Here is a 55387-nt window from a genome sequence, read left to right on the forward strand (position 1 = left end):
AACGCGGTGGCGGTGCTGACCGGCGCCGACCTCACGCACACCACGGGCCTGCACATCCCGGTCGACGCCGGCGTCGCCGCCGCCTTCCTCCGTTAGGCTCGGCGCATGAGTGCTGCGGTGGCCGCCGTCGACCTCGGGGCTACCAGCGGGCGGGTGATGCTCGGGTACGTGGGGCATGACGAGCTGCGGCTCGTACCGGTGGCGCGGTTCCCGAACAACCCGGTGCGAATCGTCGACGGTCTGCACTGGAACATCCTCGAGCTGTACCGCAACGTGACCACCGGGCTCGCCTCGGCGGTGCGCGAAGAACCCGACATCCGCAGCATCGCGGTCGACTCCTGGGCCGTCGACTACGCGCTGCTCCGGGGCCACCGGATGCTCGGCAACCCGTTCCATTACCGCGACGACCGCAACACGGCCGGTGTCGAGGCCACCCACGCCCTCGTCTCCCCCGCCGAGCTGTACGCGGCGAACGGCCTGCAGTTCCTGCCGTTCAACACCGTCTACCAGCTGGCCGCCGAGCGGCTGGCCGGCTCGCTGGACGGGGCCGACTCACTGCTGCTGATCCCCGACCTGGTGAACTTCTGGCTCACCGGCGCCCGGCGTGCCGAGCAGACGAACGCCTCCACGACGGGACTGCTGAACGTGCACGGCGGCGGCTGGGACGAGTCGCTGATCGAGCGCCTCGGACTGCCGCTCGGCATCCTGCCCGAGATCGTCTCGCCCGGCTCGACGGTCGGCACGCTGCTGCCGCAGGTGGCCGCCGAGATCGGCGCACCGGCGTCGCTCGCGGTCAGCGCCGTCGGCTCGCACGACACCGCGAGCGCGGTGGTGGCCGTGCCGGCTGCCGACCAGGACTTCGCCTACATCTCCAGCGGAACCTGGTCGCTCGTGGGCGTCGAGCTCGAGCATCCGGTGGTCTCGGAGGCCGGCCGGGCGGCGGGCTTCACGAACGAGGGCGGCGTCGACGGCCGCATCCGCTTTCTGCAGAACGTCTCGGGGCTGTGGCTGCTGAGCGAATCGGTGCGCACCTGGGAGCGCGGCGGGGAGAGCATCGACCTGCCGACCCTGATCGCGCAGGCCGCGGCGGTGACCACACCGGTGCCGGTGTTCGATGCGGGCGACCCGGCCTTCGTGGCCCCGGGTGACATGCCGGCGCGGATCGCCCAGTGGTGCACCGAGCGCGGGCTCACCCCGCCGGCCAGCCGGGCCGAGTTCGCCCGCAGCATCCTGGAGAGCCTGGCCGAGGCCTATGCCCGCTCGCTCGAGGCCGCCGCCGAGCTCGCGGGCACGCGCATCCGGGTCATCCACGTGGTGGGCGGCGGGTCGCAGAACGCCCTGCTGTGCCAGCTGACCGCCGACCGCACCGGGCTTCCCGTGCTCGCCGGGCCGATGGAGGCCACCGCGATCGGCAACGTGCTCGTGCAGGCGCGCGCCCAGGGACTGGTGGCGGGCGACTCCTCGCTCGAGTCGCTGCGGGCGATCGTGGCGAAGACCTTCACGCCCGTGCGGTACGAACCGGCCACGCGCTGACCGCACGGGCGCGGCATCCGGTGCCCAGCGCTCGTGGAGGGTGCACCCAGGTTCCGAGTGGCGCAATCGTGTCAGAATGGCCACGCTGGGCCCCTACACAGCGGATGCCACGGAAGGTGCGAGTCACACGGTCATGGGACGCGAACTGAACATCGTCAGCTACAACCTGCGCGAGCACCACGCCAGCGGCGAACTGCGCGACTTGGCGCGGCTGTACGACATCGACGTGATGTGCCTGCAGGAGTGCGACACGAACGACATGCCGGAGCGGATCGAGCACCTCGTGCTGGCCGACTCCACCAAGACCAACCGGCTGGGCCTGGCGATCTACTACCGCGAGTCCCGCTTCCGGCTCGAGGCCACCCGCGTGTTCGCGCTGCGCAAGTCGATGCACGACCGCGTGATGGCACCGGCGCACGAGCGCCTGCTCGCGGCGAAGCTGTTCGACCACGAGATCGGCAGGGAGATCCTGGTGGGCGACTTCCACGCCGCGCCCCTCACGGCCACCAACTCGCTGCGCCGCAAGCAGATCGCGGCCGCCCACAGCGCCCTGCGCATCATGGGGCCGGGCCTGCCGACCGTCATGCTCGGCGACTACAACTACCCCTGGTTCCGGGCGAACCTCAGCGAGCGGATGGAGCAGTCGGGCTACCTGCTGTCGTTCAGCGACAAGCCCACCTACGCGCGTTTCAAGTACTTCAAGGGCCACTTCGACTTCGTCACGAGCGCGCACACCCGCATCGACTCGATCGACACCCTCCCCCAGGGCGAGAGCGACCACCTGCCGATCCTGGTGCGCGCCGGCGTCGAGGACTGACCTCCCCCCCCCGGCGTCTCGCGTCAGTCGCGGTTGTAGCCGGTGCGGCCGCCGGGGCCGTAGACGATGATCGCCACGATCGGCACGGCCAGCCAGACCACCCACGACCACGAGAACCCTCCCGGCACGAAGAAGCCGAGCCCGAGGAAGATCACCAGCGCCAGGATGGGCGTGATGGCCACGAGGGTGACGCCCGCGGCGCCCCCGAGTGGACGGGCGCGGGTGTAGGTCTCGCGCGGGACGGCGGCGCCTCCGTACGGAGCGGATGCCGGAGGGGTCGCGAAGCCGGCCGGCGCGGCCGACGGGTCGTGGTGCACGGTGGCGGGCAGGTCGCTGAACAGCGGGGCGAGATCGCCGCGGGTGACGGCCGTGCGGGCCGAGGCCGTGCGCTCGGAGAGCTCGTCGGTGGTGATGCGGCCGTCGGCGTGGGCGCGCGACAGCGAGGCGACCGCGGCGTCACGGTCGGCGTTGCTGAGGCGCAGGCTGGACTGGCTGGGGTCGGTGTAATCCGTCATGCCCCCAACTCTGCCGCATCGCGGGCGCACGGGGAAGAACGGATGCCGCGGCCGGCTCTGGTCGCGACCGGCGTCGCTCTGCTACTGTGGTCTGACCACATGGTCTGACCACATGCGACTCGACGAGGAGGGTCCGATGAGTGCGCTGTCCGCGGCATCCGTTCCCCTCGACACGGCCCGCGCCTGGGAGACCGTGCTGCGCCACGTCGAGGCGCAGCTGATGGCGGGCATGCTGAAGCCCGGCGACCACCTGCCGGCCGAACGCACCCTCGCCGCCGAGCTCGGCGTCGGCCGCTCCTCGGTGCGGGAGGCCATCCGCGTGCTCGAGGTGCTCGGTCTCATCCGCACGCAGTCCGGGTCGGGGCCGCAGTCGGGCGCCATCATCATCGCCCGGCCCTCGGGTGCGATGTCGGCGCTCGTGCGCCTGCAGGTCGCGGCCCAGGGCTTCGCCGTGCGCGACGTGGTGAAGACGCGGCTCGTGCTGGAGAGTGCGGTCGTGGCCGAGCTCGCCGCCGATCCGCGGGCCGACCTCGCCCCCGCACTCGAACTGCTCGACGCGATGGAGCATCCGGCCGACGGAGCCCTCTCCCGCGACGAGTTCCTCTCACTCGACCAGGCCTTCCACCTCGCCCTCGCAGTGGCCTCCGGCAACGAGGTGATGGCCTCGATGATGGGGGGCCTGCGCGACTCGATCGAGCAGTACGTGCGCGTCGGGGCGTCGCACCTGCCCTCGTGGGAGTCCACCTCCGAGCGCCTGAAGGCGGAGCACCGCGGCATCGTGGGCGCGATCCAGGCGGGCGACGCCGAGGTGGCGCGCACACGCATCCGCGACCACATCCAGAGCTACCACGCCGAGACCGAGGTCACGGCCGCCCCTTCCACCGAAGCCACCGAAGCCACCGAAGCCGCCGGCCGCGTGCCGGCCGACCGATAGGAACCGTCATGGTCCAGCGCCGCATCCCGAAGATCAAAGACCTCGCGCCCTTGATGCAGTTCAAGTCGCCCGAGCTGAACGCGAAGAAGCGCCGGCTCGCCGCCGCGCTCACCATCGACGACCTGCGCACCATCGCCAAGCGCCGCACCCCGAAGGCCGCGTTCGACTACACCGAGGGCGCGGCCGAGGCCGAGCTCTCGCTGGCCCGCGCGCGCCAGGCCTTCCAGGACATCCAGTTCAACCCGGCCATCCTGCGCGACGTCTCGACGGTGAACACCGGATGGGACGTGCTCGGCGCCCCCGTCTCACTGCCCTTCGGCATCGCGCCCACGGGCTTCACCCGGATGATGCAGACCGAGGGCGAGATCGCCGGAGCGGGCGCGGCCGGCGCCGCGGGCATCCCGTTCTCGCTCTCGACCATGGGCACCACGGCCATCGAGGACGTGAAGGCGGTGAACCCCACGGGCCGCAACTGGTTCCAGCTCTACATGTGGAAGGACCGCCCGCGCTCGATGGCGCTCGTCGAGCGGGCCGCGGCGGCCGGCTTCGACACCCTGCTCGTGACGGTCGACGTGCCCGTGGCCGGCGCACGCCTGCGTGACAAGCGCAACGGCTTCTCGATCCCCCCGCAGCTCACGCCCGGCACCGTCATCAACGCGCTGCCCCGGCCGGAGTGGTGGATCAACTTCCTCACCACCGAGCCGCTCGCCTTCGCGTCGCTCGACCGCTGGTCGGGCACCGTGGGCGAACTGCTCGACTCGATGTTCGACCCCACCGTCACCTTCGAAGACCTCGAGTGGATCAAGGCGCAGTGGCCCGGCAAGCTCGTGGTGAAGGGCGTGCAGAGCCTCGACGACGCCCGCCGACTGGCAGAGCTCGGCGTCGACGGCATCACCCTCTCCAACCACGGCGGACGCCAGCTCGACCGCGCCCCCATCCCCTTCCACCTGCTGCCGGATGTGGCACGCGAGTACGGCAAGGACATGGAGATCCACCTCGACACCGGCATCATGTCGGGTGCCGACATCGTGGCATCCGTCGCCCTCGGCGCCCGGTTCACCCTGGTGGGCCGCGCCTACCTCTACGGGCTGATGGCCGGCGGCCGCGAGGGTGTCGACCGGATGATCGGCATCCTGGGCGAGCAGATCACCCGCACCATGCGCCTGCTCGGCGTGAACTCCCTCGAGGAGCTGAATCCCTCGCACGTGACGCAGCTCGAGCGCCTCGTCCCTCGCGCCGTGGCCCCCGCCGCCGTGCACGCCGCAGCAGCCGCGCCCGCGCGCAAGGCACCGGCGCGCAAGCCCGCCGTCACGGCGTGAGCTCTCGCCGACCCGTCACCGAGCAGTCCGCGGCCGAGCTCGAGCGGGTCGCCGCGGGCTAGGCGACGGGCTTCTCGCCCCCGAACGGGTGCCATTTTCTCCGAACCCGGGTTATCCTCCACGCAGAGCTTCTGCACTTGGGAGTCGTGCACACAGTCACCGCGGCGCTCGGCCGCGGCCGGAACGGGGAGAATCCATGAAGAACGAACACACCGACGATGTCACCAGCACGGATTCCTCCGGGGTCCCGCGCCGCACCGTCATCGCGGCCGCCGCGTGGGCCGCACCGGTGATCGCGGTCGCCGCGGCCACGCCGCTGGCGGCCGCCTCGGGCCAGTTCCCGGATGCGCAGAGCACCGCGGTGCTCGGCAACACCTCGCCGAACGCGGGTACGAGCGCCACCTACAACTTCTTCTCGCAGGTCGAAGACGCCGACGGCAACTACGAGAACGGCGGATCGTACAAGGCGGGCTGGTACATCCTGATCGCCGGCAACGGCTCGGGCTACGCCAGCATCGGCAACCTGGTGGGCCTCGTCGCCACCAGCACGCCCGGCCGCTACCTCGTCACCGACGAGGCGGACTTCGTGCGCTTCCGCATCAACGGCTTCACCTACACCGCGGCGCCCGGCATCGTCACGGCCACCATCTACACGCCGGGCGGAGTCAGCCGCGGCGGCATCGTGATCGACGTGCAGCAGGTCTAGCGCGCCGTTCCGGGCCTGCCCGCCCCGCGCTCAGGCGTCGGCGGCGAGCAGGCCCTTGCGGTGCAGCACCAGGGCGAGCACGCCGGCCACCACGGCCGGCACCGCCCCCGAGACGACCATGCCGAGGTGCGGCCCCGCCTGCTCCACGAACGCACCCATGATCGGGCCGCCGATCGCCTGGCCGCCGAGCAGCACCAGCAGGTAGAGGGCCATCACGCGGCCGCGCACGGCCATGTTGGTCGACATCTGCACGAGCGCATTGGCGGCGGTGATGAACAGCAGCCAGCCGAGGCCCAGCACCACGAGGCCCACGCCGAACGCCGTCTCGCCCGGCATCAGCCCGGCGAGCGCCTGCGCGAGACCGTACAGTCCCGCGAACAGCACCACCGTGCGCAGCCGCACGGTGCGGCGCCGGGTGGAGAGTATGGCGCCGGTCAGCGCCCCGATCGCCACGAGCGAGTTGAACAGCCCGTAGCCGCCGGCCCCGGTGGCGAACACGTCGTCGGCGTAGGCCGCGAGCAGCACCGGCAGGTTCTGCGCGAACACGGCCAGCACGCCGAGCAGCACGAGCGTGTACAGGATGGCGGGCTTGCCCACGGCGTACCGGATGCCCTCGCGCAGCTGCCCCTTCGCGCGGGCAGCCCGCGGGGCCGGATGCAGCTCGGCCGCGTTCATCCGGGTCAGGGCCACCACCACGAGCGCGCAGGCGATCGCGTTGATGCCGAACGACCAGCCGGCGCCGACGGCCACCAGCAGGGCACCGCTGAGCGCGGGCCCGAGCAGGGCGCCGATCTGGAACGTCGAGGAGTTCAGGCTGATGGCGTTCCGCAGCAGTCCCGGCCCCACCAGCTCGTTCGTGAACACCTGCCGCGCCGGGTTGTCGATCACGGTGATGAAGCCGAGCACCACCGCCACCACGTACACGTGCCAGACCTGGATGGCGCCGGTGAGCGAGAGCACGGCGAGCGTCGCGCTGGTGAGCACCGAGGCGCTCTGCGTGATCATCAGCAGCGTGCGCTTGGGGTAGCGGTCGACGATCACGCCGCCCACCATCCCGAACACGAGCATCGGCGCGAACTGCAGCGCCGTGGTGATGCCCACGGTGACGACGCTGCCGGAGAGCTGCAGCACCAGCCAGTCCTGCGCGATCCGCTGCATCCAGAGGGCGGTGAGGGCGACCAGGCTGGTGGCGGCGAAGATGCGGTAGTTGCGCACCGTGAGCGAGAGGAAGGTGTGCTTCCACGGCGGGGCCGAGCTGAGGACGGTGATGGGTTCGGTGGCGGGCGAGGGGGCGGAGAGCGTGGTCACGTATGGAGTTTCCGGTTGCGTATGGAGTCTTCTTCTCCTTCGACGGTACCGGCGCGAGTGGCATTGACTGTCATAATCATCGCTATAAGTGGTATTGGTTTTTCGAATGATGGAGGAGTGGATGTTCGATCCCGCCCTGCTCGCCACCTTCCTCGCCGTGGCCGAGACGCACAGTTTCACCCGCGCCGCCGAGCAGCTCGGCCTGAGCCAGCCGACGGTCAGCCAGCAGGTGCGCAAGCTCGAGAACGCGGCCGGCCGGGTGCTGATCAGCCGCGACACCCGCGAGGTGGCGCTCACCGACAACGGCGACGCGATGGCCGGCTTCGCGCGCACCATCCTGGCCGCGAACGCCGCCGCCTCGAGCTACTTCACCGGATCGGCGATGCGCGGCCGTCTGCGTTTCGGCGCCGCCGACGACCTCGCGGCCACCCAGCTGCCGCGCATCCTGAGGCATTTCCGCCAGCTGCACCCGCAGATCAACCTCGAGCTCACCGTCAACCAGAGCGTGCCGCTGTACCGGCGGCTGAAGGCCGGGCACCTCGACCTGATCTTCATCAAGCAGATCCCGGATGCCGCCGACAGCGCCATCCCGGAGACCGGCACCATCGTGCGCCGCGACACCCTGGTGTGGATGGCCGAGGAGCGTACGCTGATCGAGCCCGGCGATCCGGTGCCGCTGATCGCCTACCAGGCGCCCTCGATCAGCCGGCAGCTCGCCATCGACGCCCTGGAATCGGCCGGCCGCACCTGGCGGATCACCTGCAACACCCGCGAGGTGAACGGGCTGCTCGCGGCGGTGCGGGCCGGGATCGGCATCGCGCCGCATCCGCACACCCTCATCCCCGACGACCTGGTGAAGGTGAGCAACCGCTTCTCGCTGCCGGATCTCGGTGAGGTCGACTTCACGCTGCTGTCCAACCCGGCGGCGCCGGCGGAGCCGATCGAGGCGTTGAAGTCGGCCATCCTGGGGCGGGCGCTCAGCCGCACCTCGTGAGCGGGCGGCCTCACCTCCCTCGGGGGCGTCCGCTCAGTGGCAGCTCCCTGGGGGCAGCCGCTCAGTAGCAACTCCCTGGAGCGTCCGATCAGTCGACGTCGGACAGGTGCGGCGGGTTCGCGCCGGCGCGCGAGACCGTGATGGCCGCGCAACGCACCGCGAAGGCACCGATGCGCTCGAGGGCATCGGCGTCGATAACGGATGCCGTGCGCACCTCGTGCGGGGTCGCCCCCGCCTCGAGCAGACCGGCGAGCTGTGCGATCAGCGCGCTCATGAAGGAGTCACCGGCGCCGATGGTGTCGATGACGTCGACCCGCACGCCGGCGACGGCCACCCGATCACGTCGGGTGGCGAGCAGGGCCCCTTCGCCGCCGCGGGTGACGGCCACGAGCGCCGGCCCGAGGTCGAGGATGCGGTCGATCACCTCGTCGAGGCCGAGGCCGGGGTACAGCCAGGCCGCGTCTTCGTCGCTGAGCTTCAGCACGGCGGCGAAGGCGGCGATCTCGGCGAACCGGGCGTAGGCATCCGGATGCTCGCCCACGAGTGCGGGCCGGATGTTCGGGTCGAAGGTGATCAGCACCTCCGGGCCGATCGCGCGCAGCAGTTCGACCACCGCGGAGCCGCCCGGCTCCACGAAGGCGCCGAGCGACCCCGTGTGCACGATGCCCGAGGTGGGCGCGGGGAGGCCGTCGGGCAGCGACCAGCGCAGGTCGAAGGAGTAGTCGGCCGATCCGTCGGTCTGGATGTGGGCGGTGGCCGAGGAGGTGGGCTCGTCGCGGAACGACAACGGATCCACGGTGACGCCAGACGCCTCGACGTGCTCCACAATGGCCTGGCCGCGGGCATCCGGACCCACCGCGGTGAGCAGCGTGGCCGGCACGTCGAGCCGGGCGGCGCCGACGGCGATGTTCATCGGCGATCCGCCGGGGTGCTCGACCAGGATCGGTGAGCCGTCGTGGTCGGGTGCGTCGACCACGTCGACGAGCGATTCGCCGATGGCCAGGAGGCGGATGATCATCGTCGATCCTCTCGGGTCGGTGCCGCGCGGGTTCGCCCCAGCCTAGAGGAGTTCCCCCTCGCCGACCCGTCACTTTCTCCCTGTTTGGCGCCCCGATAACGGGACTGAGTGACGGCTCGGCGGGTCGCGGTGGTGGGGTGGGGCGGGACGAGACTCGGGGGGCGGGCGGATCGGGCGCACGCCGGGGGTGCTGCGGGGCGCGGGCGGTGGGGCGTCGTAGCCTGATGCGATGCCCCACGATCCTCTCGCCGAGCGCTTCGGCGCCGACCGCTACGGCAGCGATGTGCTGGCCGACTACAACCGCCGCGCCAAGCCGGTCGAGCTGCCGGCCGTCGAGGCCGTGTTCGACCTCGTGGTCGAAGAGGTGGCGAGCGACTTCTGCGGCAGCGTCACCCGCGTGGAGGGCCGCACGGTGGAGCTGGAGGATCGGCACGGCAAGCGCCGCATCTTCCCGCTCGGTGCCGGTTTTCTGCTCGAGGGGCGGCCGGTGCGCCTGGTGCACCCGAAGGCCGCCGCGCCGACGGGGCCGAAGCGCACGGCCTCCGGGTCGGTCGCCGCTCCGCTGGAGCGGGCTCGCGTCGCCCGGCCGAGCCGCATCTACGTCGAGGGGCGGCACGACGCCGAGCTGGTCGAGAAGGTGTGGGGAGACGACCTGCGCGGCGAGGGCGTGGTGGTGGAGTACCTCGAGGGCGTCGACGACCTGGATGCCGTGGTGCGCGAGTTCGCCCCCACCCGCGAACGTCGCATCGGCGTGCTGGTCGACCATCTCGTGGCGGGGTCGAAGGAGAGCCGGATCGCGGACGCCGTGGCGCGCGGACCCTACGGCGCAAACGTGCTCGTGGTCGGGCATCCATTCATCGACATCTGGCAGGCCGTGACGCCCAAGGCGCTCGGCATCCGCGCCTGGCCTGTGATCCCCCGCGGCACCGAGTGGAAGCACGGCATCTGCGAGGCCTTCGGCTGGCCGCACGAGGAACAAGCCGACATCGCCCGGGCCTGGAAGAGCATCCTCTCCCGGGTGTCGACCTACACCGACCTCGAACCGGTGCTGCTCGGCCGGGTCGAGCAGCTGATCGACTTCGTCACCGAACCCGCCTGACCCCCGGCCCTCCTGACGGGTCGCGAGGAGGTCAGTCGTCGCCGAGCAGGATAGCGGCGGCGGCGATCATCTCGAGCATCCGCTCGCGCATGTGGCCGATGTGCTTCTTGACGGCCGGCTCGATGGCGGCGAAGTCGCCGGCCACCATGGCGTTGTAGAGCTCGTCGTACTCCTCGGCGCAGGAACGGAGCCGGCTCTGCATGCTCGCGGCGCGCAGCCAGAAACGCTGGATGCGCCGGCGCGTCTCGCGCACCGTCTCGGCCACCAGCACATTGCCCGAGAGAGCGTTCGCGTAGCGGTGGAAGAGCTGGTCGGCGAGCGCCCAGGCGGCGCGGTCGTCGTTCGCCGCCGCCTTGTACATGTCGTCGACGTAGCCCTTGAGCTTCTTCGCCTCGTCGTCGGTCAGGGTGGAGGCGGCCTTACAGCAGATGTAGGTGTCGAGAACCTCGAGCAGATCGCAGGCGTCGTTCACCTCGGTGGCGGTGAGCTGGGAGACGGTAAAGCGCGCGTTGTCGGTGCGCTTGACCAGGCCCTCCTTCTCGAGTCGCTGCAGCGCCTCCCGCACCGGGGTGCGGCTGATGCCGAGCTGGCCGGCGAGCCGGTTCTCGCTCAACGGCGACCCGGAGCGGAGCCGGAACCCCGTGATCTCGGCCAACAGCCATTCGTACGCATCGTCGACGCGCGAACCCGCCTCGGTGGAAACGGCCATCATCACCTCCCCTCAGCGCCGGATGTGCTCTTCGGCGCTCCCATTTTCCGATTGTAACGGCATGTATACGACGGCGCATGCACCCGACCGGCGGTCGGTGCCGCAGCCGTCTCGCGGGGCGTCGCCGTGCCGGTTCGCACGCGGTATCCGGCGTTTGCCGCCATCGCTCAGGCGAATCACGCGGGGCGGGGCGAAGCACGCAAGAATCGGGCGTACGATCGCGGGATGGACGCTTTGGACCACCGCATCATCGACCTGCTCAAGATCAACTCCCGGAGCGGATACGGCGACATCGGGCAGGTCATCGGCCTCTCCGCCTCGGCCGTCAAACGCCGCATCGACCGCCTGGTGGCCGACAACGTGATCACCGGGTTCACCATCCAGCTGAACCCCGCCCTCGACGGCACCGTCACCGAGGCCTACGTCGAGCTGTTCTGCCGCGGCACGGTCGCCCCGGCGGAGCTGAAGCGCATCCTCTCCGGCGTTCCCGAGGTCGTCGACGCCGGCACCGTCACGGGCAGCGCCGACGCGATCGTGCACATCCGCTCGCGCGACATCCCGAGCCTCGAGGATGCGCTGGAACGGGTGCGGATCGCCCCGAACGTCGACCACACCCGCAGCGCCATCGTGCTGTCGAACCTGATCCGGCGGTAGCGGGCGTGGTGGAGATCGCCATCGACCTGCAGCCGGACGCCGCCACGCCGCCGTTCGAGCAGATCCGCGCGCGGATCCGCGATGCGATCGCGTCGGGTGAGCTGGCGGCGGGCGCGAAACTGCCCACCGTGCGCGCCCTGGCGGCCGAGCTGGGCGTGGCAGTCAACACCGTGGCCCGCTCGTACCGCGAACTCGAGACGGATGCCCTGATCGAGACCCGCGGCCGCCTCGGCTCGTTCGTGGCCGCCTCCGGCTCACCGGCGCAGCGCGAGCTGCAGGCCGCGGCACGCGCCTATGCCGACCGTGCCGCGAGTCTGGGAGTGACGGCCGACGAGGCCCTCAGGCTGGTGGCAGCAGCCCTCGGGTGAGCGCACTCGGGTTGCCGAAACGATGGTTCGTGATGCTGATCGACTGCTCCACCACGAAGGGCAGCAACTCGATCCGCCCGGCCTGCGTCACCTCGCCGGCGTGCACGGCGACCTCCGCCGACCCGCCGAGCGCCTCGGCCAGAGCGTGGGCGTCGCCACCGATCAGCCGGATGCGCGACACCTGACCGACGAGATCGCCGGCGCGCTTCACGAATGCCGCATCCTTCTCGATCACGACCCGGACGCCGCGCTCCTTCAGCAGTGCCCGCAACGGCCTCGGCAGCTTGAGCGCCGAGCTCACGGTCATCGCCGAACGCGCGAGTGTGCCCGCCGCGAGCACCCGCACCAGTTCATGCAGCGGCCGCCCTTCCGACAGGCGCAGCTGCACGGGCACCGAGACGTAACGCAACACGTTCGACTCGATCCCGAGTGCCGACTCGTCGCGCGCGACGAACGTGGTCTCCCAGGCCGCCTGATCGCTCTTGGCTCCACGCCGCGCGACGTCGAAATCACTCCACTCGAGCCCACCGGTGGAGGCCTCGAGCAGCGCCACGACCCGCGCATCGAGCCCGGCGAGACTGAGGCCCTCGCTCGGCGCGCCCGGCTCGTCGTGCCACGAGCCGAGGTGCACGAGGTAGTTCGGGCCTCCCGCCTTGGCTCCGGCGCCGACCGACGAGCGCTTCCAGCCCCCGAAGGGCTGCCGGCGCACGATCGCTCCGGTGATGCCGCGGTTGACGTAGAGGTTGCCGGCCTGCACGGTCGCCAGCCAGAGCTCGATCTCGGCCGCGTCGAGCGATTGGAGACCCGCCGTGAGCCCGTACGGCACGGCGTTCTGCAGCTCGATCGCCTTCTCCAGGGTGGGAGCGTGCAGGATGCCGAGAACCGGCCCGAAGTACTCGGTGAGGTGGAACGGGGTTCCCGGCAGCACACCGTCGCGCACCCCCGGCGACCAGAGCCGGCCGGAGTCGTCGAGTTGCTTCGGCTCGACCAGCCAGCGCTCTCCGGAGCCCAGGGTCGTGAGCGCCTCGGCCAGCTTGCCCGCCGCCGGTTCGATCAGCGGGCCCACCTGCACGGAGGGGTCGTCGGGATACCCCACCCGCAGTGAGCTCACCGCATCCACCAGCTGACGGGTGAACCGCTTGGACTGGCCGGCCGAGCCGACCAGGATGACCAGGCTCGCCGCCGAGCACTTCTGCCCGGCGTGGCCGAAGGCGCTCGACACGATGTCGGCCACCGCGAGATCGAGGTCGGCACTCGGCGTGACCACGATCGCGTTCTTGCCGCTGGTCTCGGCCAGCAGGGGGAGGTCGGGCCGCCAGGAGCGGAACAGCTCCGCCGTCTCGTAGGCGCCGGTGAGGATGACCCGGTCGACCCGCTCGTCGGCGATCAGCTGCTGCCCCAGCTCCCCTTCGTCGAGGTCGACGAGCACCAGGAGGTCGCGGGGGATGCCCGACTCCCAGAGCGCCTCGGCGAGCACCGCCGCCGAACGCTTGGACTGCGGCGCCGGCTTGAGGATGACCGCGCTGCCGGCCGCGAGCGCGGCGAGCGCCGACCCGGCCGGGATGGCCACGGGGAAGTTCCAGGGCGGCGCCACCACGGTGAGCTTCGAGGGCACGAAGGCCGCGCCGTCGACCGCATCCAGCTCCACGGCGGTGTGGGCGTAGTACCGGGCGAAGTCGATCGCCTCGCTGACCTCCGGATCGGCCTGGTCGATCGTCTTGCCGGTCTCGGCGGCCATCACCTCGATCAGGCGGTCGCGGTCGGCCTCGAGCGCGTAGCCGGCCCGGCGGATGAACCCGGCCCGCTCGGACGCCGGCCGCGCGCCCCACGCGGTGCCGGCCTCGACCGCTCCGGCGATCACGGCCTCCAGCGCATCGGGGTCGGAGACGAGGGCGGCCTCGATGGTCTCGGTGCCGAGAGCCGACCCCGGAACCCGCGCGAGGATGCGCGCCCCCCAGGCCCGGTTCACCGCGAGGGAGGGATCGGTGTCGGCGGTGTTCTCGAAGAGGGCACCCGCGGGCTCGATCTCGCCGGCCAGCCGGTCTTGCCGGCGGTTGGGCTCGGGCACGGTCTCCGGATCGGCCTCGAGCGCGGCCAGCGAGGCCAGGAAGCGGTCGCGCTCCTTCTCGAAGGCGGCGGGCGAGTCGGCGAGGTCGAACACCGAGGAGAGGAAGTTCTCGCTGCCGGCGTTCTCCTCCAGCCGCCGCACCAGGTAGCCGATCGCCACGTCGAACTCGGCCGGGGACACGACGGGCGTGTACAGCAGCAGCTGCCCGACGGTCTTGCGCACGGCCTCCGCCTGCGCGGTCGCCATACCGAGCAGCATCTCGAACTCGACCGCCTCGGTGACACCGCGCCGGCCCGCCAGCAGCCAGGCCCAGGCCACGTCGAAGAGGTTGTGACCGGCGACACCGATCCGCACCGCATCCGTGTGCTCGGGGCGCAGCGCCCAGTCGAGCACCCGCTTGTAATTGGTGTCGGTCTCCTGCTTCGAGCCGTACGGGGCCTGCGGCCAGCCGTGCAGCACGGCGTCGACGTGCTCGAGCGCGAGGTTGGCGCCCTTCACCACGCGCACCTTGATGGGAGCGCCGCCGCGCGCCCGGCGCTCGGCGGCCCAGGCGTGCAGCCGCTGGAGGGCGCCGAGGGCATCGGGCAGGTAGGCCTGCAGCACGATGCCGGCCTCGTAGTCGAGCAGGTCGGGCTCGTCGAGGATGCGCTGGAAGACCGCGATGGTCAGATCGAGATCGCGGTACTCCTCCATGTCGAGGTTGATGAACTTGCGGCGCGAGCCGTGGCCCCCGGTCTCCAGACCGAGGATGCCGCGCTGGGCCGCGATCCGGTACAGCGGCATGAGGGTCTGCGCGATCTCCTCGACCGTGCGGTCGAAGCCCCACAGCGAGAGCTCGCCCACCACCGACGAGACCTTGACGGAGACGTAGTCGACCTCGGGGCGCTGCAGCAGCTCCTTCGTGCCCTCCAGGCGCTTGGCCGCCTCGCGATCGCCGAGCACCGCCTCGCCGAGCAGATTGATGTTCAGCCGCACGGCATCCCCGCCCGACTTCTCGCGCAACGCCTTCACCGCCGGCCCGAACTTCGAGGGCCGGGCGTCGACGATGAGGTGACCCACCATCGACCGCAGCACCGTCCGGGCGGCCGGCACCACCACCCCGGGCACCACCTCGCCCAGCGTGCCGCCCGCGGTGACCGCGGCGCGGAGGTACCACGCCAGGAACTGCGGCGTCTTCTTGGCCAGCAGCGCCAGGTTCTTGCCGGCCGCCGACACGTCTTCGGGGCGCGCGACGCCATCGACGAACCCCACCGTGAACGCCAGCCCGTCGGGGTCTTTCAGCACGCCCGCCAGCCGCGCGGCCGAGGGATCGACCGCCGCATCTCGGCTCTCGTCGAGCCAGCGACGGGCCAGCTCCACCGACTCGCCGGCCAGATCGGTCGCCGCGGATTCGGGGGTGGTGTCGTTCAGCTCGGCCATTCTTCGAGAATAGGTCGTGGGGGTGCCGACTAGGCTCATGCCATGCGAGCTGTGGACAACTTGCGACCTGTGGAGAATTTCGACGTCGTGGTCGTCGGAGGCGGCCACAACGGGCTCGTCGCCGCCGCCTACCTCGCCAAGGCCGGCCGGAGTGTCTGCGTGCTCGAACGCCTGGACGAGGTCGGTGGTGCCGCGGTCTCCTCATATGCCTTTGCCGGCATGGACGCGAAACTGTCCCGCTATTCCTACCTCGTCAGCCTGCTCCCGGGGCGCGTCATTGAGGAGCTGGGCCTGCGGATCGAGCTCCGCCGCCGCCGTTACTCCTCCTACACCCCTCTTCCCGGCACCGACCGTGGCCTGCTGATCGATCGCGACGACGCCCGGGCGACCCGCGCATCCTTCGCCTCGATCGACGCCGACTCCGACGCCGAGGCCCTCGTCGCCTTCGGTGCCGAGCTCTCCCGGCTGGCCGCCGCCTTCTGGCCGACCCTGCTCGAACCGCTGCCCACGCGCAGCGAGGCCCGGCGGATGCTCGGCGACGACGAGCTCTGGCGCGCTTTCATCGAGCGCCCCGTCGGCGAGGCCATCCGCAGCCGCTTCGCGAACGACCTCGTGCGCGGGGTCGTGGCCACGGACGCCCTGATCGGCACCTTCGCCTCCCTCGACGACGACTCGCTGCGGCAGAACATCTGCCTGCTCTACCACGTGATCGGCGGCGGCACGGGCGACTGGGACGTGCCCGTCGGCGGCATGGGCGCGGTCAGCGGCGAGCTGAGGCGCGCCGCCGAGCGGGCCGGCGCGCAGATCCGCACGGGCGCCGAGGTCACCTCCGTCGACCCCGATGGCCGGGTGACCTATCGCACGGCCGAGGGCGAGTCCCGCCTCGAGGGCGCGGCGATCCTCGCGAACGTGGCGCCCTCGGTGCTGGAGCGACTCCTGGGCGAGGCGGGAGAGCAGACGACGGGCGAGCGGATGCCCGAGGGCGCCCAGGTGAAGGTCAACCTCCTGCTGTCCCGGCTCCCGCGCCTGCTCGACGCCGCGGTGAGGCCGGAGGCGGCCTTCGGTGGCACCTTCCACATCAACGAGACGGCGACCCAGCTGGAGCGTGCGTTCGAGCAGGCGGCCACCGGCGCGGTGCCCGACCCGCTCCCCGCCGAGATCTACTGCCACTCCCTGACCGACCCGAGCATCCTCTCGCCCGAGCTGGCGGCATCCGGCGCCCACACCCTGACCGTCTTCGGACTGCACACACCCCATCGCCTCGGGGCCGGCGCGTCCGAGCTGCAGGCCGCCGTGCTCGCTTCGCTGAACAGCGTGCTGGCGGAACCGATCGAGCCGCTGCTGCTGCGCGACGCCCACGGCGAGCCCTGCATCGAGACGAAGACCACGGCCGACCTGGAGAGCGCTCTCGGACTGCCGGGCGGCAACATCTTCCATGGCGCCCTCGACTGGCCCTTCCTCGACGACGACGAGCCGCGCACGACCCCCGCCGAGCGCTGGGGTGTCGCCACCCGGCATCCGCGCATCCTGCTCTGCGGATCGGGCTCACGCCGCGGTGGGGCGGTCTCGGGCCTCGGCGGTCACAGCGCCGCGATGGCCCTGCTGGAAGACGGACTCGACCGCGACTAGGCGGAGCCGGTCGGGAAGCGGACCGCACACCTCGTCGGAGCGCTCAGCTCCAGACGCTCGGGGCGGCGGCCCGGCTCGGCGGCAGCTGCGCATCCGCACCCCACTGCCGCACCCAGTCCGGGAGCGCGGCGGAGTCCGGTGAGGTGCCGGCCAGGCCGACGAGTTCGTCGACGGTGACCGTGCCGCCGCTGCGCTTGAGGAAGCGCGCACGGATGTAGGCCTGCGCGAAGATCTCCCCCTCCACCACGAAGCGCTGCTCGACGTAGATCGCCTTGGTGTCGAAGCCCAGCACCCGGGTCTGCACGTCGAAGCGCTGCCACAGCTGCAGCGAGCGCCGGAAGCTGATGGTCTCCGACACCACCACCGGGTACCAGCCCACCGCCTGCAGCCGTCTCCACATGCCGCTGCGCACCATCAGGTCCAGGCGCGCGATGTCGAGGATGGAGAGGTAGACGCCGTTGTTCATGTGCCTCAGCACGTCCAGATCCGTCGGCAGCACGCGGAACGGCGTCGACGCGACGTCCCACATGCCCAGCCGCGAGCGGAACCGCGAACGCCAGGACTGGAAGAGGGTTCGGAGGAAGAAATGCACGAGCCCGATCGTAGGGTTCGGCATCCGGGAGCGAAAAGACGTGTGCGGATGTCTACAAGACGGACGGCCGATCGCGGGCGGGCACCGCAGTCGCGCCGACTAAGATCGCCGGGTGGCCGTGCCGAAGATCATCCTCTACTACGTGTTCGCGCCGGTGGCCGATCCCGAGGCCGTGCGGCTCTGGCAGCGCGATCTGTGCGAGTCGCTCGGGCTGCGCGGCCGCATCCTGCTCTCCTCCCAGGGCATCAACGGCACGCTCGGCGGCGAGCTGGACGCGGTCAAGCGCTACCTGCGCAAGACCCGCGAGTTCGCCCCCTTCGCCGGCCTGGACGCCAAGTGGAGCGAGGGCACGGGGCTCGAGCCCGAGCCGGCCTCGCGGCATACCGTCTACCGCCCCAGCACCGATTTCCCGCGCCTGAGCGTGAAGGTGCGCGAAGAGATCGTGAGCTTCGGTGCGCCCGATGAACTGCGCGTCGACGCGCAGGGTGTGGTGGGCGGCGGCGTGAAGCTGCAGCCCGAGCAGCTGCACGAGCTGGTCGACGAGGTGGCGGCTCGCGGCGATGAGGTGGTGTTCTTCGACGGCCGCAACGCCTTCGAGGCCGAGATCGGCCGGTTCCGCGGCGCGGTGGTGCCGGATGTCGCCACCACCCGCGACTTCGTCGCCGAGCTCGACAGCGGGCGGTACGACCACCTCAAAGACCGGCCGGTGGTGACGTACTGCACGGGCGGCATCCGCTGCGAGGTGCTCTCCTCGTTGATGAGCGCGCGCGGCTTCCGCGAGGTGTACCAGCTCGACGGCGGCATCGTGCGCTACGGCGAGACCTATGGCGACAAGGGCCTCTGGGAGGGGTCGCTGTACGTCTTCGACGCCCGCGGATCGATCGCCTTCTCCCCCGGCGCGGCCGTGATCGGCCACTGCGTGCGCTGCGGGAGCGCGACCTCGCGCCTGCAGAACTGCGCCGAGCCGTCGTGCCGGTCGCAGCTCGTGGTGTGCGAGGCGTGCGCGGGTGACTCCTCCCCCATCGGATGCTCGGAGCACGTCCCGGCCTGACTCCCCGGCCCGACTCCGCGGCCGGAACCATCCCCAGGAGGTCCCGCCGCACCCTCGGCACCGTAGGCTCGGCGCATGACCAGCCATGAGCTCATCCACGACCGCGCCGACGAGCTGCTCGCGCTGCACCACGCCCCCCGCATCCTCACGCTCGTGAACGTGTGGGATGTCGCGAGCGCCGCCGCGATCGCCGCCCTCCCCGAGACGAAGGCGCTGGCCACCGCGAGCCACGCGATCGCCGCGTCGTACGGATTCGACGACGGCGAGCGCATTCCGGTCGACCTGATGATCGAGGCCGTCGGCCGCATCGCGCTGTCCACGACCCTGCCCGTCACGGCCGACCTCGAGGCCGGCTACGGCGACCCGGGCGAGACGGTGCGGAGGGCGATCGGCGTGGGCGTGGTCGGCGCGAACCTCGAAGACGGCCTGCGGCCGCACATCGAGTCGGTCGAGAACGTGGCCGAGGTGATGAAGGCCGCCGAGGCCGAGGGCGTGCGCTTCGTGCTGAACGCCCGCACGGATGCGCTGCTGCGACGCGGAGACCGGCCGCTCGACGACGCGATCGAGGACGCCATCGAGCGGGGTCGCGCCTACCTCGACGCGGGGGCCGCCTGCGTCTTCGTGCCGGGGCCGATCGACCGCGGCCTCGCCGAGCGGCTGGTGGAGGGCCTCGGCGAGCGCCGGGTGAGCGTGATCGGCGGGCCCGGATCGCTCACCCCGGCCGAGTACGAACGGCTCGGCATCGCGCGCATCTCCTACGGTCCCTGGCCGCAGCGGGCGGCGCTCACCGCGCTGCAGGACGCCGCGCTCGGGCTCTACGCGGGAGGCGGGCTGCCCGAGGGCACGCGCACCGTCAGCTGAGCCGGCCGAGCAGGCGCTTCGCCTCCCGACGCTGCCGGCGGGCCTCCCGGCGCTCCACCGCCCGGCGGTGCGAGAACTTGCGGGCCTCGGTGCCCGAGAGCGCGAGCAGCACCAGCACGTCGAAGGAGAGCCCCACCAGGTTCGTCTGCAGGGTGATCTGGGGGCCTCCGTTGATGAAGTCGAGCGCGGTGACGAGCACGGCCGCGGCGCTGATGCCCATCCCGGCGAAGCGCGCCCAGTTGTGGCCGTGGTAGATCAGGAAGGCGAGCACGGAGTACAGCGCGCTGATCAGCAGGGCGACCGAGACGAACAGAGCGGCCACCAGCGAGGCCAGGAAGTGCGCGTCGGCGGGGGTGAGCGCCCCGGTGAGGGTGCGAAGGTCGAGTTCGCCGTCGCCGATCGAGAAGGCCACCACCGCGGCGGCGCCGAGCGCCGACAGCACGCGCAGCACCATCAGCAGCACGCCGAGGTAGATCGAGGCCGGGCGGCGGCGCCCGGCGATCGGCGTCTCGGAGAAGACCGCGGAGGGGGTGGGCGCCACCGTGGGCTCCAGAGGCGTCGCCGCCCCGTCGACATCCGTCTCCACCTCGATCTCGCGCAGGTCGACCACCGGCAGGTCGCCGTCGGTGGTGATGGCGTCGCCGCCGCCGTTCACGTGGTGGTAGCCGGTTGAGAAGTTGCGGATCAGCTCCACCGAGGCCCGGTCGTTCGCCTCGATCAGCGTCGAGACGATGTGGTCGCGCTCCTTGTCGGTCTCCTTGTCGATGCGGTGCGTCACCTGCAGGGTGAAGAACGAGATGCCGATGCTGCGGTCGTAGGTGCCGGCCGCCAGCCAGTCGGCCGTGTGCCCGCCGGGCAGCAGCCAGCCCTGGGGGCAGCGCCAGAAGCGCACGTGGTGCCGCTTGGAGGGATTGCCCGACACCTCCTGCTGATAGGTGAAGTCCTGCACGTTGCCGAAGAGGTAGAGCCGGGAGACGGGGGCACCCGGGTAGCTGCGCCGCAGCAGCGTTCCACGCACGGTGCGCAGCGCCGAGGTCAGGCCCATGTCGTCGGCGGTGTGCCAGCCGGCCCGGATCATGGCCGCGTGGATCTGCTGTTCCTCGCCCCGGAAGGCGACGTTCACCGGGTCGCCGAGCAGACCCTCTCGGGTCTTCGCGCGGCCGATGAAGTAGTCGGGAACGTAGAACAGGGTCAGGATGCTGTGCACCCGCGGGAGCAGCAGATAGGCCACCACGAGCCAGAACACGAGCAGGAACCAGAGCTGCTGCCAGCCGCGCGCGAACGACTCCGTGACCACGAGGTACGCCAGCCAGGCGGCCGAGAGTGTGCCCACCAGGAAGAAGGCGCTGTCGACGACGAGTCCGACCGAGCCCCGGAAGGTGCGACGGCGAATGTGCTCGACGAGGCTGGCCTCCTCGAGATCGTCGAGCGAGGGCTCCACGCTCTCGGCCATCGAAGGCATCCTTTCGTCCCTGCGATTCTCGCAGCTTCGCCTGAATGCTGTGACAAGTCGCGACCGCCACCCTAGGCTGGAAAGACGGCCACCACCGCCGTACCCCCCTCCGGACACCGACAGGACACGATCCATGCCCACCGGCGTACCCATCGAATTCGCTCACCTGACGAAGACGTTCGGCTCCGTCGACGCCGTCTCCGACCTCAGCCTCACGGTCGAACCCGGTCAGGTCACCGGGTTCCTCGGGCCCAACGGCGCCGGCAAGACCACGTCGCTCCGGATGCTGCTCGGCCTCGTGCGCCCCACCTCCGGCACGGCGACCTTCGGCGGCACGCCCTACGCGGAGCTCGACTCCCCGCTGGCCACCGTGGGCGCCTCCCTGGAGGCCGCGAGCTTCCACCCGGGCCGATCCGCCCGCAATCATCTCGCCGTCTACGCGCAGGCCGCGGGCCTGCCCAAGACCGCTCCGGATGCGGCGCTGGAGAAGGTGGGACTCTCCGGCTACGCCGATCGCCGGGTGGGCGGCTACTCCCTGGGCATGCGCCAGCGGCTGGGCCTCGCCTTCGCCCTGCTCGGCGACCCGGCGGTGCTCGTGCTCGACGAGCCGATCAACGGCCTCGACCCCGAGGGCATCAAGTGGATCCGCCTGCTGCTGCGCGGCATGGCCGCCGAGGGCCGCACGGTGCTGATCAGCTCGCACCTGCTGAGCGAGGTGCAGCAGACCGTCGACGAGGTGATCATCATCACCCACGGCACGCTCGTGCACCGCGGCGAGCTCTCCAGCCTCGACGTCTCCGACTCGAAGCAGGTGCAGGTGAACGCCGACGACCGCGACCGGCTGGCCGAGGTCGTCCGCTCGGCCGGCTACACGGTCGCGTCGCTGCGCTCGGGGGTGCTGGTGGAGAACGCCGAGGCCGCCGAGATCGGCCGGCTCGCCTTCGACGCGGGCATACCGCTCACGGCCCTCTCGCAGAAGCGCACGGGCCTGGAGGAATCCTTCCTCGCCCTGGTCGGAGAGGAGGGCGCGCTGTGAAGCTCGTCGCGGCCATCCGATCGGAACTCACGAAAGTTCTCAGCACGCGCCTGTGGTGGGTGCTCGCGATCATCATGGTCGGCTACGTGGCGCTCTGCGCCGGCGGCCTCGCGGCCATCCTGAGCGGGGTCGGCACGCGGGCCGGCGGGCCGGTCGTGCCCGAGGCCCAGCTGCCACTGCTCATCTACAGCTTCGCCACCTCGGTGGGCTACGTCTTCCCGGTACTCTTCGGCGCCCTCGCGGTCACCAGCGAGTTCCGCTTCCAGTCGCTCACGCCCACCTTCCTCGCTCAGCCGCGCCGGGTGGTGGCCCTGAGCGGCAAGTTCATCACGATGCTGCTGGTGGGTGCCGTGTTCGGCGTGATCGCGCTGCTGGCCTCGATGGGTGCCGGTGCGGGCGTCCTCGCGGGGTTCGGCGTGGATCCGCTGCTCGGCGAGCCCGAGATCTGGGCCTTCGTCGGGCGATCGGTGCTGGCGATGGCGCTCTGGGCCGTGATCGGCGTCGGCCTCGGCACCCTGGTGCCCAGCCAGGTCGCCGCGATCGTGATCGTGCTGGCGTTCACGCAGTTCCTCGAGCCGCTGCTGCGGTTCGGCTCGAGCATCACCGACTGGTCGGCGCAGCTGGGCCAGTTCCTGCCGGGTGCGGCCAGCGACGCCCTGGTGGGGTCGAGCATCTTCTTGATCGCCACGCCCGCGGGCACCGGTCTGGAGTGGTGGCAGGGCGGGCTCGTGCTCGCCGGCATCGCGGTGGTGGCCACGGTGATCGGCTACGTCACCAGCTGGCGCCGCGACGTGTCGTGAGCCGGTCGCGGGGCTAGCGTGGAGAGCGGATCCGTTCCGCATCCGCCCTCTGTTCGAGGAAGCACGTCCGACGAAGGAGAAGCCGTGGCCGACGCACTCGTGGTGACCGAGAAGGGATCGAGGGCGCAGCTGCTCGAGATCGACGAGCGGGAGTTCTTCGACGGCACCGGCGGCGACCAGGCCGTCGATCTCGACGTGCTGTTCTCCGGCATCAACTACAAGGACGGCCTGGCACTGCTCGGCCGCCCGGGCGTCGTGCGCGAGTGGCCGTTGGTCGCGGGCATCGACGTGGTGGGCCGGGTCGCGGCCTCCGGTTCACCGCGGTTCGCCGTGGGCGACCTCGTGGTGCTGACCGGTGACGGCATCGGCGAATCCCGGCACGGTGGCCTCGCGACGCGGGCGCGGGTGCGACCGGATGCGCTGATCGCGCTTCCCGACAGCATCTCTGCGCAGCGGGCGGCGGCGATCGGAACGGCGGGCTTCACCGCCATGCTCGCCGTGCTGGCGCTCGACGACGCGGGCGTGACTCCGGATGCCGGCGAGGTGCTGGTCACCGGCGCCGCGGGCGGGGTCGGCTCGATCGCGGTGTCCCTCCTCGCGTCGCGCGGCTACACGGTCGTGGCATCCACGGGCCGGGTGCAGGAGCAGGGCGGGTATCTCACCGGGCTGGGGGCCTCGGAGGTGATCGACCGCGCGCCGCTGGGCGAGGCCGGCAAGCCGCTGCAACGCCAGCGCTGGGCGGGCGCCGTCGACAGCGTGGGCAGCCACACCCTCGCGAACATCCTGGCGCAGACGAACTACGGCGGCACGGTCGTGGCCTGCGGTCTCGCCCAGGGTGGCGACCTGCCGGCCAGCGTGATGCCGTTCATCCTGCGCTCGGTCACCCTCACCGGGGCCAACTCGGTGGAGGCGCCGCTCGCGCTGCGGGAGCGGGCGTGGGCCGCGCTGGCGTCGGAGCTCGACCTCGCGGCGCTCGACTCGATGACCGAGACCGTGCCGCTGAGCGGCGCGCTCGAGGTGGCCGAACGGATCCTCGACGGTCAGGTGCGCGGGCGCACGGTGGTCGATCCGGCGCTCTGAGCTGTTCGGTGCGAAGCTGGTCGGTGCCGCGAGGCGGGTGCCGCCGGGGTCAGTCGATGATCTCGGTGCCCTCCAGCGGCGGCAGCCGCAGGGCGCGCAGCAGCTCGATCGAGTGCGAGGTGGTGATGATCAGCCGCGAGAACTCCTGACCCTCGAGGTCGATCACCACCGAGGTGCGGGTGCCCTTGACGAGCAGGAAGTCTTTGCCGTCGTGGAACTTCCACGTGCCCACCGCCAGGGTGAGCGGGATCGCCGCTCCCGGCGCCCGGATGCCGCGCACCCACACCCACGGGTCGTCGGTGAGCGCGGCCGAGCGGATGCTCTCCAGCGGCACCACGAGGTCGGTGCGGCGCAGCGACAGCACCTTCTCGGCGCGGGTGAGACGGATCTCGAGGCGATCGGTGTGGACGAAGAGAACGGCCATGGTCCTAGTCTGCCGTGGCTTGGCTGAAGAAGGGCAGGGTTTGCATCGGCGGGCGATATAACGATTCGGGAATCTATCGGCGGGCTGCCGCGGCGGCCGCCGCCGCGGCCGGCAGGGCGTCGAGGATCCGCCCGATCGCGGCCTCGTCGTGCGCGGCGGTGACGAACCACGCCTCGTAGACCGAGGGCGGGAGCGAGACCCCGGCGTCGAGCATCGAGTGGAAGAACGGAGCGTAGCGGAACGCCTCCTGCTGCTGCACCTGCGCGTAGTTCCGCGGTGCCACGTCGGAACCGAAGGTGAAGCTGAACAGGTTTCCGGCCCGCTGCACGCTGTGCGCGACCCCGGCCGCCGTGAGCGCCTCCGACACCGCCGAGGAGACGGTGCCGGCCGTGGCGTCCAGCGCGGCGTAGACCGAGGCGTCGGCCAGGCGGAGGGTGGCGAGCCCTGCGGCCACCGCCACCGGATTGCCCGAGAGTGTGCCGGCCTGGTACACCGGGCCGAGCGGCGCGAGGTGGTCCATCACGTCGGCCCGCCCGCCCAGCGCGGCCAGCGGCATCCCGCCGCCCACCACCTTGCCGAAGGTCACGAGGTCGGGCACGTACGCCGGCACGGGAAGCTCGTCCGGAGCATCCTGATGCGGTTCGGCCACCGGGTGACCCGGATTCTCCAGGCCCCACCAGCCCGCGGGGCCCACCCGGAACCCGGTGAGCACCTCGTCGACGATCAGCAGCGAGCCGTGGGCGTGCGCGATGTCGGCGAGAGCCGCGTTGAAGCCGGCCGCCGGCGGCACCACGCCCATGTTGGCCGGCGCCGCCTCGACGATGATGGCGGCGATCTCGTCGCCGCGCGCCGAGAACACCTCGCGCACGGCCCCGAGGTCGTTGTAGGGCAGCACGATCGTGAGGGCGGCCGTGGCGGCGGGGACGCCCGCCGAGGCGGGGAGGGCGAGCGTGGCGAGCCCCGATCCGGCCTCCGCCAGCAGCGAGTCGGAGTGCCCGTGGTAGTGGCCGGCGAACTTGATCAGCACGTCGCGGCCGGTGAACCCGCGGGCCAGCCGGATGGCGGTCATCGTGGCCTCGGTGCCGGTGGAGACGAGGCGGAGTTTCTCGACCGGGTGCACACCGCCGGCCTCCACGCGCCCGCGCACGAGCTCGGCCAGATCGGTCTCGGCCGGCGTCGTGGCGCCGAACGAGAGCCCGCGCGCGGCGGCCTCCTGCACGGCGGACACCACCTCGGGGTGCGCGTGGCCGAGGATGGCGGGGCCCCACGAGCTCACCAGGTCGACGTACTCGACGCCCTCCGAGTCGGTGACATACGGCCCGCGCGCGGAGACCAGGAAGCGGGGGGTGCCGCCCACCGAGCGGAAGGCGCGCACGGGCGAGTTGACGCCGCCCGGGATGGAGCGCTGGGCCCGCTCGAACTGCTCGGCGTTGCTCACGCCGAGCGACGCGGCGGTGGTGGTGTCTGTGACCGCGGTCATGCGGATCCCTGTCATGCTGATCCCTTCAGAGCACGGGCGACCTCGACCGCCCAGTAGGTGAGCACCGCGTCGGCGCCGGCGCGGCGGATGCTCACGAGCGATTCGAGGATGGCGCGCTCCCGATCGATCCAACCGTTGGCCGCGGCGGCCTCGATCATCGCGTACTCGCCCGACACCTGATACGCCCAGACCGGCACGGGAACGGCCGCTGACACGTCGGCGACCAGATCCAGGTAGCTGAGCGCGGGCTTCACCATCACGATGTCGGCGCCCTCCTCCACGTCGAGCACGGCTTCGCGCAGGCCTTCGCGGCGGTTCGCGGGGTCGAGCTGGTAGGTCTTGCGGTCGCCGCGCAGCGTCGATCCGACGGCCTCCCGGAACGGGCCGTAGAAGGCGGAGGCGTACTTGGCGGCATAGGCGAGCAGGGCGACCTCCTCGAAGCCCTCGGCGTCGAGCGCGGTGCGCACCGCCGCCACCTGGCCGTCCATCATGCCGGAGAGGCCGAGCAGCTGAGAGCCCGCGCGCGCCTGCTCGAGCGCCATGTCGCGATAGCGCAGCAGCGTGGCGTCGTTGTCGACCGCGCCGCGGGCGTCGAGCACGCCGCAGTGGCCGTGGTCGGTGAACTCGTCGAGACAGAGATCGGTCTGCACCACGAGGGCGTCTCCCACCTCGGCCGCCACGACGCGGGTGGCGGCGTTGAGCACGCCGTCGGGGTCGGTGGCCGCGGTGCCCTGAGCGTCTTTGGCCTGGTCGGCCGGCACGCCGAACAGCATCACCCCGCCGAGGCCGGCCTCCGCCGCCTCGGTGACAGCGGCCTTCAGGCTGTCGAAGCTGTGCTGCAGCACGCCGGGCATGGAGGTGAGCGCAACGGGCTCCACCACGTCGTCGCGCACGAACAGCGGCAGCACGAGTTGCGCCGGATCGATCCGCGTCTCGGCGACCAGCCGGCGCATCGCCGGGGTGGAGCGGAGCCGGCGCGGCCGGACATCGGGGAACGATCCTGAACTCATGTCTCCAGCCTATGCCGACCGTGCTGGACGTCGGCCGCCTGTGCAGAGCCGGCCCGTTCTCCACAGGGCGCGACAATTAAGTCGAACACATGTTCGAATGTGCGTACGATGGCGACATGAACATCGACTTCCAGACCTCGCTCTTCGACGACCTCGACGCCGACCCCGGCCTGGAGGGTCTCGGGGGCACCGTGCAGCGCACCGTGCTCGGCGACGGGGCCTGGATCGACCTGCGGCCGGGGTGGGTCTCCAACTCCGACGCGCTGTTCGAGCGCCTCGCGGTCGACGTGCCCTGGCAGGCCGACCGGCGGGAGATGTACGACCGCGTGGTGGAGGTGCCCCGGCTCGTCTCCCGCTTCGGCGCCGGGTCGGTCTACCCCGATCTCGTGCTCACCCGGGCTCAGGATGCTCTGAACGAGCACTACGGGCGCCCGCCCGGTCAGGTGTTCCAGACGGCCGGGCTGTGCTTCTACCGCACCGGCGACGACAGCGTGGCCTGGCACGGCGATCGGGTCGGTCGCACCATCGATCGCGACACGATGGTGGCGATCGTGTCGGTGGGGGCGGCCAGAACCCTCTCCGTCCGGCCGAAGGGCGGAGGCGAGACGCTGCGCTTCCCGGTCGGGCACGGCGATCTGGTGGTGATGGGCGGCAGCTGTCAGCGCACCCACGAGCACGCCGTGTTGAAGACCAAGCAGGCGGTCGGGCCGCGCATCAGCGTGCAGTTCCGGCCGGTGTGGCCCAGGTGAGGCCCGGTGGAGACGGCCGGCCCCGCACTCAGAAGTCGGAGCGGTCGTCCTCGTCGCGGTCCTCGGCGCGGCGGGCGTTGGCCACCTCGATCACCGAGTTGATCAGCGATTCGGAGGAGCGGCCCTTGGCGATCACGTCCACCCGAAGGCCGTAGGCGCGCGCGTCGTCGGCCGTGCGCGGGCCGATCGCGGCCACGAGCGTCGATTCCGGCACCGGCCCCAGCTGAAGCTGCACCTGCTCGGCGACGGATCCCGAGGTCACGAAGACCGCGTCGATCGCCCCGGCGGCCACGTCGGCGCGGATCTGCGGATCGACCTCCACCCCGATGGTGCGATAGGCCACGACCGACTCGACGGTGTGGCCGCGCTTGATCAGCCCCTCGGTGAGCACCGGTTTCGCGATGTCGCTGCGGAGCGTGAGCACGCGCAGCTCCGGGCCGAACTGCTCGAAGCGCTTGAGCTCGCGCAGCAGGCCCTTCGCGGAGTTGTCCTCCGGCGGCACGAGGTCGACCTTGTACCCGGCCGCGGTGAGGGCGGCGGCGGTCGTCTCGCCGACGGCGGCGATGTGGGTCTCCGGCGGAACGACGGCCTGGTGGGCGGTGAGCACGTCGACCGTCGTCGCACTGGTCATGGTCAGCCAGTCGAACGAGCCGGCGGCGAGGGCCTGCAGGGCGCGCTCGAGGGTCTCGGCGTCTTCGGTGGGAGCGAAGTTGATCATCGGCGCGACGATCGGTTTGGCGCCGACGGCCCGCAGGTCGGCCGCGACGCCGTGGCCCCACGGTCCACCACGGGGAACGAGGATGCGCCAGCCGCCGAGCGGGCGCTGCGACCAGGCGGTCACTCTGCGCCGCCCGGGCCGAGGGGTGCGATCTCGGCAGCCCCGTCTTCCATCAGCTGGGCGGCCACGGCCTGGCCGAGCAGGTCGGCCACGAGCAGATCGTCGCCCAGGAGGCTGGCGGATCGCTCGCAGCCCAGCTCGGCGGCGCCGTCGGCCTGGTAGACGGTGGCCGAGAGGTGGAGTTCGTCGTCGGCGACGGTGGCCGCAGCCCCGATCGGAGCCGCGCATCCCGCCTCGAGGGCAGCGAGCACCGCACGCTCGGCGAGGATCGCCGTGCGTGTGGGCGGGTGTTCGATGCTCAGCAGTTCGGGGATGCTGTCTCCCTCTCGGGTCTCGATCGCGAGCGCACCCTGGCCCGGCGCAGTGGGCCAGAGATCGAGTGCGAAGAGTTCGGATGCTGCGTCCAGCCTACCCAGCCTACCGAGCCCGGCTGCCGCGAGCACCACGGCGTCCAGGTCGCCGTCCCGCACGCGACCGAGACGGGTGTCGACGTTGCCGCGGATGTCGACGATCCGCAGATCGGGCCGGAGCGAGAGCAGTTGAGCCACCCGGCGCGGCGAGCCGGTGCCCACCGAGGCGCCTTCGGGCAGCTCGTCGAGGGTGAGTCCGTCGCGGGTGCAGAGGGCGTCGCGCGGGTCTTCGCGCTCGGGGACGGCGCCGAGCACGAGACCGTCGTACGGCGCGGTGGGCAGGTCTTTGAGCGAGTGCACGATCAAGTCGCACTCGCCGGCGAGCAGGGCCTCGCGGAGCGCACTGGCGAAGACACCGGTGCCGCCGAGGCTGGCCAGCGACTCCTTGGAGCGGTCGCCCTCGGAGGTGATTATGATCGTCTCGATCTCGATCCCGGTCGCCTCCGTCAGCGCAGCGACGACGTGGCCGGTCTGGGCGCGCGCCAGAGCGCTGCCCCGTGTCGCCACGCGCAGTGCTCCGCTCATGCTCCCGCCCTCCTGCCAGCCTACGGCGCGATCCCGGAGAGCGCGGGCTTGAAGCCCAGTCGCACGTTTTCACAGCACCCGGGGCGGCACACGTCGTACCACGGACCGAGATCGGTCACGGCGGGGCGCTCGGCCACGGGCGTGCCGTTCACGCGTTCCAGCACCAGGTCGACCAGCCCCGCCACGTAGGAGGGGTCGACGCCCGGCGTCGGCACGCGAACGCCGAACAGATCGTGCTCGGCGCACGACTCGAGGGCCTCGTTGTCGAGGTCCCACATGACCTCCATGTGGTCGCTCACGAACCCGAGCGGCACGATCACCACGGCCTTCACGCCCTTGGCGGGGAGTTCGGCGATGGCGTCGTTGATGTCGGGCTCGAGCCACGGCTGGCTCGGCGGGCCCGATCGAGACTGGTAGACCAGCTGCCAGGGCACCTCGCTCGCACCCGCCGCGGCGAGCATGACGACCTCGGCCACGGCCCGGTGCTGCGCCGCGTAGGCGCCGTCCGGCCCGAACCCGCGGGAGGCCGGGCCCGAGCGCTCGGCGTCGGCGCTCGGGATCGAGTGCGTGGTGAAGAGCACCTCGATCTCGCGCGTCGGATCGATGCCCTCGAAGCGCTCGCGGACGTCGGCGAGCGCCTTCCCGACGCCGTCGATGAAGGGCTGCACGAAGCCGGGGTGGTCGAAGAACTGGCGCACCTTGTCGATCGTGATCGTGCCGCCGAGGCCCGTCTCGTCCAGGGCGATCGCGAAGTCCTCGCGGTACTGCCGGCAGCTCGAGTAGGAGCTGTAGGCGCTCGTGGCGATCGCGATCAGGGTACGGAAACCACGCTGATCCGCTTCGGTGAGGGCGTCGCGGAGGTACGGATCCCAGTTGCGGTTGCCCCAGAGCACCGGCAGGTCGATGCCACGGCCGGCGAGCTCCGCCTCGAGGGCGGCCTTGAGCTCGCGGTTCTGCGCGTTGATCGGGCTGATGCCGTCGAAGGCGCGGTAGTGGTGCGCCACCTCCTCGAGCCGCTCGTCGGGGATGCCGCGGCCGCGGGTGACGTTGCGGAGGAAGGGGATGACGTCGTCTTGCCCCTCCGGGCCGCCGAAGGAGGCGAGCAGGATGGCGTCGTAGGCCACCGGCTCGGTGACGTGCTCCGGTCCGGATGCGGCGGCCGGGCTCGCGTTGGGCACGATCCGGGCGCTCACTGCAGCACCTCGACGATCTCGGCGGTGTCGATGCGCCGTCCCGTGAAGAACGGGACCTCCTCGCGCACGTGCATCCGCGCATCCGTCGCCCGCAGGTGACGCATCAGGTCGACCAGGTTCATGAGGTCGTCGTCTTCGAGGGCGAGGATCCACTCGTAGTCGCCCAGGGCGAAGGAGGCCACCGTGTTGGTGAGCACCGAGCGGTACTGCGCACCCTTCCGGCCGTGGTCGGCCAGCATCGCGCGTCGCTCCTCCTCGGGCAAGATGTACCACTCGTAGGAGCGCACGAAGGGGTAGACGGTGAGCCAGGCGGCCGGTTCCTTGCCGCGCATGTAGGCCGGCAGATGGTTGGCCGAGAACTCGGCGTCGCGGTGCACGCCCATCGCGTTCCAGGTGGGGAGGAGGTCGACGAACACGCGCGTGCGGCGCAGCTGGCGCAGGGCCCACTGCAGGGTCTCCGGCACACTGCCGTGCAGCCACACCATCACGTCGGCGTCGGCGCGCAGGCCCGAGACGTCGTACAGGCCGCGCACCATGACGTCTTCCGCCTCGACCGAGGCGATCGTGTCGTCGAGCTGCGCGATGGCATCCGGAACCTCGGCGCCGTCGAGGAAGAGCGGGGCGTCGGGGTTGCGGCGGAACACCGCCCAGAGCGTGTAGCCGATGACCGGCACCGCCTCCGAGTCCTCCACATCGCGGGCGGCCGACGGCTGGGCATCGGTGTGGACGGTCGACTGGACTGTCGGGTCAGTCATGTTCCTCTTCGTTCGTGATCGTGGTGCGGTGACGCGATGATGCGGGGCGTGCGGATGCTCGGGCGGGCGGCACGCTACTTCTTGCCGGCGAAACGGAAACCGAGCACGGCGGCGGCCCCGACGGCCACGACGGCTCCGGCCAGCACCGTGCCGAACACGACCGGGTTGTCGTGCCGCAGGCGGTTGACGCTGCTCTTCAGCCGGTGGGCCGCGTGGCGGGCCTGCTTGGGCACGTTGAGCTTGAACTCGATCGCGTCGAGCGTGGCGCGCAGGTCGGCGCGGTTCTTCTCGATGTCGGCGAGCAGTTCGGCCTTGGAGCGCTGGGGGGCCTCGTCGGCCGGGGTCTGGCCCGTCTTCGCCACTTCACTCATCACTGACCCAATCCTTTGACGGTGTTGATGTCTTTCTTGATGCTCGTGATGGCCTCTTCGGGGATGGGCGGCACGCCCTTCTTCACCGACGAGACGCCCACGAGGGCCAGGATGCCGGCGAGCACCAGCAGGGCACCGGCCACGATCAGGGCCGAAGCCCAGGCCGGCAGCACCGTGGCTAGGCCGAGCACCGCTGCGGCCACGAGCGTCGCGAGCGCGAAGAACGCGAACAGGGCGGCGGCCACGAACAGGCCGATACCGATGCCGAGCTTCGCGAGGCGTGCGGTCAGCTCGCGCTTGAGGTTCTCGATCTCGTCCTTGAGCAGCTGGATGACCAGCGTGGGCAGCTCGGCGAACAAGGAGACGAGCGAGCGGCGCGCTCGTTTGTCGCGTTCTTCGGTCACGGTGCCTTCTCCTACTCGTCGTCGGCGGTGTCGGCAGCCGACTTGCCGGCCGGCTTCGTCGAGGCGGTCGAGGTGGCGGCGGAACCGGCCGCACCGCTCTTCGCGCCACCGGCCGGCTTGGCCGAGGAACCGGCGGCGCTCTTCGCGGGCGTGGCCCGGGTCGATCCGACCGACGCGGCCGCGCGCGAGGAGGACGCAGAGGTGCTCGGCTCACGGCCGATCAGGGCGCCGAGGGCACGCCGTACCTTCACCGAGAGGTCGGCCTTCACGGCGTCGACCCGCGCACCGGCGAACTCCTGCACCTTGTCCACACCCGACTGCACGGCGGGCGTGTTCCAGACCTTGTCCGCTCCGGCCTTGATCTGCTCGTAGCGCTCACGCCCCGCCCGAGTTCCCAGCACATATCCCGTTGCCAGCCCGACGACGAAGACGATCTTTCCGCGCATTACTACTCCGATCGATCACGAACACAGGGTCTTCACCAGCGTAGTCCCCCCGCCCCGAGGCCGCATGGCGTCGATTGCCAGGTTCCGGGCGGGCGACGGGCGGGCGTCACCGTGCGAGACGGCGCAGGCCCCGCGTCCTGCCGGTCCCGGGTCAGGCGCGAGGTGCGCGGTGGTCTCCGCGCAGTTCGGCGGCGACTCCGGATGCGACTGCTCGCGCCTGCTCCACGGTGGCGGCGAGGCCGGTGCCGGCCACCCACGCCCCGGTGACGTCCAGACCCGGCACCTCGTCCACGCCCGCGAGCAGGCGGCGCACCCGCGCCTTGTGGCCGACGGTCGCGAAGGCGAGCGAGTCGGTCCACTCCGTCACCGCGAACCCGGCCACCGAGGCCTCCGCGAGCGGCACGCCGAGCAGGGTGCTCGCGTCGTCCAGGGCTCCGGCGAGCGTCACCTCCGGGCCGGCGGCGTGCCCCCGGCCGTACGACAGGCGCAGCACGTGCCGGTGCGCCGGCAGCGCGTCGGCCAGCCAGCGCCACTTCGCACTCGAGTGCGTGAGCGCCTTGGCGGCGACGCCCGGGGTGTCCTCGCCCACGAGCACGCCGGTGCCCCGCGGATGCGCGTCCAGGCGCGGCTCGTCCACCACGATCGTGGCGAGCGTGATCGAGGCCGGCTCGGGCCACTCCCCCGCCGGCGGCAGCACCTCGGGGGCGATCTCGCCCAGCAGGCGCAGTCCGCCGCGGAACCCGGTGGCCACGAGCACGGCCCGGGCCGCGACGCCCGTCCGCGATGCGGCCGGTGCGTCGGCGGCATCCGGCTCGCCACCGCCCTCGACGCCCGTCGCCGGCACGCTCTCCAGCTCGACCCGCCAGCTCGCGGCGACCGCGCCCGAGGCGCCGGCATCCGGAACCGCCGCGGTCGTCGCATCCGGGGCCGTCGCCGTCTGGCCGACCCGCGACACCGTGGCCGCCCGCGTGCGTGTGCTGATCTGCACGCCGTAGAAGCGGCAGTCGGCCTCGAGCGCCTCGACGAGACGGTAGACGCCCCCCGAGATGCCCTGCACGAGCGAACCCGCGGGCGCCTGCTCGCGCAGCGCCATCACGGCGCCGGAGAGCGAGCCCTGCGTGGTCATGGCCTGTGTGAGACCGGGCGCGACCGCGTGCACGTCGACCACGCCGGGATCGGCGGAGTGCACACCGGCGACCACCGGGGTCACGAGCCGGTCGAGCACCTTCTGCCCCATCCGGCGGCGCACGATGTCGCCGAGGTCGGTCTCGGCGCGCACCCGCACGAGCGGCATCAGGCGGTCGAGGTAGGCGCGCAGCGATCCGCCCCAGCCGAGGATGCGGCGCACGTCGTCGGCGAGCGGCGAGCCCGGGATGCCGAGCACGCCCGCAGCGGGGAGGGGGGCGGCGCCGCCGTTCCAGGTGACCCAGGCGCCGGCGGCATCCGGGGTCACGATGTCGTCGGCCAGACCGAGATCGGTGGCGAGGCCGGCGACGGTTCCCTTGCGGACGGCGAAGCTCTCGGCTCCGGCGTCGAGGGCGATGCCGGCCACCTCGTGCCGGGCCACGAACCCTCCGAGCACGGGCCGCTCCTCCACGAGCAGCACCGACTGGCCGAGGTGCGCGAGCTGGCGGGCGGCCACCAGGCCGGCCACGCCGCCGCCGATCACGACGACGTCGACCGAGCCGGGGATGTCGTCGCCGGAGCCGCCGTCGCGCGAACCGGGCACGGCGGCCGATCCCGCATCCGTCATCTCAGGCCTCCCGGCCCTGCGCGTGCACGAGCTCGACGATGCGGGTCAGCACCGCCGGGTCGGTCTCCGGCGGCACCCCGTGCCCCAGGTTCAGAACGTGCGCGGGGGCGCTCCGGCCGCGGCGCAGCACGTCGAGCACGTGCGCCTCGAGCACCTCCCACGGCGCCGCGAGCAGCGCGGGGTCGATGTTGCCCTGCACGGTCACGCCGCCGCCCAGCCGCGCCGAGGCCTCGTCCAGCGGCAGCCGCCAGTCCACGCCCACCACGTCGGCGCCCACGGCGTGCATCTCTTTCAGCACCTCGCCGCTGCCCACGCCGAAGTGCACCACCGGCACGTCGAGGTCCCGGATCGGCGCGAGCGCCTTCGCCGAGAACGGCGCCACGCGCTGCACGTAGTCGGCGCGGGAGAGCGAGCCCACCCACGAGTCGAACAGCTGCGCGGCGCTCGCACCGGCCAGCAGCTGGGCGCGCAGGAAGGCGCCGGTCACCGCGGCGGCCCAGTCGAGCAACCCCTCCCAGGCCTCGGGGTCGGCGTGCATGAGCGTGCGGGCGCGGATGTGGTCTTTCGACGGCCCGCCCTCCACGAGGTAGGCCGCGAGGGTGAAGGGCGCGCCGGCGAAGCCGATCAACGGAGTGCGGCCGAGCGCGGCGACGGTCAGGGCGACACCGGCCTGGATGGCCGAGAAGTCGGCGCCGGCCGGATCCGGCAGCGCCTGCACGTCGGCGAGGGTGCGCACCGGCTTCGCGAGCACGGGGCCGCGGCCGGGCTCGATCTCCACGTCGACGCCCGCCAGGCGCAGCGGGATGACGATGTCGCTGAAGAAGATGCCGGCGTCGACCCCGTGCCGGCGCACCGGCTGCAGGGTGATCTCGCTGGCCATCGCCGGGTCGAGACAGGCGTCGAGCATCCGGGTTCCGACCCGCAGTTCGCGGTACTCGGGCAGCGAGCGGCCGGCCTGGCGCATGAACCACACGGGGGTGATCGGGCCCCGCCTGCCGCGGTAGGTGGTGATGAGCGGGGAGTCGGCCGTGCGGCCGTCGGAGAGCGGATGCGTCGCGGGCAGAGTCACCGCCACATCCTACGGCGGGCGATGGGGACTTCTGCCCATGGGCCCGGCGGCGCGCGGGTGGTAGACAGGGGTCGATACAAGGGGGCGCCATGAGCGACGACGAGACCACTGCAGACCACGACCAGAACGATCCCGCGAAGACGAACGGATCGGGCGGGCAGCCGGGCGCCACGCCGCCGCCGCCACCCCCCGCACCTCCGGCCGCCCCGCCCGCGTACCCGGCGGCGCCCGCCCAGAACCAGCGCCACCCGGGTTACACGCCGGAGCAGCTGGCGCAGTCCCAGCCCCAGCCCCAGCCCCAGCCCGGCTACGGGACTCCGCAGCCCGGCCAGCCGTACGCTCCCGGCCAGCCCCATCCGGGCTACGGTCCCGGGGCCGCTCAGGCCCCGCAGCCGCACCCGGGGTACGGCCCCGCATCCGGAGCCCCCGGTGCGGACGGCGCCCCGCCCAAGAAGCGCGGGCTCGGCGCCGGCGCCCTGATCGCCATCATCGGTGGCGGGGTGGCGCTGATCATCGTCATCATCGTGGTGATCGCCCTGGTCGCCAACAGCATCGCGGCCACCAACGCCGCGAATGCCCGCAAGCCCTCCGACACGGTGGTGAGCTACCTCACCGCGCTGAGCGAGGGCGACGCCGAGACCGCGCTCGGACTGCTCGGCACCGCGCCCGACGACGACACGCTGCTCACCGACGAGGTGCTCGCGGCCTCCAACGAGCTCGCGCCGATCACCGACATCGAGGTCGTGCAGCAGGTGGGCGACGAGGGATCGGCCGACGTCACGGTCGGTTACCTCCTCGGCGGTGACCCGGTTCAGGCCGAGTACTCGGTGCTCGACTACGACGGCGACGGCGAGTGGCAGGTCAGCGGCGGCACCGGCTACATCAGCACGGCGAAGTTCGACGGCATCGGACTGACCGTCAACGGCGTCTCGGTGGAGGGCGACGAGGTCGAGGTCTTCCCCGGCGCCTACGCGCTCGCGACCGACCTCCCCAACTTCACGCTCGCGGGAACCACGACCGTCGTCGTGACGGCGCCGTTCGAATCCGGCGACACCGGCGACATCGAGCCGGTGCTGTCGGATGAGGCGCTGCAGCAGTTCCGCAGCCTGGTGACCGCGGCGGCCAACGAGTGCCTGGCCTCCACCACCCTGGCCGCCGGCTGCGGACTCGAGCTGCCCGCCACGCTCGACGACGGCACGAGCCTGGTCGACGGCACGATCAAGCGCACCCTCTCGGCCGACGGCCAGACCACGCTGAGCTCGCTCGAACCGACGCTCAGCTACGACAACCCCACCCTCGCCCAGGGCGACTACATCGGCTCGGTCGACGTCACCGCGCAGTGCAGCCAGGGCGGAGCATCCGGAACCTGCGACCTGATCTTCGCCCCGTCGCTCGGCTCCCCCTCGGTGGACATGGCCAGCGACAACCTCACGGTGCTCTGGGACTGACCGCGAACCCGGGGTCCGCCGGGGCAGCTCCCGGCGGACCTCGGGCCCTCGGCTCATCTCAGGAATAACGGGCGTACAATCGTTCAGTGCTCATCTGCCTGACCGCGAATCACCGGAACGCGGGCTTCGACCTCCTCGAGAAGCTGTCGGTGGGCACCGCAGACGTGGCCAAGAGCCTCGTGACCGAGAGCGATTTCGTGCAGGGCGCGGTCGTTCTGGCCACCTGCAACCGCTTCGAGGCCTACCTCGACATCGACGAGCCCCTCACCGCCGGCCTCTCGCTGGCCGTCGAGCAGGCCGCGGAATCGTTCAGTGCGGCATCCGGAACCGACGTCGACGAGCTGCGCGACAGCCTCACCCTGCTCTGCGGCGACGGCGTGGCCGACCACCTGTTCGCGGTGTCGTCGGGCCTGGAGTCGGTGGTCGTCGGCGAAGACGAGATCGCCGGTCAGGTGAAGCGGGCACTCAGCACCGCGCGGATCGAGGGCACCACCTCCTCCGACCTGGAGCGGCTGTTCCAGCGCGCCTCGCAGACCTCGCGCGGTGTCAAGACGAAGACCGGCCTCGGCGGTGCCGGGCGTTCGCTCGCCCGCCTCGCCCTCGACCTCGGCGAGAGCCGGGTCACCGACTGGGCCGCCACCCGCGTGCTGCTGGTCGGCACGGGGCAGTACGCCCGCGTCACACTCGCGAACCTGCGCGACCGCGGGGTCACCGACATCCGGGTGTATTCGCCGTCGGGCCGCGCGGCCGTGTTCGCCGCCAAGCAGGAGCTCGTGCCGGTGCCCGCCGACGGCTTCCTCGAGGCCGTCGCCACGGCCGACGTGGTGATCACCTGCAGCACGGCGGCCACCGTCGTGCTGGATGCCGACCACCTGCGCGCCGCGGCCTCACTTCCCGGCGCCTTCAGCCGCCGGCTCATCATCGACCTCGGTCTGCCGCGCAACGTCGACCCCGCCGTCGCCGGTGTGGCCGGATCCGAGCTGCTCGACCTCGAGACCATCAGCCTGCACGCGCCGCTCGACGAGCTGAACGCCGAGTCGGATGCCCGCGCGCTGGTCGACCAGGCGGCGGCGGAGTACCGCGCCGGCAAGGCCGAGTCGGCCGTCACCCCCGCGGTCGTCGCTCTGCGCTCGCACCTGTTCGACCTGCTCGACGCCGAGATCGGGCGCTCGCGCACCTCGGCCATCGCCACCGCGGCGACCGCCGACCCGTCCGCGACCGTGCTCGCGGCGGCCGCCGCCGAGCAGACCGAACGGTCACTGCGGCACCTGGTGGGCGTCATCCTGCACTCCCCCTCGGTGCGTGCCCGCGAACTGGCGCGCGAAGGCCGGGCCGACGAGGTGTTCGCCGCCGTCGAGACGCTCTTCGGTCTCGGCTCCGCGGCCGCCCTCCGCTCGGAGATCGCCGCCCAGGCGGATGCCGCCGCGGCAGCATCCGGAGCCGTCACGCTCGACGACTACCGCACCGGCACCGACCGCGCCTGATCCTCGTGCGACGGCCCTCCCCCTCCGTGGCGTTGCCTCATACGGCCGTCGTTCCGCGGGGATCCCGGCCGTTCGAGGCGACTCGGTGACGGCGTCGAGGGCTGCCCTGCCGCCGATCGCCGTGGCCGCGCTGGCGCTCGTGCGCGAGCGGCGGGTGCTGATGGTGACCGCGCGGGCGCGCGAGGTGCACTACATGCCGGGCGGCAAGATCGATCCGGGCGAGACCGCCGCCGAGGCCGTGCTGCGTGAGGCGCGGGAGGAGATCGGCGTGGCGGTCGACCCGGCGAGCCTCGACGAGCTGTTCACGGTGAGCGTGCAGGCGCACGGCGAGCCCGAGGGGCGGCTGGTGCACATGCAGGTGTTCCGGGGCGAGACGACGGATGCTCCGGTCGCCTCGAGCGAGGTCGACGCGGTGCACTGGGTCACCACGGCCGACCTCGACCGCTGTCCCCCGGCCGGCGCCGAGACCCTCCGCCGCCTGGCCGCCCTCGACCTGATCGACTGATCTCCCTCACACCGACAGACCGAGTGCCGCGCAGACGCGCTCCACGTCGGTCTCGTCGTTCCAGACGTGGAACGCCACCCGCACCCGGCCCGACCGCGACGAGGCGGCGATGCCGGCCTCGGTGAGCGCGGCGATCGCGCGGCCGTCCTCATCCGGCCAGGTCACGATCGCGCTGTGCGCCTCGGGCACCCCGAGCCGGCAGCAGAGCGCATCCGCGAGTCCCACGCAGTGGCGGCGGATCTCCTCCGCATCGGCCGAGGCGAACAACTCGAGCGACTCGGCCGCGCCGATCCAGGCCTGCCAGGCGGGCGAGACGTCGAAGCGGCGGGCGGATCCGGCCAGTCGCATCCCCGGTCCGTAGCACGAGCCCCATACGTCGTCCCCGCTGTACCAGCCGGCCGAGTTCGGCACGAGCTGCGCGGCGAAGGCCGGGCGCAAAGTTGTGAAGCAGCATCCGCGGGGCGCGCAGAGCCACTTGTAGGAGTGGCACACGGTGGCGTCGAAGCGGGAGGCGTCGACCGGCATCCAGCCCACCGCCTGCGTGGTGTCGCAGAAGGTGGCGGCTCCGTGCGCGGCCGCCGCCTCGAGCACGGCGTCGACGTCGGCCACCGCGCCCGTGGCCGACTGCACCAGCGAGAACGACACGAGCGCGGTCTCCGGGCGGATGCTCGCCGCCAGGGCGTCGAGCGGAACGCAGCGCACCGAGAGGTTCCCCCGCTGCTCCTGCACCAGGAAGGGGAACACCATCGAGCTGAAGTCGCCCTCCACGACGAGCACCTCGGAGCCGGCCGGCAGCGACGACGCGATCATCCCCGCCGTCACCGAGGCCTGCGAGCCGACCGCCACCTGGTCGGCCGGCACGCCGCTCAGCCGGGCGAAGGCCTCGCGCGCCCGCTCGACCGCGACGCCGTACGAGCCGGGATCGCGGTGGCCCTCCGCGAAGGCGGCCAGGTCGGCCGTGAGCGCGTCGACCGCCTCGCGCGGCGGCACCCCGATCATGCAGGCCGAGAGGTACCCGGGCCGCACCGCGAAGTGCTCGCGCAGCGCGGCGAGCGAGAGCGGGGTCGCCGTGGCTTCTCGTGTCATGGCTCCAGCCTCGCGACCCGCCATTCATTCGACAAGAGCCGATTTGGGATGTTCGGCATCACATCCGGTTATGGATCTGTCGTACCCTATGGCTGTGACCCTCACCCCGCTCGCCGGCACCTTCGACCTCGATTCGCAGACCCTTCGCGTGGTGGCGGCGATCGCCGACTACGGCTCCATCACGCGGGCCGCGGCCGTGCTCGGCTTCAGCCAGCCGGCGCTCAGCCAGCAGCTCAAACGCGTCGAATCGCGCATCGGCATGCCGCTGGTCACGCGCGCCGGTCGCGGCATCCGGCTGACGGATGCGGGCGAGGTGCTCGCCCGTCACGCGGAGGTGGTGCTCGGGGCGCTGGATGCGGCCGCCGGTGAGCTGGCCGACCTGTCGGGCCTGCGCACCGGGCGCGTGCGGCTGGCCGCGTTCCCTTCGGCGTCGTCGACCATCGTGCCGCGGCTGATCCGGGCGATGGGGGTCGAACACGAGGGCGTGCGGTTCACCTACCTCGAGGCCGAGCCGCCCGAGGCGGTCGTGGCCGTGCGGGACGGCCTCAGCGACGTGGCGATCGCGTTCCACTACCCGGCCGATCCGAACGACGCCTTCGCGGCCGGTACCGAAGGGCTCGTGGTGACCGAGCTGCAGCGTGACGATCTCGTGCTGCTGGCGCCGGAAGGGCATCCGGCGCTGCGGGGCGGAGTCGCGGCATCCGGAACCCGCGGCGGCGCGGGCGACGACCACGGGCTCGACTCCACCGCCGTCGACCTGGCCGTGCTGCGCAACGAGAACTGGATCGCCGGCTGCCCGCGCTGCCGCAGTCACCTGCTCGACTCCTGCGCCCGCAGCGGCTTCGCGCCCGCCATCGCCTTCGAGACCGACAACGTGGTGGCCGTGATCAGCATGGTGGCGGCCGGTCTCGGCGTCGCCCTGCTACCGGCCCTCGCGCTCACCACCTCGCCGCTGCCGCCGGGCGTGCTCGCGCGGTCCACCGCCGGCGGCGACCACCGCGTGATCGTCGCCGTCACCCGCCCGGGTGCCGACCACGTGCCCGCCGTCGGCGAGGCACTGCGCCTGCTCTCGGCCCTCACTCGCTGACGGTCGCGAGCCCGCCGACGGCCGGACTCACGACAGCCGCGGGCCGATGCTCAGAAGATGTACTCGAGCAGATCGGTGCCGAGGGTGCGCATGCCCTCGAGCACCGCGAGACGGCCGGGCAGCGTGGAGTCGTTGAAGCGCATCGTGACCGCGTAGGAGACACCGGCGCGCGGGCCCTGCACCACGCCCGCCTCCGAGCGGATGCCGGCATCCGTTCCGGTCTTGTTGAACAGGGTGATGCCGTGGTCTTCGCCCAGATGGGCCAGCGGATCGAGCCCGAAGGCTCCCGCGACCATCGAGAGATCGGTGCCGAGGCCCAGCCAGCCGACCACGAGTTCGCTCGTCGTCGCGTCGACGATCTCGCCGCGCTGCAGCCGGCGGAACAGGCCCGCCAGCTCGCGCGCGGAGCCGACGGAGAGCTGGGGCGCGTCGTCCGGGCCCCGCACCTCGCGCACGATGTCCAGCAGCAGGGTGCGCCGGAGGCCTAGCGATTCCGCCCGGGCCCGCACGGCGTCCAGACCGATGCGCCGCAGCAGCACGTTGGTGGCGAGGTTGTCGCTGGTGGCCCCGATCAGCGCGGCGAGGTCGGCCAGCGGCAGAGCCGGAACCTGCAGGTGCTGCCAGAGACCGGAGTCGGCCACCGAGTCCTGCGCCGTGCGGTTCAGGATGCTGAGCGCCTCCGCCCCGGGAGCGGCCCGCGCCGTGCGGGGCGAGGTGCCCTCCCGGCCGGCCACGCGTGAGCGCCCGTCGCGGGCGGAGATCCGCGCCGCGACCTCGATCAGCAGCAGCACCTTGCCGATCGACGCCGTGGGCACCGAGAGGTGGTCGTCGACGGAGAACAGCACCCGGCCCGATTCGAGGTCGACCGCCGATGCCGTCACCTGAACGCCGGAGAGCGCCAGTTCGGTGAGCGAGGCGAAGCCCTTGCGGAAGATCACGCCCTCCGAGCCGTCGCCGACCGAGCGGCGACCGCGCGGGGCGGCGGCGTCCCGTTCGTCTCGCGCGCGGCGACGGATCGAATCCGGCATGCTCAGGAGCCTCCCTCGGCCGCCCGGGGCGCGATCGGACCGCGCGCCCGGGATCAGCAGTACTACCAGATGGTCACACGCTCAGCTGGGTCCAACCAGAGACCGTCGGTGGAGGCCACGTCGAAGGCCGCGTAGAACTCGTCGATGTTGCGCACGATCTGGTTGCAGCGGAACTCGTTCGGCGAGTGCGGGTCGATCGACAGCAGCCGGATGACCTCCTCGTCGCGCGACTTCTGCTGCCAGGCCTGCGCCCAGGAGAGGAAGAAGCGCTGCGCACCCGTGAGCCCGTCGATCACCGGCGGCTCGGCCCCGTCGAGCGAGAGCAGGTAGGCCTTCCAGGCGATGCCGAGGCCGCCGAGGTCGCCGATGTTCTCGCCGATGGTGAGGGCGCCGTTGACGTGATGATCAGGAACCTGCGCGGGCGCCAGCGCGTCGTACTGCGCGATCAGCGAGGAGGTGAGCTTCTCGAAGGCCTCCCGGTCGGCCTCGGTCCACCAGTCGGTGAGCTTGCCGTCGCCGTCGAAGCGCGAGCCCTGGTCGTCGAAGCCGTGGCCGATCTCGTGCCCGATCACCGCGCCGATCGCCCCGTAGTTGGCCGCCGCATCCCGCGACTCGTCGAAGAACGGGAACTGCAGGATGGCCGCCGGGAACACGATCTCGTTGAAACCGGGGTTGTAGTAGGCGTTGATCGTCTGTGGCGTCATGAACCATTCGTCGCGGTCGAGCGGCTTGCCGATCTTGCCGAGCTCGCGCTGGAACTCGAACTCACTCGTGGCGCGAACGTTCGCGATGAGGTCGGTGGGGCTGATCTCGAGCGCGGAGTAGTCGCGCCACTTCACCGGGAAGCCGATCTTGGGCGTGAACTTGCCGAGCTTCTCCAGGGCCCGCTCGCGCGTGGCCGGGCTCATCCACTCGAGCGTGGTGATCGACTGGCGGTAGGCCTCGATCAGATTGGCGACCAGGATGTCCATGGCCGCCTTGGCCGTGGACGGGAAGTGCTTCTCGACGTAGATGCGGCCCACGGCCTCACCCATGGCGCCCTCCACCAGCGAGACGCCGCGCTTCCAACGGGCCCGGATGCTCGGGGTGCCGGTGAGCGTGCGGGCGTAGAAGTCGAAGTTCTCCTCCACGAAGTCGCTCGAGAGGTAGGGCGCCCAGCCGTGCACGACCTTCCAGGCCAGCCAGTCCTTCCAGCTCTCCAGCGGCTGACCGGCCAGCACCTCGGAGACGCCCGTGACGAAGCTCGGCTCGCGCACGACGAGCTCGTCGAACACTCCGGCCGGGGCACCCAGGGCCTCGCGCCAGAGAGCCAGGAACGATCCGCCGTCGACGGTGCCCGAGGGGCCCGCGAGATCGACCACCGCATCCCAGCCGAGCAGGTTGTAGGTGGCCTGGGCGTCGCGCGTGCGCACGTTGTCCCAGTGGGTGGCCGCGATGGCCGTCTCGAGGTCGAACACGCGCTGCGCCCGGCGCGGCGCGTCATCCAGCCCCGCGAGCTCGAACATCCGCTGGATGTGGCCGAGGTAGGCCTCGCGCACCGAGGCGAACTTCTCGTCGCGGAAGTAGCTCTCGTCGGGCAGCGAGATGCCGCCCTGCTCGACGAACACGAGGTATCGCTCGGGGTTGCCCGGGTCGTTGTCGACGAACAGGCGGAGCAGGCCCGAGACACCTTCGCGCTCGAGGCGGCCGAGGGTGCGGGCGAGCGAGGGCAGATCGTCGATGGTGTCGATCAGCGCCAGCTGAGGGGCGACCGGCGCCGCGCCCAGGGCGTCGATGCGCTCCTCGTCGACGAAGGAGGAGAAGAGGTCGCCGAACTTGCGGGCTTCTGTTCCCTCGGCGGCATCCTGGGCCTCGTCGATGATGGTGCGCACGTTCTTCTCGGCCTCTTCGGCGAGCTCGTAGAACGAGCCGTAGCGCGCCTTGTCTTCGGGGATCTCGGTGCGCGCGATCCACCGGCCGTTGACGTGCCGGAACAGGTCGTCTTGCGCGCGGATGCTGGGGTCGATTTCGCTGGTGTCGATTCCGGATGCAGTCACCCCGTAACTCTACGCACCCCGTCCGACAGCGCGTCGAGAGTCACCGGCCCCTCCTCGGGTCAGGCCAGGAGCTTGGCCTTCGCGGCCGTGAACTCGGCGTCGGTGAGCACGCCCGCGTCTTTCAGCGCGGCGAGCTTCTGCAGCTCGGCGATGATGTCGACACCGCCGGCCGGTGCAGGAGCCGCCGGTGCCGGAGCGGCCGCCTGCGCTTGTTGAGCGGCCACCGCGGCGGCCGCTGCGGCGTCGATCTGCGCCTGCTGCTGCTGGGCCTCGTAGGCCTGCTGCTCCTGCTGGCCTTCGGCGCGCTGCATCTGGCGGTTGCGCAGGCCGCCGGAGACGGCGGTGGCGGTGCCGGCCACCACGGCGGTGCGGGCGGCGAGGCCGAGTAGGCCGGGGCGGCCCATTCGTCGGAACATCGGCATGTCGGTTCTCCTGTCAGAGCGGGTGGGGCTGTCAGAGCGGGCGGGGCGGTCCAAGCGAGCGGGGCGGTCGGAAAGGTCGTCGGATGGCGCGGCACGGTGCAGCGCGGAACTACTCCGCGAGCGCGGCCAGAACCTCGTTCACGACGGGGGCCGGGATGCGCTCGGTGCTCAGCACGATGCCGCGTCCGGCGGCGAGCTTGGAGGCGAGGGTCTTCGCCCAGGTCAGCTCGATCACGAGCAGAGCGGCCGAGGAGCCGGCCGGGATCTCGGCGGCGAGCTCCTCCACGTCCTCGAGGGAGGCCAGACCGGTCGCGTCGAGCACGACCTCGCCGAGGCCGATCGCGTCGCCCGCGTCTTCGAGCTCCAGCACGGTGAGCTCACCCTCCGGCGAGCGCGTCACGAACAGCAGATCGAGCAGGCGCACGGTGCCGGCGTCGATCACGTCGCGCAGCGCGTCGACGATCTCGGGGCCCGGCCGCTCCCCCTCGAATCCGACCAGGATGAGTTCGACCGGTCCATAGCTGAATTCGGGCATCGCGGCCTTTCGCGCAAGAGGGGCAGCTGCCCGGGCGCGCGGGCCGCGCGCTCGGTGCTGACGATCCGCACGCTACCAGCCGGGAGGCCGAGGGCACCAGAGTCCTGGGCTGCTCGAGTCCTAGGCTGTTGGCGTGCTGGCCATCGATCGCGACATCCTGCGCCTCGCGGTCCCGGCCCTCGGAGCGCTCGTCGCCGAGCCCCTCTTCCTGCTCACCGACACCGCGCTGGTGGGCCATCTGGGGGCGGATGCCCTGGCCGGCCTCGGCATCGCCGGCACCGTCCTGCAGACGGTCGTCGGTCTGCTGATCTTCCTCGCCTACGCCACCACGCCGGCCGTGGCCCGGCGCCTGGGTGCGGGCGACACCCCCGGCGCGGTGAAGGCGGGCATCGACGGCATGTGGCTGGCGCTGGGCGTCGGGGTGCTGCTGGCCGTCGTCGGCTGGCCGCTCGTGGGTGCCGTCATCCGTCTGTTCGGAAGCACCGAAGCCGTGCAGCAGAACGCCGAGACGTACCTGTCGATCTCGCTGGTCGGGCTGCCCGGCATGCTGATCGTGATCGCGGCGACCGGACTGCTGCGCGGCCTGCAGGACACCCGCACGCCGCTCGTGGTGGCGGTGGCCGGATTCGCGGCGAACGCCGGCCTGAACGCGGTGCTGATCTACGGACTGGGCTGGGGCATCGCCGGATCCGCCGTCGGCACGGTGGTGGCCCAGTGGGCGATGGCCGCGGTGTACGTGGTCATCGCGATCCGCGCCGCCAGGCGGTACGGTGTGTCGCTCCGGCCGGGACTGGACGGCGTGACGGGCGCGGCCCTGGCCGGCGGATGGCTGCTCGTGCGCACGGCCAGTCTGCGGGCGGCCATCCTCGCCACGGTCGTGGTGGCGTCCTCGCTGGGGGTGACGCAGCTGGCGGCGTTCCAGATCGCCATGACGGTGTTCATGACGCTGGCGTTCGTGCTGGATGCCCTGGCGATCGCCGGACAGGCGATGGTCGGGCACGGGCTCGGCGCCTCGGATGTGCCGCGCGTGCACGCCGTCACGAGGCGACTGGTGCGCTGGGGCCTGCTGTCGGGGGTGCTGCTCGGCGTGCTGGTGGCGGTGACCGCGCCGTTCGCCGGGTTCGTGTTCAGTTCCTCGCCCGAGGTGCGGCAGGATCTCACCGCGACGATGCTCGTGATGGCTCTCGGTGTGCCGCTGGCCGGTTTCGTGTTCGTGCTCGACGGCGTGCTGATCGGCGCCGGAGACGCGCGCTATCTCGCGGTGACCGGACTCGTGAACCTCTCGGTGTACGCCCCGTTGCTCGCCGCCGTGGCCGTGCTGCAGCCGGCCGGTGCCGCCGGTCTCGTCTGGCTCTGGCTCGCGTTCGGCCTCGGCTACATCGGTGCCCGCGCCCTCACCCTCGGCCTCCGGGCCAGGGGCTCCCGCTGGATCGTCACCGGAGCCCCCGCCGCCCCCTGACGCCCCTCCACCCCGGCGCCACCCACACCCGCCGAGCACCCCCGCCCCGCCGCGCCGGCCTCCTGCCGCGCACCGGCGGGCCACGGCGACTTCTGCCAAGTCGCCGCCTTCCGGGCCGACTTGCCACAACTTGTGGCAGGTCGCGCGGAAGAGCGCTCCAGGATGCTCCGCGACATGACAGAAGGCGCCGCTTCTTCGGCCCACATGACACAAGTTGTGGCAAGTCGCGGGGAGGGGGCGGGGAGGGGTGACGGGACTGGGGAGGGGGCGGGACGAGCCGACGCGCGCCCAGCGGGACGGGCGTCAGACGCGGAAGACGGCTCCGGGATGCGCGACCTCGACGGGGCCGGCGTAGGCGGTGGCCGCTCGGGCGTGGGCGGCATCCGGAGCCAGCGACTCCGCGAGGTGCGTGAGCACCAGGCGGGCGGCACCGGCCGTGGCAGCCGAGCGGCCCGCGTCTTCCGGGGTGTGGTGCACGGCGGCCTCCCCCGGGGGCACGCGGTCGTAGCCGGCCTCCACCAGCAGCAGGTCGGCGTTCTCGCCGATCTCCTCGAGCGACAGGCACGGCGCGCAGTCGCCCGAGTAGGCGAAGCGGCGGCCGCCCTCGTCGACGGTGAGGCCGAACGCCGGCACGCCGTGCTGCACCGGTCCCCAGCTGAGCGTCAGCGAGCCGAACACGGCCTCGCCCCAGCCGCTCATCGGCCGGAAGTCGAACACCCGGGGCAGTTCGTCGACCGACGACGGGCCGAGGAACGCGCTCAGCCGCTCGAGCATCCCCTCGGGCGCGATCAGCGGAAGGGGAACCGGATGCTCGGGCCGGCCCTCGGCGAACCGCAGGGCGTAGTAGGCCACCAGCAGGTCGGCGGCGTGGTCGGCGTGGCGGTGCGAGATCCAGATCGCGTCGAGCGCGTCGAGGGAGGTGTGACGCTGCAGTTCGGCGAGGGTGCCCGCGCCCGCATCGATCCAGACGGTCGCGCCCGCCGCATCCGTCTCGCCGGTCTCGTCCCCCACGGTGCCGCTCTCGAGCAGGTAGCCGGAGCACGGGTTGTCGGGGCGGGGAAAGGGCGTTGCGGTGCCGAGCACGGTGAGACGCATGACCCCATTCTCCCGTGCGCCCGCCGGCGTCCTCTCCCGCGCGCCCGCCACTAGGCCCCGGCGGGCACCGGCCCCGTCGTGTCGCCCACGTGAAGGCGGCACTCGAACCGTTCCGAGGCCGCCTCCTCGCCCGCCAGCAGGGCGGCGACGGCACGGCCGACCGCGCGGCCCTTCTCGGCGGCGGGCTGCCGCATCGTGGTGAGATCGTGCACGCCCAGGCCGTCCAGCGGAACGCCGTCGAAGCCGGTCACGCTGAGATCCTGCGGCACGCGCAGCCCGAGCGCGGCGGCGCTCTGCAGCACCCCGGCGGCGAGCAGGTCGCTCTGCGCCATGATGGCGGTCGGGCGATCGGCGGCCGGTACGTCGAGCAGGGCTCGCGCGGCCCGCATCCCGTCCTCCACCAGGTTGTACGAGGAGGCGTACGCCACCAGATCGGGGAACACCCGGAGGGCGCCGGCCAACCGGTCGGCGGTCACGGTCGTGGTGATGGAGCCGAGCTGCGCCGTCGGGACCGGTCCCTCGCTCCGCGTCGCATCCACCCCGAGGGTCACCATCGAGACCCGCCGGTGCCCGAGCGCGTGCAGGTGGCGGGCGAGGGTCTCCGAGGCATCCGTGTTGTCGAGGGCGATGTCGACGACGCCGGCCGCCCGGCCACCCTCGATCGACACCAGCGGGATGCCGCGCTGCCCGATCACGGCCACGATCTCGTCGAACAGCGGACTGCAGCCCATCAACACCACCGCGTCGACCGACGCCGAACGGATGCCGCCTCCCGTCGCCCCCGTCTCGGTCATCAGCAGCAGGCCGTTGCTGTCGACGCCGAGGCCCGAGGCGATGCCGTCGAGCGTGGCGATGTTCACCGGATCGCGGAAGGCGTGCAGCAGGCGCTCGTCGAAGACGATGCCGACCACCCCCGAGCGGCCCTGGCGCAGCGATCGGGCCCGCGGATCCGGACCGGAGTAGCCGAGCTCGGCCGCGGCGCGCATCACCCGCTCGCGCGTGGCGCCGGAGACCGGGCCCGCGCCGCTGAACGCGAGCGAGGCCGTCGAACGCGAGACCCCGGCGCGCTCGGCGACGTGCGAGAGCGTGGCACGCGGTTGCTCCGGACGGGACATGTTCGGTAGCGTAGTCGAATCGTTTCGATCGAATCGATTCGACCGGAATAGGAACCCATGACCGACACCCTCACCCGCCGGCAGCTGACCGCCTGGCGCAACGCGATCTTCGCGATCTTCGCGCTCTCGGGCTTCTCGATCGCCAGCTGGATCGCCCGGCTGCCCGCTGTGCGCGACCTCCTGCAGATCGACACGGCCCAGGTCGGCGTGCTGATCCTGATGATGTCGATCGGCGCCATCCTCGGCCTGATCGCGGCGCCGCACGTCATGGGCCGCTGGGGTGCGCGTGCGGGCATGCTGCTGTGCCTGATGCTGATCGCCGTCGCCACCGCGGTGATCGGCCTCGGCGCCACCCTTACCGGCTCGGCGGTCGTGGTGGGCGCGGGACTGGCCCTGTTCGGCTTCGGCAACGGGGCCGTCGACGTGATGATGAACGTCGAGGGCGCCGCCGTCGAGCGCAGCATCGGCAAGACCGTGCTGCCGCTCATGCACGCCTTCTTCAGCTTCGGCACGGTCACCGGCGCGGGCATCGGAGCACTCGCCTCCGCCCTGTCGGTGAGTGTGGGAGTGCACCTGTCGGTGATCGCGGTGCTGATCGTGGCGAGCGCGCTCGCCGCCATCCGCTTCGTCCCGAGGGGCGCCGAAGCCGCGGCCCCGACCGAGCCCGCGAGCGACGCCGACGCCGACGCCCGGGCTCTGGCCGCCACCGGCACCTGGGGCCGGCGCCTCCGCGCGAGCCTCTCCGTCTGGACCGATGTCCGCCTGCTCGCCATCGGCGTCATCATGCTCGGGATGGCGTTCGCCGAGGGCTCGGCGAACGACTGGCTGGCCCTGGCGGTGGTCGACGGCTTCTCCACCGACAACACGCTCGGCGCCGTCGTGTTCGGCGTCTTCACCGTGGCGATGACGGCCGGCCGGATCGCCGGCGGCCCCCTGCTGGACCGCTTCGGCCGCGTGCCCGTGCTCCGCACCGGCGCGATCCTCGGCTTCCTCGGCATCCTCGCGTTCATCATCGCGCCCACCCTCTGGATCGGCGTCGTGGGCGTGGTGTTCTGGGCGCTCGGCTGCTCGCTCGGCTTCCCGGTGGGCATGTCGGCCGCGGCGGATGCGCCCGACCCCAAGAGCTCCGCGGCCCGGGTGAGCGCCGTCGCGATCATCGGCTACGTGGCCTTCCTGGTGGGCCCGCCGGTGATCGGGCTGCTCGGTCACGACTTCGGCATCCGGAACGCCCTGCTGCTGGTGCTCGTGCTGGTGGCCCTGGCCGGCCTCGCCTCTCCCGCCGCCCGCGAACTCACCGGCCCGCGCGCCCGCGTGAGGGCGGACGCGGGCGCCGGCGTCTCCTGAGCCTCCCCCGGCCCCGCCCGACCGTTACGCTCTACAGGTGCGTCTTGTCATTGCCACCTGCTCCGTCGATTACGCCGGGCGTCTGAGCGCCCACCTGCCGCTCGCGAAGCGGCTGCTGATGCTGAAGAGCGACGGCAGCATCCTGGTGCACTCCGACGGCGGCTCGTACAAGCCGCTGAACTGGATGAGCCCGCCCTGCTCGATCACCGTGCTCGAACCGGACGCCGACCAGGCCGAGGCGGGCATCACCGAGCTCTGGAAGGTCACGCAGAAGAAGACCGACGACGTGCTCGTGGTCTCGCTGTACGACATCGAGCACGATTCCGCGCACGAGCTCGGGCTCGACCCGGGCCTGGTGAAAGACGGCGTGGAGGCGCACCTGCAGAAGCTGCTGGCCGAGCAGATCACGCTCCTGGGCGACGGGCACACGCTCGTGCGTCGCGAGTACATGACGGCGATCGGGCCGGTCGACATCCTGGCCCGCGACTCCGGCGGGGCCGCGGTGGCGGTCGAGATCAAGCGCCGCGGCGACATCGACGGTGTGGAGCAGCTCACCCGCTACCTCGAGCTGATGAACCGCGATCCGCACCTCGCGCCGGTGCAGGGCGTGTTCGCCGCCCAGGAGATCAAGCCGCAGGCGCGCACCCTCGCTCAGGATCGGGGCATCCGCTGTGTCGTGCTCGACTACGACGCCATGCGCGGTCTCGACGACGCCGACAGCCGCCTGTTCTGACGGCGTCAGCGGCCCGCGGATGCCGCCCTCTAGGCTGAACGCGTGGCACGCAGCACTCCGGCATTCCCCAAGTCGTATTCGAACCGCCCCCTGCGCAAGGCGCTGGAGACGTTCGGGCGCCTGCCGAATCGAAGCACCCTCGACGCCCTGCTGAAGGCGATGCGCACCGGCGGCCTCGTCGTCGACATCACCGGGACGACGGATGCGGCCGACCCGCAGGTGCGCACCCTTCTCTCGACCACCGGTGAGCTCGTGCTGCCGCTGTTCACCTCGCTCGCCGAGCTCCGCCTGGCGGTCCCGGAAGCGGATCGGGCCGGCACGAAGGCGATGTTCCTCGCCGCACCGCAGGCGCTCGCACTGGTGGAGACCGCCGACTTCGTGGCCGTGCAGTTCGACGCGGGCAGCCTCGCGCAGGTCGTGAAGCGCGAGTTCGTCACCGCCTGAGGCCGCCCCGCCCGTCTCGCGTCAGGCGGGGTTGGTGAGCGCCAGGGCCACGGTGGCCAGCGGCACGATCACGGCCACCGCCACGACACCCAGCAGCATGAACCGTGGCCAGGAGATGCGCACGCCGAGTGCGGTCAGCCGCTGATGCCAGAGCAGGGTCGCCAGGGAGGCCCACGGAGTGACCAGCGGGCCGAGGTTCACGCCGATCAGCAGGGCGGCGAGCCGCACCTGGTCGCCGGCGAGCGGCTCGAGCACGAGGTATGCGGGGAGGTTGTTGATGGTGTTGGCGCCGAGAGCGCCGACGGCGGCCAGGTGCAGCAGGCTGAGCGGGTCGTCGCCCGATCCGGAGACCGTCGCCAGGAGGTCTTCGAGGCCGTGCACGTGCGCCGCCTCGACCAGCACGAACAGGCCGATCGCGATGCCGAGGGCCTGCCAGGGCACGAGCGCCGGGCCGATGGCCCGCGGGCGGCGGACGACGAACGCGGCGAGCAGCAGCACCGCCGCGCCCCCGGCCACGAAGGCCACCTCGAGGCCCGATACCAGCATCGGCAGCAGCAGCACCACCACGATCGCGCTGAACACCAGCAGCGGCCGGTCGTCCACCGGGGTGCGCTCGGGCAGCTCGAACCGTCCGCGCAGCGAGCGGCGGAACACCAGGGACAGGATGCCGGCGCTCACCACCACGCCCACGACCGCCGGCGCCCACACCACCGCCAGGAACCCGCCGACCCCACCGTCGAACGAGCCCGCGGCGAGCAGGTTCGTGAGGTTCGACACCGGGAGGAAGAGGGAGGCGGTGTTGGCGAGCCAGACGGCCGCGAGCGCGAACGGGATGGGCGAGATGCCGACGTGCAGAGCGAGCACCACCACCACCGGGGTCACCAGCACCGCCGTGGTGTCCAGCGAGAGGAACGCCGTGCTCACCACGGCGAGCGCCAGCACGAGCAGCCAGAGCACCGCGATCCGGCCGCGGCCCCAGCCCGCCATCCGCTCGGCGAGCGCCGTGAAGACCCCCGCCTCGCTGGCCAGTTCGGCCACCACGGTGATGGCCACCACGAAGCCGAGCACCGGAACGACCCGTCGGGCCAGCGCGACGGTGTCGGGCCAGGGCAGCACGCCGGTGGCGATCACGATCACGGCAGCGATGAGGAGGAGCGCGGTCAGGAGCGGCCCGATCCGGCGCGCGGCGAATGCGAGCATGGTCGGGCGATTCTATTCCCTCCGATCCGCGCGAATGCTGTCGGTGCTCGTGAACCGGGCGGCCGGATTCCGAGCCGTGGGGGGCGCGACCCTAGAATCGGGCGAGTGACTAGCCACAGCCCCGCGAAACCCTGGTCCTGCATCCTCTTCGACCTCGACGGAACCATCACCGATTCCGCACCCGGCATCATCGGCCGGCTGTCCCGCACGCTGGAGAAGATGGGGCGCCCTGTGCCGCTGCCGGCCGAGCTGGTCGCGTTCGTCGGCCCACCGATCCTCGACGGCTTCCGCGAGGTCGCCTCGATGACCGATGAGGAGGCCCAGGAGGCGTTGGTGGTCTATCGCGGCCTTGCGGCGTCGGAGGGACCCCAAGGGGACTCGACGGTCTACCCGGGTATGGTCGGGCTGCTCCGGGCCGTGCACGCGGCCGGCATCCCGCTCGCTCTCGCGACTTCGAAGGCCGAGACCCAGGCGGTCCGCGTGCTGGCGCACCTCGAGCTCTCGGACTGCTTCACCGTCGTCTGCGGCTCGTCGGAAGACGAGACCCGCAGCGCCAAGGCCGACGTGGTGGAGGAGGCGCTGGTGCGGCTCCGGGCTCAGCACGTCGACCTCTCGAACCTCGTGATGGTGGGCGACCGCGAGCACGACATCAAGGGCGCGGCGGCACACGGCGTGCCCGCGATCATGGTGGAGTGGGGCTACGGCTCCCCCGCCGAGGCGGTCGGAGCCGTCGCCGTCGTGCACTCGGTCGACCAGCTGCGCGAAGCCCTGCTCTAGGCGTACTCCGCCGAGAGCTCAGGCGTCGCGCTTCGGGCGTCGGCGCACCACCGCGAGCGCTCCGCCCCCGAGAGCGAGAGTGAGAGCGGCGAACCCGATCCCGATGACGGGCGATCCTCCCGTCTGCGCCAGCGCCGAACCACTGCGAGATGAACCCGAGCCGCCGACCGCAGAAGCGGGCCCGCCGGCGGTGCCGGAGGTCCCGCTCCCGCTCCCACTTCCGGTCGAACCGCCGGTACCACCCGTCCCCGGGGTCGCCGTCGGCCTCGGAGTGCTGGTCGGCGCAGGGGTTGGAGTCGGCGTCGGCGTCGGAGTCGGCGTCGGCGTGGGCGTCACGACAGCCGGCGCGGATCCGGTCACCGGCAGAACCTCCCGCAGTGCGGGAGTCTCCGGATTGCCGTTCATCACCTGAGCCGCGATCGTGACGGTGCCCTCGAATGTTCCGGCCGCCGTCGGCGCGAAAGTCAGCTCGAAGGTGGCCGTCTCACCCGGTGCGTAGGTCTTTCCGGTGCCGAACGACGACCTCGACACCGACACGGGCAGCGCATTGCCCTTCTGGTCTTTCACCTCGATGGCTCCTTCGCGGAAGAAGAGCGGATCGATCCCCTGCACCACGAGTTTCATCGCGACCACCCCCGTCGCACCGACCTTGACCGAACCGAAGTCGACGAAGCTCTTGCTCGCGACGGTGCTCGCCTCGAAGTGCGCGCGGTCGGTCGCCAGCGACTCGGCGGCGAAGACCATCCCGTAGGAGCCCGTGCCGGCGTGATCGACGTCGACGAGCTGGAGGTTGATCAACTGGGAATCCTTCGCCCCGGCGGGAGGGGCGGTGTACGTGACGGTGACCGACTTGCGCTGACCGGGGGCGATCGCCACCCCCTTGACGATGGTGGTGGAGACCAGGCTGAATGGTGCGGCGAGCGAGTTGAAGCTCGCTGGATCGATCGTGATCCCATCGGATCCGTCGTTGAGGATCTCGATGGTGCGCGTGATGACGTTGCCCTGTTTGACGTACCCGAAGTCCGGCCCGACTCCGGGCAACGAGACCGAGATCGGGTCTCCGGGTGCCTGCACGACGATCGGATGTGGCGCAGCGGGCGCGGCCCCGTGTTCCGGAGTCGCCGCGAAGACCGGCCCCGCGGCCACGAGCGCCAGGCCAGCCCCTGCGACCACTGCCGTGGCCAGCAGTCCAGGGCGAAGGGATCGCGTGCGGCCGGGTGCGGGGGAGGAAGTCATGGAGGGTGCTCATTTCGACGGTCGTGAGGCGATCCGGGCGCCGGGTGCGACGGATCCGTTCCCCACTCTGTTCGAGCGAAAACCGGCTGCGTTATGAGCAATCTCTACTCAGCGCGCGGCGCATCCGCCCGGCCCGACGACCAGCCCGCGCCCATCCGCACTCCCTACGATGGGTGGCATGGGTGACTTCTCCCTCCTCCCCAGCCTCGTGGTGTTCGCGGGGGTGATCGCCGCCCTGGTCGTCGGCGCCACGCTGCTGCGCCGCCGCAGCCGGCGTCTCGGCCGACCGGTACCGGGCCGGCTCAGCCGCGATCCGGCGGCTCCCGCGCCGGGTGGCGGCGCCCCCGTGCGCCTGCCGGTCGACGAACTCGTCAAGCGCGCCAGCATCCAGCTCGTGCAGATGGACGACGCCCTGCGCGAGGCCGCCGACGAGATCGAGTTCACCCGGGCCGAGTTCGGTGACGCCGCCGCGACGGAGTTCGCCGAGGCCCTCGACACGGCCCGCCGGCGCGCGTCCGAGGCCTTCGCTCTGCGGCAGCGGCTCGACGACTCCGTGCCCGACACCGAGCAGCAGCAGAGGGACTGGAGCAAGCGCATCCTGAGCCTCAGCGATTCCGCGCTCGCACTGGTGACGGCGCAGTCCCGGAGCATCCAGGATCGGCGGCGCGACGAGACCTCCGCCCCCGCCGCCCTCGCCCGGGCGCGCTCCGCGATCGTCGCCGGGCGTGCCCGGCTGCCCGAGTCCCGAGCCACCCTGTCCGAGCTGGCCGATGCCTATGCGAGCACGGCGATCGCCCCGGTGACGGATGCCGCGGCCGAGGCCGAAGCGGCCTTCGATGCGGCCGACGCGGAGCTGACCGGGCTGGAGCAGAGCCTGGCCGCGAACGCGCTCGCCCCCGTCGCCCGCCCCGTGCAGCAGGCCGAGTCGGCGGTGCGCCGCGCTCTGGCCCGGCTGGACGGCGT

55 protein-coding genes (2 of these 55 running past the window's edge) are annotated in these 55387 nt (G+C 71.9%); 27 read left to right on the plus strand and 28 right to left on the minus strand.

Features of this window, described 5'->3' with window-relative positions; translation table 11 throughout:
* The 3 genes from ACN4JJ_RS06690 to ACN4JJ_RS06700 all read left to right on the plus strand — a co-directional run.
* On the plus strand, positions 1–96 hold the end of the coding sequence (locus ACN4JJ_RS06690; protein ID WP_440709137.1) for a bifunctional aldolase/short-chain dehydrogenase. It extends 1941 nt beyond the left edge of the window; the window shows 96 of its 2037 coding nt (coding positions 1942–2037); its start codon lies off the left edge, out of view; the stop codon is at positions 94–96.
* Positions 97–105: 9 nt separating this feature from the next.
* The gene (locus ACN4JJ_RS06695) at positions 106–1533 is read left to right on the plus strand and encodes a rhamnulokinase (protein ID WP_440709138.1); all 1428 of its coding nucleotides are present in this window, start codon (positions 106–108) and stop codon (positions 1531–1533) included.
* A gap of 133 nt (positions 1534–1666) precedes the next feature.
* Positions 1667–2350, plus strand: a complete 684-nt coding sequence (locus ACN4JJ_RS06700; protein ID WP_440709139.1) for an endonuclease/exonuclease/phosphatase family protein — start codon at positions 1667–1669, stop codon at positions 2348–2350.
* Positions 2351–2373: 23 nt separating this feature from the next.
* Here ACN4JJ_RS06700 and ACN4JJ_RS06705 read toward each other — a convergent pair whose 3' ends face one another.
* Positions 2374–2865, minus strand: a complete 492-nt coding sequence (locus ACN4JJ_RS06705) for a DUF1707 SHOCT-like domain-containing protein (RefSeq protein ID WP_440709140.1) — start codon at positions 2863–2865, stop codon at positions 2374–2376.
* Between the two features lie 136 nt (positions 2866–3001).
* Between ACN4JJ_RS06705 and ACN4JJ_RS06710 the strand changes: the two genes are divergently transcribed.
* The 3 genes from ACN4JJ_RS06710 (at position 3002) to ACN4JJ_RS06720 (ending at position 5824) form a co-directional block, all read left to right on the plus strand.
* Positions 3002–3799, plus strand: coding sequence for a FadR/GntR family transcriptional regulator (locus ACN4JJ_RS06710; RefSeq protein ID WP_440709141.1), 798 nt, complete (start codon positions 3002–3004; stop codon positions 3797–3799).
* An 8-nt stretch (positions 3800–3807) separates the two neighbouring features.
* Positions 3808–5118 carry an alpha-hydroxy acid oxidase gene (locus ACN4JJ_RS06715; protein WP_440709142.1) on the plus strand — a complete coding sequence of 437 codons (1311 nt, stop codon included), beginning with the start codon at positions 3808–3810 and terminating at the stop codon, positions 5116–5118.
* A gap of 196 nt (positions 5119–5314) precedes the next feature.
* Complete coding sequence (locus ACN4JJ_RS06720; RefSeq protein ID WP_440709143.1) at positions 5315–5824, plus strand: hypothetical protein; 510 nt, start codon at positions 5315–5317, stop codon at positions 5822–5824.
* Positions 5825–5854: 30 nt separating this feature from the next.
* Here the strand turns inward: ACN4JJ_RS06720 and ACN4JJ_RS06725 are convergent, their stop codons facing one another.
* Complete coding sequence (locus ACN4JJ_RS06725; RefSeq protein WP_440709144.1) at positions 5855–7132, minus strand: MFS transporter; 1278 nt, start codon at positions 7130–7132, stop codon at positions 5855–5857.
* A 121-nt stretch (positions 7133–7253) separates the two neighbouring features.
* On the opposite strand from ACN4JJ_RS06725, the gene ACN4JJ_RS06730 reads away from it, so the two are divergent.
* Positions 7254–8126: a LysR substrate-binding domain-containing protein gene (locus ACN4JJ_RS06730; RefSeq protein ID WP_291050144.1), complete on the plus strand. Its 873-nt coding sequence runs from the start codon at positions 7254–7256 to the stop codon at positions 8124–8126.
* Positions 8127–8214: 88 nt separating this feature from the next.
* Here ACN4JJ_RS06730 and ACN4JJ_RS06735 read toward each other — a convergent pair whose 3' ends face one another.
* The gene (locus ACN4JJ_RS06735; RefSeq protein ID WP_440709145.1) at positions 8215–9144 is read right to left on the minus strand and encodes a carbohydrate kinase family protein; all 930 of its coding nucleotides are present in this window, start codon (positions 9142–9144) and stop codon (positions 8215–8217) included.
* 229 nt (positions 9145–9373) lie between these two features.
* On the opposite strand from ACN4JJ_RS06735, the gene ACN4JJ_RS06740 reads away from it, so the two are divergent.
* The gene (locus tag ACN4JJ_RS06740; protein ID WP_440709146.1) at positions 9374–10243 is read left to right on the plus strand and encodes a DUF3097 domain-containing protein; all 870 of its coding nucleotides are present in this window, start codon (positions 9374–9376) and stop codon (positions 10241–10243) included.
* A gap of 31 nt (positions 10244–10274) precedes the next feature.
* On the opposite strand, the gene ACN4JJ_RS06745 is transcribed toward ACN4JJ_RS06740, so the two are convergent.
* Positions 10275–10952 (minus strand): GntR family transcriptional regulator, encoded by a 678-nt coding sequence (locus tag ACN4JJ_RS06745; protein WP_440709147.1) that lies wholly within the window; start codon positions 10950–10952, stop codon positions 10275–10277.
* Positions 10953–11177: 225 nt separating this feature from the next.
* On the opposite strand from ACN4JJ_RS06745, the gene ACN4JJ_RS06750 reads away from it, so the two are divergent.
* A complete protein-coding gene (locus tag ACN4JJ_RS06750; RefSeq protein WP_290804959.1) occupies positions 11178–11606 on the plus strand; it encodes an Lrp/AsnC family transcriptional regulator in 429 nt (142 codons plus the stop codon).
* A gap of 8 nt (positions 11607–11614) precedes the next feature.
* Positions 11615–11974, plus strand: a complete 360-nt coding sequence (locus ACN4JJ_RS06755) for a GntR family transcriptional regulator (protein WP_440709148.1) — start codon at positions 11615–11617, stop codon at positions 11972–11974.
* Here ACN4JJ_RS06755 and ACN4JJ_RS06760 read toward each other — a convergent pair.
* Positions 11946–15461, minus strand: a complete 3516-nt coding sequence (locus ACN4JJ_RS06760; RefSeq protein ID WP_440709149.1) for a bifunctional proline dehydrogenase/L-glutamate gamma-semialdehyde dehydrogenase — start codon at positions 15459–15461, stop codon at positions 11946–11948. The two genes, ACN4JJ_RS06755 and ACN4JJ_RS06760, sit on opposite strands and share 29 nt — an antisense overlap.
* A 42-nt stretch (positions 15462–15503) precedes the next feature.
* On the opposite strand from ACN4JJ_RS06760, the gene ACN4JJ_RS06765 reads away from it, so the two are divergent.
* The gene (locus ACN4JJ_RS06765) at positions 15504–17090 is read left to right on the plus strand and encodes a phytoene desaturase family protein (protein WP_440709150.1); all 1587 of its coding nucleotides are present in this window, start codon (positions 15504–15506) and stop codon (positions 17088–17090) included.
* 43 nt (positions 17091–17133) lie between these two features.
* Here the strand turns inward: ACN4JJ_RS06765 and ACN4JJ_RS06770 are convergent, their stop codons facing one another.
* Positions 17134–17706 carry an acyl-CoA thioesterase gene (locus ACN4JJ_RS06770; RefSeq protein WP_440709151.1) on the minus strand — a complete coding sequence of 191 codons (573 nt, stop codon included), beginning with the start codon at positions 17704–17706 and terminating at the stop codon, positions 17134–17136.
* Positions 17707–17794: 88 nt separating this feature from the next.
* On the opposite strand from ACN4JJ_RS06770, the gene trhO reads away from it, so the two are divergent.
* Positions 17795–18733, plus strand: a complete 939-nt coding sequence (gene trhO / locus ACN4JJ_RS06775) for an oxygen-dependent tRNA uridine(34) hydroxylase TrhO (RefSeq protein ID WP_440709152.1) — start codon at positions 17795–17797, stop codon at positions 18731–18733.
* 75 nt (positions 18734–18808) lie between these two features.
* Positions 18809–19594 carry an isocitrate lyase/PEP mutase family protein gene (locus ACN4JJ_RS06780; RefSeq protein WP_440709153.1) on the plus strand — a complete coding sequence of 262 codons (786 nt, stop codon included), beginning with the start codon at positions 18809–18811 and terminating at the stop codon, positions 19592–19594.
* Here the strand turns inward: ACN4JJ_RS06780 and ACN4JJ_RS06785 are convergent.
* Positions 19587–21047 carry an LssY C-terminal domain-containing protein gene (locus ACN4JJ_RS06785; RefSeq protein WP_440709154.1) on the minus strand — a complete coding sequence of 487 codons (1461 nt, stop codon included), beginning with the start codon at positions 21045–21047 and terminating at the stop codon, positions 19587–19589. The two genes, ACN4JJ_RS06780 and ACN4JJ_RS06785, sit on opposite strands and share 8 nt — an antisense overlap.
* 133 nt (positions 21048–21180) lie before the next feature.
* On the opposite strand from ACN4JJ_RS06785, the gene ACN4JJ_RS06790 reads away from it, so the two are divergent.
* From ACN4JJ_RS06790 to ACN4JJ_RS06800, 3 genes are all read left to right on the plus strand, one after another.
* Positions 21181–22083, plus strand: a complete 903-nt coding sequence (locus ACN4JJ_RS06790; protein ID WP_440709155.1) for an ABC transporter ATP-binding protein — start codon at positions 21181–21183, stop codon at positions 22081–22083.
* Positions 22080–22883, plus strand: a complete 804-nt coding sequence (locus tag ACN4JJ_RS06795; RefSeq protein WP_440709156.1) for an ABC transporter permease — start codon at positions 22080–22082, stop codon at positions 22881–22883. The genes ACN4JJ_RS06790 and ACN4JJ_RS06795 overlap by 4 nt, the downstream gene beginning before the upstream one ends.
* Positions 22884–22967: 84 nt before the next feature.
* Positions 22968–23963 (plus strand): MDR family oxidoreductase, encoded by a 996-nt coding sequence (locus tag ACN4JJ_RS06800; protein WP_440709157.1) that lies wholly within the window; start codon positions 22968–22970, stop codon positions 23961–23963.
* Between the two features lie 49 nt (positions 23964–24012).
* On the opposite strand, the gene ACN4JJ_RS06805 is transcribed toward ACN4JJ_RS06800, so the two are convergent.
* The 3 genes from ACN4JJ_RS06805 to hemB form a co-directional block, all read right to left on the minus strand.
* Positions 24013–24387 carry a hypothetical protein gene (locus tag ACN4JJ_RS06805; RefSeq protein WP_440709158.1) on the minus strand — a complete coding sequence of 125 codons (375 nt, stop codon included), beginning with the start codon at positions 24385–24387 and terminating at the stop codon, positions 24013–24015.
* 73 nt (positions 24388–24460) lie between these two features.
* Positions 24461–25867 (minus strand): glutamate-1-semialdehyde 2,1-aminomutase, encoded by a 1407-nt coding sequence (gene hemL, locus ACN4JJ_RS06810; RefSeq protein ID WP_440709159.1) that lies wholly within the window; start codon positions 25865–25867, stop codon positions 24461–24463.
* A gap of 11 nt (positions 25868–25878) precedes the next feature.
* Positions 25879–26877, minus strand: coding sequence for a porphobilinogen synthase (gene hemB, locus ACN4JJ_RS06815; RefSeq protein WP_440709160.1), 999 nt, complete (start codon positions 26875–26877; stop codon positions 25879–25881).
* Positions 26878–26993: 116 nt separating this feature from the next.
* Between hemB and ACN4JJ_RS06820 the strand changes: the two genes are divergently transcribed.
* On the plus strand, positions 26994–27626 hold the full coding sequence (locus ACN4JJ_RS06820; protein ID WP_440709161.1) for an alpha-ketoglutarate-dependent dioxygenase AlkB: 633 nt from the start codon (positions 26994–26996) through the stop codon (positions 27624–27626).
* A gap of 28 nt (positions 27627–27654) precedes the next feature.
* Here ACN4JJ_RS06820 and ACN4JJ_RS06825 read toward each other — a convergent pair whose 3' ends face one another.
* The 9 genes from ACN4JJ_RS06825 to hemE all read right to left on the minus strand — a co-directional run bounded on the left by ACN4JJ_RS06825 (position 27655) and on the right by hemE (position 35390).
* Entirely contained in the window at positions 27655–28467 is an 813-nt protein-coding gene (locus ACN4JJ_RS06825) for a uroporphyrinogen-III synthase (protein WP_440709162.1), read from the minus strand.
* Positions 28464–29399 (minus strand): hydroxymethylbilane synthase, encoded by a 936-nt coding sequence (hemC, locus tag ACN4JJ_RS06830; RefSeq protein ID WP_440709163.1) that lies wholly within the window; start codon positions 29397–29399, stop codon positions 28464–28466. Before hemC ends, ACN4JJ_RS06825 begins: the two co-directional genes overlap by 4 nt.
* A 20-nt stretch (positions 29400–29419) precedes the next feature.
* Complete coding sequence (locus ACN4JJ_RS06835) at positions 29420–30592, minus strand: ferrochelatase (protein ID WP_440709164.1); 1173 nt, start codon at positions 30590–30592, stop codon at positions 29420–29422.
* Positions 30589–31347, minus strand: a complete 759-nt coding sequence (gene hemQ, locus ACN4JJ_RS06840; RefSeq protein ID WP_440709165.1) for a hydrogen peroxide-dependent heme synthase — start codon at positions 31345–31347, stop codon at positions 30589–30591. Before hemQ ends, ACN4JJ_RS06835 begins: the two co-directional genes overlap by 4 nt.
* A 74-nt stretch (positions 31348–31421) precedes the next feature.
* On the minus strand, positions 31422–31718 hold the full coding sequence (locus tag ACN4JJ_RS06845; RefSeq protein WP_440709166.1) for a DUF3618 domain-containing protein: 297 nt from the start codon (positions 31716–31718) through the stop codon (positions 31422–31424).
* Positions 31718–32122, minus strand: a complete 405-nt coding sequence (locus ACN4JJ_RS06850) for a phage holin family protein (protein ID WP_440709167.1) — start codon at positions 32120–32122, stop codon at positions 31718–31720. The genes ACN4JJ_RS06845 and ACN4JJ_RS06850 overlap by 1 nt, the downstream gene beginning before the upstream one ends.
* Before the next feature lie 11 nt (positions 32123–32133).
* Complete coding sequence (locus ACN4JJ_RS06855) at positions 32134–32568, minus strand: YtxH domain-containing protein (RefSeq protein ID WP_440709168.1); 435 nt, start codon at positions 32566–32568, stop codon at positions 32134–32136.
* A gap of 151 nt (positions 32569–32719) precedes the next feature.
* The gene (locus ACN4JJ_RS06860) at positions 32720–34321 is read right to left on the minus strand and encodes a protoporphyrinogen/coproporphyrinogen oxidase (protein WP_440709169.1); all 1602 of its coding nucleotides are present in this window, start codon (positions 34319–34321) and stop codon (positions 32720–32722) included.
* Between the two features lies 1 nt (position 34322).
* Positions 34323–35390 carry a uroporphyrinogen decarboxylase gene (gene hemE, locus ACN4JJ_RS06865; RefSeq protein WP_440709170.1) on the minus strand — a complete coding sequence of 356 codons (1068 nt, stop codon included), beginning with the start codon at positions 35388–35390 and terminating at the stop codon, positions 34323–34325.
* 89 nt (positions 35391–35479) lie between these two features.
* Between hemE and ACN4JJ_RS06870 the strand changes: the two genes are divergently transcribed.
* The 3 genes from ACN4JJ_RS06870 to ACN4JJ_RS06880 all read left to right on the plus strand — a co-directional run bounded on the left by ACN4JJ_RS06870 (position 35480) and on the right by ACN4JJ_RS06880 (position 38827).
* A complete protein-coding gene (locus ACN4JJ_RS06870; RefSeq protein WP_440709171.1) occupies positions 35480–36838 on the plus strand; it encodes a hypothetical protein in 1359 nt (452 codons plus the stop codon).
* An 86-nt stretch (positions 36839–36924) separates the two neighbouring features.
* Positions 36925–38322, plus strand: a complete 1398-nt coding sequence (locus ACN4JJ_RS06875; protein WP_440709172.1) for a glutamyl-tRNA reductase — start codon at positions 36925–36927, stop codon at positions 38320–38322.
* Positions 38323–38407: 85 nt separating this feature from the next.
* Positions 38408–38827, plus strand: coding sequence for an NUDIX hydrolase (locus tag ACN4JJ_RS06880; RefSeq protein WP_440709173.1), 420 nt, complete (start codon positions 38408–38410; stop codon positions 38825–38827).
* A gap of 6 nt (positions 38828–38833) precedes the next feature.
* On the opposite strand, the gene ACN4JJ_RS06885 is transcribed toward ACN4JJ_RS06880, so the two are convergent.
* On the minus strand, positions 38834–39913 hold the full coding sequence (locus ACN4JJ_RS06885) for an aminotransferase class V-fold PLP-dependent enzyme (protein ID WP_440709174.1): 1080 nt from the start codon (positions 39911–39913) through the stop codon (positions 38834–38836).
* A gap of 94 nt (positions 39914–40007) precedes the next feature.
* Here ACN4JJ_RS06885 and ACN4JJ_RS06890 point away from each other — a divergent pair, with 94 nt between their 5' ends.
* Entirely contained in the window at positions 40008–41000 is a 993-nt protein-coding gene (locus tag ACN4JJ_RS06890) for a LysR family transcriptional regulator (protein WP_440709175.1), read from the plus strand.
* A 50-nt stretch (positions 41001–41050) separates the two neighbouring features.
* Here the strand turns inward: ACN4JJ_RS06890 and ACN4JJ_RS06895 are convergent, their stop codons facing one another.
* From ACN4JJ_RS06895 to ACN4JJ_RS06910, 4 genes are all read right to left on the minus strand, one after another.
* Positions 41051–42028: a serine hydrolase gene (locus ACN4JJ_RS06895; RefSeq protein WP_440709176.1), complete on the minus strand. Its 978-nt coding sequence runs from the start codon at positions 42026–42028 to the stop codon at positions 41051–41053.
* A 62-nt stretch (positions 42029–42090) separates the two neighbouring features.
* Complete coding sequence (locus ACN4JJ_RS06900) at positions 42091–44064, minus strand: M13 family metallopeptidase (protein WP_440709177.1); 1974 nt, start codon at positions 44062–44064, stop codon at positions 42091–42093.
* 59 nt (positions 44065–44123) lie between these two features.
* A complete protein-coding gene (locus ACN4JJ_RS06905) occupies positions 44124–44486 on the minus strand; it encodes an SHOCT domain-containing protein (RefSeq protein WP_440709178.1) in 363 nt (120 codons plus the stop codon).
* A gap of 109 nt (positions 44487–44595) precedes the next feature.
* Positions 44596–45021: a DUF6325 family protein gene (locus ACN4JJ_RS06910; protein ID WP_440709179.1), complete on the minus strand. Its 426-nt coding sequence runs from the start codon at positions 45019–45021 to the stop codon at positions 44596–44598.
* A gap of 133 nt (positions 45022–45154) precedes the next feature.
* On the opposite strand from ACN4JJ_RS06910, the gene ACN4JJ_RS06915 reads away from it, so the two are divergent.
* Positions 45155–46480 (plus strand): MATE family efflux transporter, encoded by a 1326-nt coding sequence (locus ACN4JJ_RS06915; RefSeq protein ID WP_440709180.1) that lies wholly within the window; start codon positions 45155–45157, stop codon positions 46478–46480.
* A gap of 303 nt (positions 46481–46783) precedes the next feature.
* On the opposite strand, the gene ACN4JJ_RS06920 is transcribed toward ACN4JJ_RS06915, so the two are convergent.
* Both ACN4JJ_RS06920 and ACN4JJ_RS06925 read right to left on the minus strand, forming a co-directional pair.
* Positions 46784–47575: an MBL fold metallo-hydrolase gene (locus ACN4JJ_RS06920; protein WP_440709181.1), complete on the minus strand. Its 792-nt coding sequence runs from the start codon at positions 47573–47575 to the stop codon at positions 46784–46786.
* Positions 47576–47625: 50 nt separating this feature from the next.
* The gene (locus tag ACN4JJ_RS06925) at positions 47626–48690 is read right to left on the minus strand and encodes a LacI family DNA-binding transcriptional regulator (RefSeq protein ID WP_440709182.1); all 1065 of its coding nucleotides are present in this window, start codon (positions 48688–48690) and stop codon (positions 47626–47628) included.
* Between the two features lie 57 nt (positions 48691–48747).
* Here ACN4JJ_RS06925 and ACN4JJ_RS06930 point away from each other — a divergent pair, with 57 nt between their 5' ends.
* The 3 genes from ACN4JJ_RS06930 to ACN4JJ_RS06940 are packed head-to-tail and all read left to right on the plus strand — an operon-like array spanning position 48748 to position 51211.
* Positions 48748–50034: an MFS transporter gene (locus tag ACN4JJ_RS06930; RefSeq protein ID WP_440709183.1), complete on the plus strand. Its 1287-nt coding sequence runs from the start codon at positions 48748–48750 to the stop codon at positions 50032–50034.
* A gap of 37 nt (positions 50035–50071) precedes the next feature.
* Positions 50072–50767, plus strand: coding sequence for an endonuclease NucS (gene nucS, locus ACN4JJ_RS06935; protein WP_440709184.1), 696 nt, complete (start codon positions 50072–50074; stop codon positions 50765–50767).
* 42 nt (positions 50768–50809) lie between these two features.
* Positions 50810–51211 (plus strand): SseB family protein, encoded by a 402-nt coding sequence (locus ACN4JJ_RS06940; RefSeq protein ID WP_440709185.1) that lies wholly within the window; start codon positions 50810–50812, stop codon positions 51209–51211.
* A gap of 21 nt (positions 51212–51232) precedes the next feature.
* Here the strand turns inward: ACN4JJ_RS06940 and ACN4JJ_RS06945 are convergent, their stop codons facing one another.
* A complete protein-coding gene (locus ACN4JJ_RS06945; RefSeq protein WP_440709186.1) occupies positions 51233–52411 on the minus strand; it encodes an SLC13 family permease in 1179 nt (392 codons plus the stop codon).
* A 105-nt stretch (positions 52412–52516) separates the two neighbouring features.
* On the opposite strand from ACN4JJ_RS06945, the gene ACN4JJ_RS06950 reads away from it, so the two are divergent.
* Positions 52517–53188 carry an HAD hydrolase-like protein gene (locus ACN4JJ_RS06950; RefSeq protein WP_440709187.1) on the plus strand — a complete coding sequence of 224 codons (672 nt, stop codon included), beginning with the start codon at positions 52517–52519 and terminating at the stop codon, positions 53186–53188.
* 18 nt (positions 53189–53206) lie between these two features.
* Here the strand turns inward: ACN4JJ_RS06950 and ACN4JJ_RS06955 are convergent, their stop codons facing one another.
* The gene (locus ACN4JJ_RS06955; RefSeq protein ID WP_440709188.1) at positions 53207–54424 is read right to left on the minus strand and encodes a choice-of-anchor D domain-containing protein; all 1218 of its coding nucleotides are present in this window, start codon (positions 54422–54424) and stop codon (positions 53207–53209) included.
* 178 nt (positions 54425–54602) lie between these two features.
* Here ACN4JJ_RS06955 and ACN4JJ_RS06960 point away from each other — a divergent pair, with 178 nt between their 5' ends.
* Positions 54603–55387, plus strand: partial view of a coiled-coil domain-containing protein gene (locus ACN4JJ_RS06960; protein WP_440709189.1) — the 5' portion only. The gene runs 544 nt beyond the window's last position; 785 of the gene's 1329 nt are visible here — the first part of the coding sequence; its start codon is at positions 54603–54605; its stop codon lies beyond the right edge, outside the window.

Source organism: Herbiconiux dendrobii, from assembly GCF_052048175.1.
Lineage (GTDB): Bacteria > Actinomycetota > Actinomycetes > Actinomycetales > Microbacteriaceae > Herbiconiux.

Bases quoted from the DNA above. Each gene is read 5' to 3' on its own strand.
- ACN4JJ_RS06715 (WP_440709142.1), top strand. From the start codon at position 3,808: ATGGTCCAGCGCCGCATCCCGAAGATCAAAGACCTCGCGCCCTTGATG.
- ACN4JJ_RS06705 (WP_440709140.1), bottom strand. From the start codon at position 2,865: ATGACGGATTACACCGACCCCAGCCAGTCCAGCCTGCGCCTCAGCAAC.
- ACN4JJ_RS06700 (WP_440709139.1), top strand. From the start codon at position 1,667: ATGGGACGCGAACTGAACATCGTCAGCTACAACCTGCGCGAGCACCAC.
- ACN4JJ_RS06930 (WP_440709183.1), top strand. From the start codon at position 48,748: ATGACCGACACCCTCACCCGCCGGCAGCTGACCGCCTGGCGCAACGCG.
- ACN4JJ_RS06925 (WP_440709182.1), bottom strand. From the start codon at position 48,690: ATGTCCCGTCCGGAGCAACCGCGTGCCACGCTCTCGCACGTCGCCGAG.
- ACN4JJ_RS06920 (WP_440709181.1), bottom strand. From the start codon at position 47,575: ATGCGTCTCACCGTGCTCGGCACCGCAACGCCCTTTCCCCGCCCCGAC.
- ACN4JJ_RS06735 (WP_440709145.1), bottom strand. From the start codon at position 9,144: ATGATCATCCGCCTCCTGGCCATCGGCGAATCGCTCGTCGACGTGGTC.
- ACN4JJ_RS06805 (WP_440709158.1), bottom strand. From the start codon at position 24,387: ATGGCCGTTCTCTTCGTCCACACCGATCGCCTCGAGATCCGTCTCACC.
- ACN4JJ_RS06860 (WP_440709169.1), bottom strand. From the start codon at position 34,321: ATGACGGATGCGGGATCGGCCGCCGTGCCCGGTTCGCGCGACGGCGGC.
- ACN4JJ_RS06910 (WP_440709179.1), bottom strand. From the start codon at position 45,021: ATGCCCGAATTCAGCTATGGACCGGTCGAACTCATCCTGGTCGGATTC.
- ACN4JJ_RS06855 (WP_440709168.1), bottom strand. From the start codon at position 32,568: ATGCGCGGAAAGATCGTCTTCGTCGTCGGGCTGGCAACGGGATATGTG.
- ACN4JJ_RS06790 (WP_440709155.1), top strand. From the start codon at position 21,181: ATGCCCACCGGCGTACCCATCGAATTCGCTCACCTGACGAAGACGTTC.
- ACN4JJ_RS06885 (WP_440709174.1), bottom strand. From the start codon at position 39,913: ATGACACGAGAAGCCACGGCGACCCCGCTCTCGCTCGCCGCGCTGCGC.
- hemQ (WP_440709165.1), bottom strand. From the start codon at position 31,347: ATGACTGACCCGACAGTCCAGTCGACCGTCCACACCGATGCCCAGCCG.
- ACN4JJ_RS06730 (WP_291050144.1), top strand. From the start codon at position 7,254: ATGTTCGATCCCGCCCTGCTCGCCACCTTCCTCGCCGTGGCCGAGACG.
- ACN4JJ_RS06740 (WP_440709146.1), top strand. From the start codon at position 9,374: ATGCCCCACGATCCTCTCGCCGAGCGCTTCGGCGCCGACCGCTACGGC.
- hemB (WP_440709160.1), bottom strand. From the start codon at position 26,877: ATGAGTTCAGGATCGTTCCCCGATGTCCGGCCGCGCCGGCTCCGCTCC.
- ACN4JJ_RS06750 (WP_290804959.1), top strand. From the start codon at position 11,178: ATGGACGCTTTGGACCACCGCATCATCGACCTGCTCAAGATCAACTCC.
- ACN4JJ_RS06870 (WP_440709171.1), top strand. From the start codon at position 35,480: ATGAGCGACGACGAGACCACTGCAGACCACGACCAGAACGATCCCGCG.
- ACN4JJ_RS06720 (WP_440709143.1), top strand. From the start codon at position 5,315: ATGAAGAACGAACACACCGACGATGTCACCAGCACGGATTCCTCCGGG.
- ACN4JJ_RS06695 (WP_440709138.1), top strand. From the start codon at position 106: ATGAGTGCTGCGGTGGCCGCCGTCGACCTCGGGGCTACCAGCGGGCGG.
- ACN4JJ_RS06895 (WP_440709176.1), bottom strand. From the start codon at position 42,028: ATGCCGGATTCGATCCGTCGCCGCGCGCGAGACGAACGGGACGCCGCC.
- ACN4JJ_RS06760 (WP_440709149.1), bottom strand. From the start codon at position 15,461: ATGGCCGAGCTGAACGACACCACCCCCGAATCCGCGGCGACCGATCTG.
- ACN4JJ_RS06820 (WP_440709161.1), top strand. From the start codon at position 26,994: ATGAACATCGACTTCCAGACCTCGCTCTTCGACGACCTCGACGCCGAC.
- ACN4JJ_RS06955 (WP_440709188.1), bottom strand. From the start codon at position 54,424: ATGACTTCCTCCCCCGCACCCGGCCGCACGCGATCCCTTCGCCCTGGA.
- hemC (WP_440709163.1), bottom strand. From the start codon at position 29,399: ATGAGCGGAGCACTGCGCGTGGCGACACGGGGCAGCGCTCTGGCGCGC.
- ACN4JJ_RS06710 (WP_440709141.1), top strand. From the start codon at position 3,002: ATGAGTGCGCTGTCCGCGGCATCCGTTCCCCTCGACACGGCCCGCGCC.
- ACN4JJ_RS06945 (WP_440709186.1), bottom strand. From the start codon at position 52,411: ATGCTCGCATTCGCCGCGCGCCGGATCGGGCCGCTCCTGACCGCGCTC.
- ACN4JJ_RS06785 (WP_440709154.1), bottom strand. From the start codon at position 21,047: ATGGCCGAGAGCGTGGAGCCCTCGCTCGACGATCTCGAGGAGGCCAGC.
- ACN4JJ_RS06905 (WP_440709178.1), bottom strand. From the start codon at position 44,486: ATGCCGATGTTCCGACGAATGGGCCGCCCCGGCCTACTCGGCCTCGCC.
- ACN4JJ_RS06765 (WP_440709150.1), top strand. From the start codon at position 15,504: ATGCGAGCTGTGGACAACTTGCGACCTGTGGAGAATTTCGACGTCGTG.
- ACN4JJ_RS06770 (WP_440709151.1), bottom strand. From the start codon at position 17,706: ATGCCGAACCCTACGATCGGGCTCGTGCATTTCTTCCTCCGAACCCTC.
- ACN4JJ_RS06780 (WP_440709153.1), top strand. From the start codon at position 18,809: ATGACCAGCCATGAGCTCATCCACGACCGCGCCGACGAGCTGCTCGCG.
- ACN4JJ_RS06745 (WP_440709147.1), bottom strand. From the start codon at position 10,952: ATGGCCGTTTCCACCGAGGCGGGTTCGCGCGTCGACGATGCGTACGAA.
- ACN4JJ_RS06845 (WP_440709166.1), bottom strand. From the start codon at position 31,718: ATGAGTGAAGTGGCGAAGACGGGCCAGACCCCGGCCGACGAGGCCCCC.
- hemL (WP_440709159.1), bottom strand. From the start codon at position 25,867: ATGACCGCGGTCACAGACACCACCACCGCCGCGTCGCTCGGCGTGAGC.